Here is a 57,671-nt window from a genome sequence, read left to right on the forward strand (position 1 = left end):
GCCGCGAAATCCGGGGAAGGCAAGGCTTTCCGGTCGAGCTTGCCGCTCGGACTCAGCGGCAGTGACTCCAGCCGCACGAAGGCGCTTGGCACCATGAACTCCGGAAGCACCGACAACAACTGCCCTCGCACCGCAGCATCGTCAACGTCTCCGACCAGGTAGGCAACCACCTGTGCGCGGTTACTCGGACCGTCGGAGCGGACGATCACGGCACTTGCGACGACTCCGGGGCACAGCGCCAACTGAGCTTCGATTTCACCGAGTTCGATGCGGAATCCACGAACCTTCACCTGCTCGTCGACGCGGCCGAGGTACTCGAGAACTTCGTCGGCATTCCAACGCACGATGTCACCGGTCCGGTACATCCGCGAGCCGGCATGTCCGTACGGGTTCGCCACAAATCTCTCGGAGGTCAATCCCCCCCGTCCGTGGTAGCCACGCGCCAGTTGTGGCCCTGCCAGATACAGCTCACCGGTGGCACCGGCCGGAACGTTCTGAAGATACGGATCGAGAACGAACAGTCCTGTGTTGGAGGCGGGTGCGCCGATCGGGACGCTGACGGCGTCGGCCGGAGTGTCCTGCACCGACGGCTGCCAACTGACGTCGACGGCAGCTTCGGTGGGGCCGTAAAGGTTGTCCACCAGAGCATTCGGCAGGATGTCCGCGACCTTGCGTGCAACGTGAACGGGCAGTGCCTCACCGCTGCAGTTGACGATTTCGAGGGAAGTGCACAGTGCCGCTTTCGGCTCCGCGAGAAACACTTCGAGCATCGACGGAACAAAATGCACTCGGGTCACGGACTGTTCGACGATGACGTCGGCCAGATAGCCCGGGTCCTTGTGCCCGTCCGGCTCGGCCATCACCAGAGTTGCCCCCACCAGGAACGGCCAGAAGAATTCGGGGACGGAGACGTCGAAACTCGACGGGGTCTTCTGCAGCATCCGGTCAGCGGCGTCCATCGGACGTATCTGCTGTGCCCAGAGCAATCGGTTGACCACACCCTCGTGGGTGACCACAACACCTTTGGGGCGACCGGTCGAACCCGAGGTGTAGATCATGTACGCGGCATCCGCGGGCGATCCCGGAACACTCAGCGGATCGGCTGGGAACTGCGCGGACTCCGATACCGTCACCCGCGGAACCGAACCCGAATCGAGTGAAGAATCCTCCGACACCACGACGCACACCGGATCGGCGTCACCCAGCATGTACGTCAGCCGCTCCGCCGGATAGCCGGTGTCGAGGGGAACGTATGCTCCCCCGGCCTTGCCGATGCCGAGTATCGCGACCATCAGTTCGATCGAGCGCGGCAAGGCGACGGCCACCAACGATTCGCGTCGGACGCCCCGTTCGCGCAGCAGGTGCGCAAAACGATCGGCGCGAGAGTGAAGTTCGGCGTAGGTCAACACCTCGTCGCGGAAGATCACAGCGGTGGCTTCGGGTGCGCGCTCAGCTTGATCCCGCAGCAACTCGGTCAGCGTTGCACGCGGCTGGTCCAAGTCCGTGCCGACGCTCCCTGGCTGGACGGGTGCCAGCGCGATCCGGCCGATCACCTGTTCCAGATCGCGGGAAAGCTCTGTGAGCACCACTGCGAGAGCTTCGGCCAGCGCCTGCGCGGCGTTGCCGTCCACCTGAGCGGCGTCGTACTTCAGCTCCAACGCCAACCGATCGCCTGGGACGACGATCAGCGTCAGTGGATAGGCCGGTCGCTCGTCGAATCGAATTCCCGTCAGTCGCACCGAATCCGTGGGATCAGCGATTGCCGTGTCACCGAGGGGATAGTTCTCGAACACGACCAGTGATTCGAAGTTCTGCTCCAGTCCGCCGGTCCTTCGCAGTTCGGGCAGCCCCACGTACTGATGGTCGAGGAGTTCCGATTGTTCTTCCTGCCAGCGAGAAAGTGCTTGCGAGGCAGGCTCCGCCGGGTCGAAGCGCAATCGGGCCGGCACAGTGTTGATGAACAGGCCCACCATGGTCTCGATACCGGGGAGGTCGCCGCCGCGCCCCGATACGGTCGAGCCGAACAGCACGTCCGTTCGGCCGGCCATTCGGCCGAGAACCAATCCCCAGGCGCCATGCACCAGTGTGCTCAGCGTCAGTCCGTGTGAGCGTCCGTTGGTCGTCAGTGCGCGAGTGTCACTGTCGGTCAGTTCGACCCGAGTTGCGCGGATTCCGCTGCTGCCGGCACTCGGGGCGGGCAGTTCGACGGTTGGACCGGGAGAGTTCAGTGCCTTCTTCCACACTGCTGCCGAAGCGTCGTGGTCGTGACCGGCCAGCCATTCGAGATAGCTGCGGTACGGCGCCGGCGTCGGGAGCACGACGCCGGAATCGCCGACGCTGTACGACGCCATCAGTTCCCGCAGCATTACCGGCACCGACCATCCATCTGCAACCGCGTGGTGAATCGACTGCAGCAGAAGGCATTTCTCCGAAGATGTATGGACAAGTGTGTAGCGGACGAGTGGCGGCTGCGCGAGGTCGAACCCACGCGCACGGTCGGCGGAGAGCAGCTCATCGACATCGGCGCCGGCCACCTCGACTACCGCCATCTCCACGACAGCGCTCGGGTGCACCACCTGCACCACTCGACCGTCACCCAGGACCGAGAATCCGGTGCGCAGCGCCTCATGCCGATCGACGACAGATTGAAGCGCGCGGTGCAGCGCCGCACTGTCCACGGCTCCGGTCAGCTCCACAACCTGTTGCACGACATACTGATCCGCCCCCGGATCGGCAAACGCCGAATGGAAGTAGATCCCTTCCTGCAGCGGAGTGAGTGGGAGAATCTCTTCAGCCTTCGGCAACTCGTCCACATCTGCCTGAGTGAGCGCCACCAGAGGGTAGTCCGAGGGTGTGGCTCCGCCGAAGGCTGCGAGCCCGGACACGGCCTTGAGCGAGTCGAGCCACAGCCGCGCAAACCTGTCGATGTCGCTGCGCAGGAAGATGTTCGACGCCCAGGTCAGAGTGGCTCGCAGGCGTGGTCCACCGGCGGCGTCCTCGGCTACGACGTCGACAGACAACGCGTGTCCCAGCGGCATGGACGGATCGGCAGCACCGTCCATCGAGACAGGGAACCAGTCCCCCTCCGCTGCGGCAGTGCGTCCCAGATAGTTGAGCACCACCTCGGGCGCCGCGAAACTACGCAACTGATCCGAGCCGCCGAGGTATCGCAATGCTCCGTACCCGAAGCCGGCGTTCGGGACCCGTCGAAGTTGCTCCTTGACGCTCTTGAGAACTCCCGCCAGATCGTCGGTCGCGTCGAGATCCGGAGCGGCTGTGCCGATCTCGAGCGCAACCGGGAACACCGTGGTGAACCAACCGACAGTTCGTGTCAGGTCCGCGTGCGCAGCGCCGTCGCCGCGAACGACGTCTTCGTCGCGTCCGTGCCCCTCCAGGTCGATCGTCACCGATCCGGCCCCGCTCCAACGGGTCAGCGCCACGGCAAGTGCGGTGACCAGCACTTCGCTCACATCGGCCCCGTACGCCCTTGGGACACTGCCCAACAGCTGATCTGCAAATTCTGGAGGTAGGGTGATCGACCGCGCCGAAGCGGTGCGCGCGATGTCGATCGCCGGGTCGAGTGCCCGACGCCCGAGACGCGACTGTTGTGCGGCCGTCACCGAGTCCCAGAATTCGATCTCGGTGTCCAGTCGCCCTGCTCCGACCGCTTCTGACACGAGTTCGCCGTATCTCCTCACCGACGTGCCGACCGGAGCAAGTTCGGGTTCGTCGCCATTCATCGCTGCGATGCCGGCCCGCGCGAGGTCCTCGAGAATGATGCGCCAGGAGACTCCGTCGACCACTGCGTGGTGGATGACCAGCAACAGTCGTCCTGGACCGGTCACGGTGCGGAACAGAACAGCACTGACCATCGTGCCGGCGGCCGGATTCAGACGCCCGACGGCTCGCTCGGTCTCGGCGAGGATCAACGGTCCGCATTCTTCGAGAGGTGCCGGTAGTGCACAGGTCTCGAAGACCACAGCCGCTTCGTTTGCCTCCGGAACAAGCAGCGTTCCTTCGGAAGTCAACGTCGCACGAAGTGCATCGTGGCGTGCCACCAGGGCGTCGAGCGCCGCCTGGACATGCTCGGACGTCAAGGCTGACGGGGTCCGAATCAGCGCACGCTGGTGGAAGGTTCGTACTGCGTCCGACACTCCGAGAACCCTGGCGGCAATCGGCGTCGTGGCTACGTGGCCGATCGGTTGGTCCGCGTGGTCGACAATCTCAGCCGTTCGGCCGGACTGGGCACGCGCCATGGCCTCTGCGGTGCGCAGTTGGAACACCTCGCGTGGACTGATCGACAAACCGGCCGCACGAGCCGCCGTCACGAGCGAGATCGCGACGATGCTGTCGCCGCCCAGTGCAAAGAAGTCGTCGGTCACGCCGACCGAATCGAGTCCGACTGCCGACGCGATCAACGTGCAGAATTGTTGTTCTACTTCGTTTCTCGCGGCGACATGCGCACTCAGTTCGGCGAGATCAGGCTCGGGAAGTGCGCGGCGGTCGAGTTTGCCGTTGGCCGTGAGCGGAAACTCGTCGAGGACGGTGACGGTGGTCGGGACCATGTAGTCGGGGAGCTTGCTCGCCGCCCACTCGCGAATGTCCCGTGAGTCGATCGCGAGGCTCGTCCCCGATGCTGCACTCACGTAAGCGGCGAGATACTTTGCGCCTGTGGGTGCTTGACGCACCAGAACTGCCACGTGACGCACTTGGGGGTGCGAGATCACGGCGGCTTCGACATCCTCGAGTTCGAGACGCATGCCACGGATCTTCACCTGGTTGTCCGTGCGTCCGAGGAAGTCGAGGGTGCCGTCCGCGGTCCATCGGGCCAAGTCACCGGTTCGATACATCCGCGATCCGGCCAGATCACCGGAAACAAAGGGATCCGCGACAAAACGTGACGCGGTCAATGTCGACGCACCTACGTATCCGCGGCCCAGCAGGAAGCCCGCCGCGTAGAGTTCGCCGCCGGTGCCGACCGGAACCGGTTGCAGGTCGCCATCCAATACGTACAGGCGAGTGTTGGGGTTCGGGCGCCCGATGGATGTGGCAATTCGTTCCGCATCCTCGCGGTAGATCACATGGGAGACACCGATGGTCGCTTCCGCCGGCCCGTAGCCGTGATACAGCGTCGTGGACAGTTGGGCGCGGAACCGATCGAAGAGTTCAGGCGTGAGAACCTCACCGCCGCACCACACGTGCTTCAACGAATCGAGCTGATCAGTCCCGTTCGCCAGGTCCAGAAGGATGTCGAGCATCGACGAAACGAGGTAGACGAAGGTGACCGATTCTCCGGCAATCAGGTCGAGCAGGTATTGCGGGTCGCGCTCCCCCTCGGGCTTCGCGATCACCAATCGACCGCCGGATACGAGCGGGAGCAGGATCTCGTTGATCGAGATGTCGAACGAGAGTGGAGCTTTGAACAGAGAGGCATCGCCGGACCCGAACCCGAGAATCCGCTCCCGCTGCCACAGCAACCTTGCACAGATTGCCTCGTGGCGGATCATGGCGCCCTTCGGACGACCGGTCGAACCGGACGTGAAGATGACATACGCCAGTTGGGCACCGTGAATACGGACGTCGGGTGTCATGACCTCGGACAGGCGCGAAGGCCCGTCCTCGTACGCCCACGCGGAGAGATCGACCGGAACGGAGTCGTCAGCGCCGTCGGAGGTGAGCACCAGTGTGGCACCGGCATCGGCGAGCACTGATTCGCGGCGCTCTGCGGGCCACGACGGATCCAGCGGCACGAAAGCGCCACCGGCGCACATGGCGGCCAACAACCCCACCACCATCTCGGCGGATCTCGGAAGCCCGATTGCCACAACGGTTTCGGATGCAGCACCGCGAGAGATCAAGTGTGCGGCGAGCTGCGACACCCGAGATTCGAGTTCGCCGTAGGTCAGCCGGACGTCGCCGTCGACCACGGCGACGGCGTCCCGATCGGCGGAGAAGCTGCTACGCAACAAATCCGGCACCGTCGTGACGGGCTGCGGCTCTGCAGTGTCGTTCCACCCGTGGAGCACGAGTTCACGCTCGGCCGGCGCCATGGGGTCGAGTGCCGAGATCGGAAGCTGCGGCTCGGCTACAAATCGATCGAGGAACTGTTCGATTCTGGCGGTGTGATCAGCCAGTTCGCGATCGAATCCGGACGGAGCGCGGACGTCGATCTCGATCGGTTCCCCGTCCTGACCCCCACGCACACTCAGATCCAGGTCGCCGACCCGCCCGGTTACCGAATTACGCACGCGCACCGGGCAACCGCCGAAGGTGAGAGTGTGCTCGAACATCATCGAGTTGATGCCGGGGCCGAAGACCTGACGGTCGGGATCGATCGCCCGAATGTCGCGAGCGAGATCCTCGCCCCGGTACCGCCCGTGTTTGAGAATTGAGATCAGGGCGGTGTCGAGACGAGTTGCCAACTGGCCGATGGTTTCCGAGCGCTCGACTCGAATACTCAGCGGCAGAATCGTCGACGCCATCGACGGGGTGCGACGCATGTCGCGGCCAACCCGAGCGGCCATCGGAACCGAGACGACAACGTCGTGCTGTCCGGTGGTGCGTGCAATGTACGCGATCAGCGCGGCCATGGGCAGGCGAGTTCGTCGAATCCCGGCGTCGGCCGCATAGCGATAGAGCTTCGCTGCGCGATCGGCATCGAGCGTGAGCAAATCCGAGATCGGCGGCAGCGAATCGTCCACCTGCCCATGCAGAATGCGCGTCGCTTCCGGTCCTGCTTCAACTCGCTCCACCCAGTACTGACGGTCGAGCAGGAACCGTGGAGAGTTTCGGTATTCCAGATCGGCTGCAACCACCGCATCGAGTGCCCACAGCGGTGCGGCAGTCTCGAGATTCGGATCGTCGTATCGTTCGGCGACGTCGGCGACGATGAGCGAGATTCCGTACCCGTCGACCACACTGTGGTGATAGCGCTGGTGCCAGATGACTCGGTCGTCGGCGGTCAGCAGAAGTACCTGGCGGAAAAGCAGATCGTCCGGACCGAAGACCCGAGCCATGTCGGTGTCCATCCACAATTGCGCAGCCGAATCGGGATCCTGCTCGCCCCGAAGGTCGAGTACTTCCACGTCCCAGTGCACCTCCGGAATCGGCACCTGAATCAGCTGGTTGTCGGCATCCACCTGGAAGTGCACGAACAGCGCTTCGACTCGCCCGACGGTGGCCTTGATCGCCGCGGCCGCGCGCTCGACGTCGATCGTGCCGTCGACCTCGACGACCAGTCCGATGTTGTAGACCGGACTGCTCGGATCGACGTTCTGAGCAACCCACACTTCACGCTGAGCGGCCGTCGCCGGGAGCGCTGCGTCCAGATGGCCACCGCCCGATACGGCCGGGTGAGCTACCTGAGAGTGGTCAGACATCGAGAATCCGATCATCGTCGTTCATGCTCATCGAACGACGAACACCCTCGCCAGTTTAGGGTAGGCTACCCAGGAACGTGAAGGTGCACTCCCGCCCTGGTCAGACCTGTTCCCACGGACCGAATTCGAGCAGAACGTCGATTGCCGTCTTACCGTCCTGTGGCCGAACCACGTGTTCGAGTGCGTAGACCCTCGATCCCTCCGCTGCCCTGGCGAGATCGGAAATACCGGGCAGAATGGTCGGTTCGGGTGGGCCGCCCACCCCACGGTGGAAGTTCTCGATGGAATGCCCCAGATAGAGGACGCGTCCGCCGGGAGCAACCCACTGCCCGACGCGCTTGAGCGTTTCGGCCAACTCGTCGACCTCGAGGTGCATAAAGCTGACCAAGACCAGGTCGACCGAACCTTCCGGTTGCCACGTGGTCGCATCGCCGACCCGCCAGTCGACGGCCTTGTCCCGGTCACTCGCCCGTGCCAGATCGATCGCCACCGACGAGTAGTCGACCGCGGTCACCGACCAACCCTGCCCGGCCATCCACCGCGCATGACGTCCGTCGCCGCAGGCCAGATCGATCGCGGTGCCCGGCCTCAGGTCGGCAATTCTTGTTGCGACGGTTCCCGCCGGGTCCACTCCCCACGGCTCCGTCACCGCTCGGTATCGCTCGTCCCAGTCCTGTGCGTCCACGATCGCTCTCCCCATATCCGTATCACCGAAGTTCGTTCCACCGTCACTGATCAGACGGCGCCCCCAGCAGCATAGAGAACCTTCGGAAGTGACAATCGGATACCCCTAGGGGTATACAAGTGACAGTCAGGAATACCCCCACCCGTATCAGGAGTGAAGATGTCAGCGACCAAAACTGTCACCGCGGACCCACCCGACCAAGCCGACGGCATACTCGCGCGACTCGGTCGATCGATGGCGGCGCACACCCGTCTGGTCGTCGGCGTCTGGTTGATCGCGCTGGTTGCACTCGGCGCCGCAGCGCCCAGTGTCTTCACCTCCCTGGCCGGCGCGGGTTGGCAGGCAAACGGATCCGAGTCGGTGCAGGTTCGCGAGTTGGCCGAGCAGCATTTCGGCGGAAACTCCTCCGCCGCAGTGCAGGTGGTCGTTCACTCGAATTCTCTACCCATCACCGATCCGTCGATGCAGCAAACTCTGGCCACGGCAACCGAAATCTTTGCCACAGACCCTCGTTTCGGCGAAGTGATCGCCCCTCAGCCCGGCATGACCATCAGCCCGGACGGACATACCGGCATCATGATCGCGGGCGCCAATGCGAATACCGACGACATGGTGCGCGCAGTAGACGAACTCGGCAAGAAACTCACGGCACTGTCCACGGACACGATCGAGGTGTACCCCACCGGCGCGTCGGCGTTGTGGAGCGATTTCAACAAGGCCAATCACGAAGCGATGATCAAGGCCGAAATGATGTCGTGGCCCGTCACTCTCGCGATCATGGTGTTGGCCTTCGGATCGCTGGTTGCCGCGGGACTCCCGCTACTGCTGACCCTTGCGGGCCTGGTCGCTTCGGCGGGCGGACTCGTGATCCTCAACGAGATCACGCCGATTTCCGTGTGGGCCATGAACTTCGCGATGATGTTCGCCCTCGCGCTCGGTATCGACTACGCACTCTTCCTCGTCGCCAGGTTCCGAGAAGCACTGCGAACCGATCCAGATCCGCGAGCTGCCGTGGCCCAGACGATGGACACCGCCGGCAAAGCAATTGTCCTCTCCGGCCTCACAGTTCTGGTCAGTTTGTCTGCGGTTCTTCTCGTTCCGGCTCCCGCCGTACGCACGATGGCTGTCGGCATCATGCTCGCCGTGATCTTCGTTCTCGCCGCAACCCTCACCCTGCTACCCGCCGTGCTCGGCAGGATCGGCGTCAAGGTCAACGGCGGTTCGCTACCGTACGCAAAGCGCCAGCAGCACCGCTCCCCGATGTTCGCAGCCTGGGCGTCGCTGCTGCACAAGCACCCGTGGCCCTTCGGCGTCGGCGCCCTGCTCATCCTGATCGCACTCGTCGTGCCGGTCTTCGGACTGAAGGTGGCAATGCCCACCATCGCCGTGGTTCCCGAGGACGCCCCGGTTCGCCAGGGCTACGAACTGGTGCAGCAGCAATTCGGTGACGGCGCTCCCGGAATGTTGCAGATCGTCACATCCGCAGACGATGCAGCAGACACCTCGCGAGTTGCCATGAACGTCGACGGCGTGGCCATGGTCACTCCGGCGCAGCACGCAGCCGACGGATCTGATCTGGTTATGCTGCAAGCAGTTCCCACTGTCGACCCATCGGATCCTGCAATGGAAACCATCCTTGCGAACCTTCGGTCGCAGCTACCGGAATCAGCGCTCGTCGGCGGCGCTCCGGCCGAAAATCTCGACCTTCAGCAGGCGTTGAACGACTACCTGCCCATCGTCGTGGTCGTGATTCTGACGCTCGGATTCCTGTTGCTGCTGATCGCTCTTCAGGCACCTCTGATCGCCTTGATCGGCACGCTGGTCAGCCTACTGTCCACTGGGGCCGCGTTCGGAATCGCGAAGCTGATCTTCCAGGACGGTCACGGATCCGGCCTGCTCGGTTTCGATCCCCAGGGATTTCTGAACGGGTGGGGTCCGGTCTTCTTCTTCGCCATGATCTTTGCCATCGCGATGGACTACACCGTGTTCCTGCTCTCGAGCGCAAAGGAGCACTACGAACGGACGGGCGACCCCGAGATCGCACACATCGACGGCCTCGCGCATTCGGGTCGGGTCATCGCGGCGGCGGCAGCGGTGATGGTTGCGGTCTTCTTCACTTTCGCACTCGCAGATCCGCTGCCGCCTAAGGAGATGGGAATCATCCTCGGTGTGGCTGTGCTCCTGGACGCGGTGCTCGTCCGCTTGGTGCTCTTGCCCGTACTCCTGCGTCTCACCGGCCGGGCAGCCTGGTGGGCACCGGCATGGCTACGACGCATCCTGCCGAACATCAGCTTCTCGCATGGCTGACCGTGTACCCGACATCACTGTTGAATTGATACCCCCAGGGGTATCATGGAGACAACGGAAATCGAAGCCGAAGACATCGAAACCAACGAACAGGAGCGGGCAATGACAACCCCCACGGAACCGATAGCGATCACAACCAGGGTCACCGGAACTTTCGACGACGTCGTCACTCGCACACGTGCCGCACTCGCCGAGCAGGGCTTCGGCATCCTGACCGAGATCGACATGCAGGCAACCCTCAAAGCGAAGCTGGACGAGGACATGGAAAAGTACCTGATCCTGGGTGCCTGTAATCCACCACTGGCCCATCGGGCAGTGTCGGTGGATCGTCAGATCGGCCTCCTACTGCCGTGCAACGTCGTCGTCCGCGAAGATACGACTACCGAGAACTCGTTCTTCGTCGAAGCGATGAATCCCGCTCTCATGGTTCAGGTTTCCGGCGAACCAGGCCTGGAGTCCGTGGCGGCCGACGCCGCCGTCAAGTTGCGCGCGGCAGTCACCTCGATCATCTGACACCACAGTCGGATCGAGCACTGGATCAAACGCTGACATGCCCCCAGGGGTACCCTCGGTCGCAGCACGAACACTCGAGAAGGGGCCACCATGACCGGCGACGAAGAGAGCATTTCGCTCGTATTGAACAGACTGCGGCGTGCTCACGGCCAACTTGCCGGGGTCATCTCGATGATCGAGAACGGCCGCGACTGCAAGGACGTCGTCACGCAGCTCGCAGCCGTGTCCAAAGCGCTGGACCGAGCAGGGTTCAAGATCGTCGCTTCCGGGCTGCGTGAATGCCTCACCGGTGAAAGCGCCGAAGGTCAGGAACCGATGACCGAGGCCGAACTCGAGAAGCTGTTCCTGGCACTGGCATGAAACAAGAGGAAGGGCCTGACCCGCAGGTAGCGGATCAGGCCCTTTCTCGCGTGCGAAAGAACTGCGAAAGAACTACTTCGCCAGGAAGTCGATCAGCACCTTGTTCACGGCCTCGGGACGCTCGAGGTATCCGTAGTGCCCGGCGTCGGGAATCTCTTCGTACGACGCCGTCGCGATGCAATCCGCCACCTCGCGGGAGAGGTAAGGCGGGATCATGCGGTCGTCGGCGAACGCGACGGACAGGCACGGGCGCATGATCGACTTGTACTCGTTACGTCGATCGAAAGCACGGTCCATGCCGAGCTGCGCGCGAACACCCGGTGACGTTGCGCCGCCGGTGAACTCGAAGATGTCCATCCAGTCGCGCGCGGAGTGATCGTCGGCCAGCGTGGCCGGCGAGAGGTTCATCACCGCCGTCACCGCGGCGCGGTACTTGGCCGGCAGGGCGACGCCGCTGTCGAACAACTGACGCTCACCCTCGGTCAGAACCTGCTGGAAATGATCCATCCGAGCGTGGCCGGCGAGGAACACTGCTTTGCGAACCAGATCCGGCCTGGCGAGCGTCAGTTCCTGCGCGACCCGGGCACCCATCGAGGTTCCGATGACATGGGCCGGGCCGCCGCCGAGATGCTCGATCAGTCCGGCGGTGTCCGCAACCATGTCGGGCATCGTGATGCCGCCGAGGCTCTCGCCGGACGGTGCGATTCCGCGGTTGTCGAAGGTGGCGACGCGATAGCCGGCGGCCACCAATGCCGGAGTCTGGTGCAGATCCCAGACGCGGCCGGGGCTACCGGTCCCCATGATGAGCACCACCAGATCTCCATCACCCTTGACCTGGTAATTGATGGGGATTCCGTTGATTGTGGCGACCGTCATGTCAGCCTTCCTCCTCGTACGTGTGATCAACAATTTTGGTTGGATAGCCTAAGCTGATGGGCGGTCGTGTGACCGCCAACCCCAGCCCATGCTCGTCCAGGAGGACCCCCGTTGAGAGTCGCTACGCTCGGATACCAAACCTGGGGCCACCGTACCCTGCAGGCCTTGATCGACTCCGATCACGAGGTCGTGCTGGCAATCACACACCCGAAGAGTGAGCACGTCTACGAACAGATGTGGGCGGACTCGGTTGCAGATCTGGCGGCCGAGAACGGTGTACCCGTTCACGTGGCGAACAAGCCTGACGACGCCTTCAAGGCCGCGCTGGCCGAAGCTGCTCCCGACATCATCGTCGCCAACAACTGGCGCACCTGGCTACCGGCGGAAGTCTTCGACGCGCCCAAGTACGGCACCCTCAACATCCACGATTCGCTGCTGCCCAAGTACACGGGGTTCTCCCCGCTCATCTGGGCCTTGATCAACGGTGAAGAAGAAGTCGGCCTCACGGCGCACCTGATGGACGAGGAACTCGACGCGGGCGATATCGTCCTGCAGCGTTCGACGACGGTCGGCCCCGCTGACACCGTCACCGATCTGTTCCACCGCACGATCGACATGATCGGCCCCATCACACTCGACGCACTGGATCTGATCGCATCCGGGCGGACCGACTGGACGCCGCAAGACCGCTCGCAGGCCACCTTCTTCCACAAGCGTGCACCGCAGGACAGCCACGTCGACTGGTCCTGGCCGGCCGAGGTCATCGAGCGTTTCGTCCGGGCGCAGTCCGATCCGTACCCCAACGCTTTCGCGGAGTTCAAAGGCCAGCGCATCCGCATCCTGAAGGCGTCCGTCTCACGCGGGCACTACGGCGGAACCCCCGGCCGAGTCTTCATCCAGGAAGACGACGGCATGGTAATCGTCGCGGGCCCCGACGCGTGGTCGGGCAAGAACAAGGGACTGCGAATCGAGCGCATCCGACTCGACGACGGCAGTGAGTACACCGCCGCCGAGTTCTTCCCCCACGGCGGCGGGTACCTCACCTGATCGTCTGAACGCCCTCAGTCGCGACCCTCCCAGGCCGCCCACAGTTGCGCGTAACGCCCGCCCGCGGACACCAGTTCGCGGTGCGGGCCTTCTTCCACGATCTGCCCGTGCTCGAGCACGATCACTCGGTCGGCGCCCGCGGCTTGGGTAAGCCGGTGTGCGACAACCAGAGTGGTACGCCCCTCGGTAGCGGCTTCGGCAGTCGCTTCCAGTTCCCGTGCTCCGGCGCTACCGGCCTCCGCTGTCGCTTCGTCCAGTACAGCGACGGCAGGGTCGGCCAATACCAGTCTCGCCAAGGCCAACTGCTGCGCCTGCGCTGCCGTCATCTCGTGCCCGCCCTCGCCCACGACGGTCAGCATTCCCTCGTCGAGAGCCTCAACCCACTCGTGCGCGCCGACGGTCCGCAGCGCAGCGGCAACGTCCTCGTCCGAGGATTCGGGAGCGGCCAATCTCAGATCCTCGATCAGGGGCCCGGCAAAGACGTGGACCTCCTGACTCACGATCGCGATGTGGCGTCGTAGGTCGTCGAGGTCGGCAAGCGGGACACCGCCGATCGACACGCGCCCCGACGTCGGAGTGATCGAACCGGCAGCGATCGCAGCAAGCGTCGTCTTTCCGGCTCCGGTCGAACCGACGAGCGCCACCCGCTCCCCCGCTCGCAGGCTGAGCGTCACTCCGTGAAGTACCTCGTGACCGCCGTCGTAGCTGTGTCTGATGTCGTCCAGACGAAGGGAGCCGTCGGTCGGAACGGAACCCGTATCCGTCGAACGTTCCGTTTCGGGGATCTCGACAACGCCGACCAGCCTCGCGAGGCTGGCGCCGGCGGACTGCACTTCGTCGAAGGTGTAGAGCAGTGAGCCGATCGGGTTGAACAGGCGATGGAACAGCAGTGCAGCCGTCGTCGTCTGACCGACTGTCACGACGTCCTCACGAACCAGCAGGAATCCGACGACGAGGATCATGGACAGACCCACGAATTCGGCGCGGTTACCGCGACCGGCGAATCTCGTGAACAGGCCGAACACTCCGACGGCCAGATCACGCGCTTTTGCCGACGCTGCATCGATCTGACTGAGATGTTCCTTCTCGAGGCTGTACGCGCGCACCGTCTTGGCACCCTGGAGGCTACTGATCAGCGCCTGTGAACGAGCGCCCATCGCAACTCGCTCGGCAGCGTAAATGGGAGCCGATCGCGGCAGGTACCACTTGAGCGCCAGCGCGTACATCGGCAGCGCGACCATTCCGGCGAGGCCGAGTCGCCAGTCGAGACCCAGCATGGTCACCATGCTCAGAGCCACGAGCAGAACGGCCGCGATCATGCCGGGAACCACGTCGGACACAGCCTTGGCGATCACCGACACGTCGTCGCCGACTCGTGAGAGCAGATCACCCTTTCCGACCTTCTCGACGGTCTGGATCGGCAGGCGCAACGCCCGGTCCACGGTTCGCTCGCGCAGATCCGCCAGGATCGTCTCACCGAGTCGCTTGATCAGATAGGCAGCCACACCTGTGAACACACCGCCCACGATTGCGGCGGCGGCGATGATCACGACCACCCCGACGATCGTCGATGTGGGCGCGTTGTCCCGGACCCGGTCGACCAGGACACCGAAGACGTAAATCGGCACCAAGGCCATCGCCGACGCCGAAGCCGCGACGATCAGGACCAGCAGGCTCTGCATCCGGTGTTCGGCCAGCGCTGCCCGCAACCACTTCCAGGTCTGGCGACCACTCGCGATCGGCAGCAACTCGCGCTCTGTCACCTTCTCTGCGGCCGGCATATCGGTTGTCATGTCCGTGGCCGTCACCGCAGCACCGCTCCTCGGTAGTTCGCGTCGCCGCGAGAGAGTTCGGAATGTGTGCCGATCGAGGCAATCACTCCGTCGTTCAACACGATCACTCGATCCGTCACGGCCAGAAGAGCTGGGCTACTGGTGATCAATACCGTCGTGTGGATGCCACCGGCACCCTCGTGCCGCAGTTCCGCGATTCCTTCGGCGATCGACGCCTCGGTCACCGCGTCGACCGCCGTAGTCGGATCGTGCAGGACCATCACGGGCGCCTTTGCCACCAATGCGCGTGCAAGGGCGACGCGTTGACGCTGGCCTCCCGACAAGCTCGCGCCTCGATCGGTCACCTCGAGGTCGAGGCCGTCCGGATGTGCGTCGACGACATCAGCCGCCGCAGAGGCGGTCAAAGCGCTCTGGATTTCGAGAACAGCGGCATCACCGGCGCCCGCGGTGACATTCGACGCGAGGGACCCGGAGAACAGATCGGTGATGTGCGGCTCCACCAGCACTGTGCGACGCGCCAATCGCAAGTCCATGTCGGACAGGCTGATTCCGCCCACTCGGACCACGCCGCGGTACGCATCCTGCGGCAGCTGCCCGGACAGGACGGCGACAAGAGCGTCGGCGTCCTGCGGTTGATAAGCCACGACACCCAGCAGTTCTCCGGCAGGCAGGTGCAGATCGATGCCCTTGAGAGACTTGTACTCGACGGCGTCGAGGGTCAGGTCGGTACCTTCGAGCTCGGTCAGCGAACCCGCTCCCCGCAGCGGCTCCGCGTCCAAGACCAGTGCCAGACGATCCGACGACGCCCTCGCCACCGCGAAGTATCCGGGAATCGACGCGAGCAATCCGAGCGGTTCGATGATGAACTGCGCAAGCCCCACCACGGTGATCAGTTCACCGACCGTGATCCGGCCCTGCAGCGCGAAGTAACCCGCGAAGCCGGCAACACCGACTGCGAGCAACGCACTGATGGTCGCGGCAACACCGGTGTAGACACCGGTGGCCTTCGCCGTGCCGATCGTCGACGCGAGCGCCTGCCGGCTGACCGTGCGGTAGCGCGTCGACGCGGTCTTCTCACCGCCGATACCGCGCAGCGGACGCAGTCCACTGACCAGATCCGTAGCCATCGCCGACGCCCGAGCGATCGACGCCTGCTGACCGGTGGCCCGCGACGTGATGAGCGGCGCCGCCAGTTGCAGCAGACCGAGAATGACCGGAGTACCGATCAGAACAGCCAGTCCCAGCCACAGATCGATCCACACCAACGCCACCGCCGACGCCACCGCAGCGGTCAGGGCCGCCGCGGCGCGCGGGACGATGTCCGCGATCCACGAAGTCTGTTCGGCGTCCGACGTGGAGACCGTCAGCAATTCGCCCGATCGCAGATCGGTACGCACCCCGCGTGGATCGAGGACGCGGTGCGCCACCTCGAGCCGGAGACGATGAGCCTCCTGCTGCATCGCGGTGACGATGAACCGGGCGCCGAAACGCCACGCGGCCGTCAGAACGAGAAACAGAGCCGCGAGACCGAGGATCGAGACGATCAAGGCCGTGGTGTCCGAAGTCTCCACCGCACGGTCGATGATCACACCGATGGAGATCGGCACCGCCGTCTCGGTGAGTTGGTGCAGACAGACCAGGGCAGTGCCGATAGCGAGCGGGCCACGGTTGCGGACCAGGACGCGTCGCAAAATCGCAGCACCGCTGTGATTGCCACTCTCCGGCTCGTCCGAGTCGACGGTCACACTCGAGGGGGTCGAACTCATGGAACTCCAAGCATCGATGGAAGCGATAAAGTTGAGTACAGAGATAAGTAAGTCGACCCTAATACATGAGCAACTAGCGTCGACACGCCCAGTTCTCATAGAGTCGCGAGTAAGAATCATTGCTTGCGCCGTGCAGGCAAGCACGAGAGGAACATGATGGCTGAGAACACGACCGTCGAAACCGAGATCGCGGACGAGGAAATCGAGACCGTCGCCGAGGAAACAGCGCGCATGGCGCAGCGCGTTGTCGCTGCCTACGCAGAAGATGCCGACGAGTGCAGGATGCTGCTCTCGATGCTCGGTATCTCCCCCGCCGCCAAGCTCGACTGAATCTTTCCCTCACCGACCGAGAAGGAACCACGTGCCTGTCAGTCCGGATTCGACCAGTTCAACCCTTTCTGACAGCGCACCTGCTTCTTCGACCGGTGACACCGTGTCCGGGCAGGCCGAGTTCGTCGTCGTAGCGAACCGCCTGCCCGTCGACTTGGAACGACTTCCCGACGGCACCACCCGCTGGAAGCGGAGCCCCGGTGGATTGGTCACTGCCCTCGAGCCGATCCTGCGCAGCAATCAGGGCGCCTGGGTGGGCTGGGCCGGCGTCCCGGACGCAGACCTCGACCCGATCGTCGAAGACGGACTCGAGCTCTACCCTGTGCCGCTGAGCGCCGAGGAGATCAACGAGTACTACGAGGGATTCTCCAACGCCACCCTCTGGCCGCTCTATCACGACGTCATCGTCAAACCCGAGTATCACCGTGAATGGTGGAACGCCTACGTCGAGGTGAACCGGCGGTTCGCCGAAGCCACTTCCAAAGCAGCGGCACAGGGCGCGACCGTCTGGATCCAGGACTACCAGCTGCAGTTGGTACCGAAGATGCTGCGGATGCTTCGTCCCGACCTCACCATCGGATTCTTCCTGCACATTCCGTTCCCCCCGGTCGAGCTGTTCATGCAGATGCCCTGGCGCACCGAGATCGTCGAAGGCCTCCTGGGCGCCGACCTCATCGGCTTCCATCTTCCCGGCGGCGCACAGAACTTCCTTTACCTGGCGAGACGCCTTGCCGGGCAGCAGACTTCACGCGGAACCGTCGGCGTGCGCTCCAAACTCGGTGTGGTGCAAGTAGGTTTCCGCAGCGTCCGCGTCGGCGCCTTCCCCATCTCCATCGACTCCGGCAAGCTCGACGAACTCTCGCGCACCAAGACAATTCGGGACCGCGCCAAGCAGATTCGCAAAGAACTCGGAAACCCCAAGCACATCATGCTGGGTGTCGACCGCCTCGACTACACCAAGGGCATCGACGTCAGGCTCGCCGCACTCCACGAACTTCTCATGGAGAAGCGCATCGATCCCGCCGACACCGTCATGGTGCAGTTGGCGACCCCGAGCCGCGAACGCGTCGAAAGCTACGTACAGATGCGCGGAGACATCGAGCAGAAGGTCTCCCGAATCAACGGCGAGTTCAGCGAAGTCGGCCGCCCCGTCGTCCATTACATCCATCGGCCGATCCCACGCGACGAACTGGTCGCGTTCTTCGTCGCTGCCGATCTCATGCTCGTCACGCCGCTGCGTGACGGCATGAACCTGGTCGCGAAGGAATACGTCGCCTGCCGCAGTGATCTGGGTGGCGCTTTGCTGCTCAGCGAATTCACCGGTGCTGCAGCAGAACTCCGCCAGGCATTCCTGTGCAATCCCCACGACCTCGACGACGTCAAGGATTCGATGGAGAAGGCCCTCAATCAACCGCGAGAGGACGGCCGTCGCCACATGCGAGCATTGCGTCGTCAGGTCCTGACGCACGACGTCGACCGCTGGGCACGTTCGTTCCTCGATGCGCTCGCGCACGGCGGCGCAGCAGGCCCGGCGCTGATCGCCCCGGCCGAATCCGGAGAGCACTAGGCCAGTGCAAACAGGCTGGAGCCGAGGAGATCAAATCTCCTCGGCTCCAGCCTGTTTCATGTCCGGATCCAGCCTTCGTGTGTCTGATCAGAAGGGTTGGACGTTGTTCACGAGCCAACGCCCGTCCTGCTTCTCCAGACTCATCTTGACGCGACTGCCACTGGCGACGGCTTCGGGCGACTCCGAAGACGTGGTGATCTGATTGAGGAACAGCATCGTCGTCGCACTGTCGGCCTCGGCGTCGAGAACCGCGGCGCCCTGCACGACCACCTGAACGGTCAGTGACTTTTCCTTGGCGCCCGGAATGATCACCGATTCGATCAGATTGGTGAACGTGCCCTGGAAATCACCCGTCAAACCATCTGTGGCCGCATGCAACTGCTGGTCGACGTTGTTGTAATCGTACTGGAACATCGCTACCGCTTGATCGGAAGAAGCCTGCGCCACTTCGTCTCTGGTCTGGTCGATCGCTGCGGTGTCACGCGTTCCGTCCGGGCCGAAGTAGAGATACGCCGACACTGCCGCCAGCGCGATGGCCACTGCACTGATCACACACAGAACGATGGCGAGCAGTGAGACGCGCTTGGCCTTCTCTGGGACTACTTCTGGGGTCATGGCACAAACTCCACATTCGAGGCAAGCAACTGCCCGTCGACGTCGCACATGGTGATTCGGAGTCGGTAGTTGCGTTCGGCGGGCGCTTCGTCACCGTTCTTCTGCATTGCTCGCACCGCGACAAGGGAAGTCCCGCAATCGCCGTCAGACTTCTCGAACCCGGCCTCGAGCACCTCACCGTCGGTCTGAACTCCAGCCTGCCCGAGGACGTTGACAAACGAATCCTTACGACCGTCGAACTGCGACTTGAACTCGTCGGTGGTGCCGGCGAGGAACTTGTCGAGGTCGGCGGCCGCTGTATCCGCATGCAGCGTCGTCAGATTCAGTGCGGTGGTCCGGGCTCCGGCCACGTAGCGCGCTCGGTCCTCGTCGGCATTGGACGCCTTGTTTCGATCGACGAGGAGAAACACCGTCAGGGCAGCAAGAGCAATGGCGATCACCGAAGCTACGGCGATCCCGACTACCAGCCCGGCCTTGGGCTTGGACTTGGGCTTGTGCTCGGAACGAGCAGGAGTGGTGAAACTTTCGCCGGCCGTGGCGGTTTCCGAGCCGCTGCTGACGACGCCAGTGCTGACGACGTTCTCAGGTGGAGTATCGGGCTTGCCCAGAGAAACTGGGACCGCCGGCTTCTGTTCAGCCGGCTTCTGTTCGGCTGTCTTCTGTTCGGTCGGCTTCTGTTCGGCTGGTTTCTTTTCGGTGGGCACTACTACCGCGGCAGCGTCTGCATCCGCACCCGTGGGTCCGGCGCTGCGAGACGCGCGACGGCGCACCCGCTGCCCGGCCTGTGGATCTTCGTCTGTCATCAACCCTGCTGACCCTTCATGAACTGTTCGAGACTGACGTCGCCGCCACCGAGGTTCGGTTGCGAGTACGTCCTTCCGTCCGGCCCGATGTACTTGCCTGTAATCGGATCGTACCGACGCGCCGAGACCGAAGGCGTCGACGTGTACGAGCTCGGGGTCGCGGTTATCGGTTCCGGCGGCCCGGATTGCGGGTTGGTGCCCATCGGTACGTAGCCGGAACGGCACTGCTCGACCGTCGGCGCACGACGTCCCGGATACTCCTCGCAGGGAAGGTTTCTCGCGCCGCGCACCGCGATCGGCGAATCCTGGGCAACCTGGCAGAACAGATCCGACGGCGTCTCGATCGGTGATTCGTCCTTCGGACTACGCCACTGGTCTCCGGGTAGGAATCCCGTTGTGCACGGCGGCGGGTCGTTGACCTCCATGTGGAAGTCCACCAGCGCGCCGTCCGCAGCCGGACCGGAGCCGGCCACCGTGACCAGCGCTGCGGCCAGCGGCGGGTAGATGACCAGAATCTGCTCGATCGCGTTGTTGTAGATCACCCCGACCTGTCCGACGGACACCAGGTTCGCCAGCAGGATCGGCAATGTCGGCTGCAAGTCTTGCAGAAGAGTATTCGCCTCCGCGGCAGCTGCCGGGCCCTTCTGGATGACGGCACGCAGGTCTGGGTCGCTGGCTCGGAGCTGGTCGGTGAACGTCACCAGATTGCTTGTCCAGGAACGGATGGCGTCGCTGCTGACCACCTGAGTGTCCAGGAGTGGACCGGCTTGCTCGATCAACGTCTTGGTCGCGTCGGAGTTGTTGTTCGCCTCCTCGACGAACAGCCGAGCCGAGTCGATCAGCTTCTGCAGATCCGGGCCGGCACCGTTGAACGCCTTGAAGGATTCGTCGATGACGGTCTTGAGTTTGGTGTCGGAAATGCTCTGCAGCAACACATCTGCCTGGTCGAGCATCGCGCCGACATCCTGCGGGATGCTGGTTCGGTCTTCGGGAATCACCGATCCGTTCTCGAGATGACCGTCCACCACGATCGCACCGGAACTGTCGGTGTGCGGAATCAGATCGACAAACTGCTCGCCGATCGCCGACACACTCTTGACTGCTGCGTCGACGTCCGAGGGCACCTTGACGCCACTCTCGAGAGACAGACGCGCGTTCACTCCCGTCTCCGAGAGCTCCACCGCGTTCACGACGCCGATGGTCTGACCGCGGTAGGTGACGTTCGAGTTCTTGTACAGTCCACCGGTGGCGGGCAATTCGACGGTGACGTCGTACCGGCCGATACCGACCATCGCGGGAACACGCACGTACTGAGTGGCCATCACGATCAATCCGACGACCGTCAAGACGGCGAAGATGATGAGCTGGATGCGGACGAACTTTGTGAGCATCATGGTGCCGGTGCCCCCTGAGGAAGTCCTGGAATGTTGATCGGCGGAAGTCCCGGAATCTGAATGGTATTCGGATCCGCTGCCGGAGTCTGTCCTGCGGGAGCCTGTCCGGCAGGGGCCTGTGCGGGCGGTGCGGCAGGCTTGAGCGGATCGCTCAACGGGTTGCCTGTCTGTCCGGCCAGCCCAGCCTGCTTGCCCAACACGCCTTCCGGTCCGGAGAGCGTTCCGGCCAACGGAGTTCCGGTGAGGAAGTTCGCGTCCAGTCGGGGCAGCGAGATATCGATGGTCATGGCCAGGTTGGCGTAGTCACCGCGAATGACGTTGTCGATTCCGTTCTGTGGGAACGGGAACGTCAGGAGGACTCCGAGAACCTGGGTGAGGGCATTACCCGAATCCGCCAACGCTTTCAGAGTCGGCGACAGCGCGCGAACGTTGGTCGCGAAATCGTCACCGCTCTCCTGGATGACGCGGCTCGCCACCTCGCTGAGACCACCGAGGGAGGTCAAGGCGTCGGTGATGTCCTGACGCTGAGCGACAAGAACCTCGAGTGCCGGCGGAATACCTTCGAGCGCTTTGTTCAGGGTGTCGTGCTGGGCCTGGACCGTCGAGGACAGTCGATCGAGTCCCTCCATCGCCGAAACGATGTCGCCTCGTTGCTTGTCCAGGCTGCCGACCAGCTGATCGAGCTGAGGCAGGAGGTCGCGAACGGAATCTTCACGCCCACCGAGAGCGGCGTTGAGTTCCTTCGTGATGTCCTGCACCTGAGCGAGACCGCCGCCGTTGAGTACCACCGACAGCGACGACAGCGTCTGTTCCGTCGTCGGGTAAGCGCCTGCCCGCTCGATGGGAATCAGGTCACCGGCTTCGAGTCGCCCCTCGGGCTCCTCCCCTACCGGCGGCGCCAACTCGATGTGCTGAGAGCCGAGCAAGCTGGTCTGACCGATTTTTGCCGTCGCATTGGCCGGCAACTGAACCTCGGGGTTCAGCGACACCGTCACCAGAGCGTGCCAGCCTTGAACCTCGATGTTCGAGACGCTTCCCACTGCGACGTCATCCACCCGGACGGGCGAATTCTGCGACAGCGTGGTCACGTTCGGCATCTCGATCTGAACCTCGTACGCTCCTTCGCCCCGGCCCTGAGTGCCTGGCATCGGCACCGAGTTGAGGCCGTTCCATTCACAACCGCTGGCGCCGAGAGCCACTGCTGTGGCCAACACGGCAACCGTGGTCTTGCGAGCTACCCGCATCAGTTCCCTCCGCCCATGTTGAAGAGTTCGGCGAGATCCTTGGGAACACTCGTCATGGGAGCACCTGACATCGGTCCTGCGACGGTTTCCGGCTGATTCTGACTTGCTGCTTGCAATCCCGGTTCGGTGTAGACGATCTGGTCCGGGAAAGCCTGCACGCCCGCGACCGGGTTGAACAGGAATCCGGGGTAGTTGCCGATCATCGTGCTGAGGACCGGTCCGAGGTACTGCTTGCACAGATCGGCACTGTTCTGGGAGTTACCACTGTCGATGCCTTCGATGGAACCACAGATCCACTGGATCGGATTCTTGAAGTTACTCAGTGCAATTGCGCCGGTCATGCTGCCCTGCGCCGGCTTGTAGATCTGGTAGAAATTGGCCAGCGAGGTCGGTCCGGAGTGCAGAACCTGCTCGATCTCGGGGCGCTTGTCCGTCAGTACCTGGGTGGCATCGGCCAGACGCGCGACCGATTCGCTCAGGCCCTCGCTGTTGTCCTTGACGAACCGCTGAACGTCGCCCACCGCCAAGTCGAGATCACTGAGTGCGGTGCCCAACTCGTCGGAGCTGCTCGCGAGAACGCTTGTCACCGAAGCGAGATGACCACTGAACTGCACGATCTGCTCGTTGCTCGAGGACAATGCAGTGACGAACGCCTGCAGGTTCCGAATGGTGGAGAACAGATCGGTCCGGCCTTCGGACAGCGTGTGCATCGTGGCCGAGAGTTCGCGCAGCGTCGACCGAATGGACTCGCCGTTGCCGTCGAGATTCGTTCCGACGGTGTCGATGAATCGTCCGAGGGAGCCCTGATCGTCCAGCCCTTCCGGTCCGAGTGCGTCCGACAGTTTGGTGAGCTCGGTCTTGATCTCGTCCCACTCCACCGGTACGGCGGTGCGCTCGATCGGGATCTCGCCGCCGTTGGGCATCTGCTCCCCGCCGGAATACACCGGGGTCAATTGCACGAAACGTGCGGACACCAGGCTTTGAGCAACGATGAGCGCCTTGGCATCTGCCGGAACGTCCACGCCCGAGTCGATCTTCATCTCGACGTAGGTGTCCCGATCACGCGGTTCGATCTTGGTCACCTTGCCGACGTTGACACCGAGCACTCGCACGACGTCACCCTCGTAGAGACCGGTGGTCGAGACGAAGTGCGCGGAGATCTTGGTCTTGCCCAGGCCTGGGATGAAGAGGTATGCCGCTCCGGCCACGAGCAGAGCGACCAGCACACCCGCGCCGATCAGCACCCACTTCTTGCGTGAGTTGGTGGAGCCTTGCGAGTCCCGTGAATCCAATGTCTCGGTCATTCTCCCGGCCCCCTGATCGTCGGTGGAAGACCGGGGAAGAAGTCTTCCAGGTCGCCCGGGACCTGCTCGGGCGCGACGCTGGTGTCCACCAGGGTCTTCCACCAGTTACTCGGCAGAATGTTGATGATGAAGGCGTCGAAGAACGGGCCGCTGGCCACGGTCTCACCGAGCGCGGTGATGTACGGTCCGAGGCCGTCGAGCGCCCCGGCGATGTTGTCCTTGTTCTGTTGAAGAACCTCGGCGACGGAATTCAGTTTCTCGAGAGTCGGCCCCATCTGGGCTTCGTTCTCCTGCACCAGCGCTGAGAGTTGACGTGAGACTGCGCCGGTATTGACGATCAGTTCGCTGATCGCGTCACGCCGCAGGCTCAGTTCGGCAAACAGCTTGTTGCCGTCGACCAGCAACGAATCGATCTGACCGCTTCTGTCGGAGAGGATCTTGGTGACATCTTCGGCCCGCGATAGCAATTGGAGCAGGCTTTCGTCGCGCGAGTTGATGCTCTGCGAGAGCCTCGTCATTCCGTCCAATGCGGTGCGCAGTTCGGGCGGAGTATCGGCCAGTGTGTCCGAGATCGCGTTGAGCGAATCGTTGATCTGTTCCGTGTCGAGTTCGGACACCGTGGTCCCGAGGTCGCCGAGCGCGTCGTTGAGCGAGTACGGGGAGTTGGTGCGTTCGATCGGAATCGGCGTATCCGTACGCAACAGTCCGGATCCTTCCGGCCGTACCGCCAAGGACTTTCGGCCGAGCACCGTGTTGGTCTTGATGTCGGCAGCCGTCTGCTCGCCCAGGGCGACACCGTCCTGAACGGTGAAGGTGACCAGTACCTTCTGGTCGTCGAGTTCGACGTCGCTGACCTTGCCGACGTTCACGCCGGCCATGGTCACGTTGTCGCCGGCGACCAGGCCGCCGGCATCTTGGAAGTACGCCGAGTAGCGAATGCCGCCGTTGATGAACTGGAGTTGATCGTATTGAAGTGCGGCACCGACGGTTGCCACCGCCAGGACGAGGCCGATGACACCGATCTGTACAGGATTACGTTCACGGGTAGGGGTCATGAGACTTTTGCACACCTTCCCGTGTCCTGGACTGCCGTGGGCAAGATGATCGTCGTTCCGTCAGGTCCGGAGAACTTGAAAGTGTTGGCGCACAGATAGAACTGGAAGAACGCTCCGTACGTGCCCACTCGGATCAGCTTCCGGTAGTCGGACGGCAGACGACCGAGAGCGGTGTTGATGTCGTCCTTGCCGAGGTCCAGCTGCGTCATCGTGCGGTTTGTCTCTCCGATCAGGGTCTGGATGTCCGGACGTGTCGCCTGCAGCAACGACGCGAGATCTCCGGTAGCACCGGCGATCTCGGTGATCGAGTTACCGATCGGGCCACTGTCCTTCGCCAATCCGCTGACCAACTGCTGGAGCTGATCGATCGTGGTGGAGAACTGATCACCCTTGTCGTTGATCGTGCCGAGTACGTCGTTGAGGTTGGTGATGACGTCCCCGATCAGCTGATCGCGGTCCGCCAGCGTATTGGTGAACGAACTGGTGTTTCCCAGAAGCGAAACCAACGTCCCGCCCTGGCCCTGGAGTACCTGGAGCAAGGCTCCGGAGAGGTCGTTGACCTGCCGGGGATCGAGTGAGCGCAGCAGGGGCTTGAACCCCCCGAGCAGCAGGTCCAGATCGAGAGCGGGTGAGGTCTGGTCGACCGGAATGGATCCACCCGACGGCAGCGTCTCGGTGGAACCGGCGCCCTCGAGCAGTTCCATGTAGCGATCGCCCACCAGGTTCTCGTAGCGCACAGTCGCTTTGGTGCTCTTCATCAGCGAGTACTGGGTGTCGACGTCGAACTCGACCTCGGCCTGGTTGGAGTCACCGATGGACACTCCGGTCACCGACCCGACCGGAACACCGGCGATACGTACCTTGTCGCCGGACTTGAGTCCCGATACATCCGAGAAGGTGGCGTGAAATCCGTTGCTGCTGCTGAAGCGCACCTGACTGAAAACGATCGCCAGTCCGGCGAAGATGACCGCCATGACGACGGTGAAAATCAGCAGCTTGACCGTGGTCGGTCTCATCACTTCCCGTCTTCCTGCTCGTAGGAGTCACCGAAGAGGTACTGGAAAATGGTCGGCACGGTGACGCGCAGTTCGGTGTTGGGAACGAAGGGCACGTTGCCGGTGTTGGTGACTGCGAACGGGGCATGCCCGTCGACCTTCGGATCGAATTCGGGCAGACCGTAACAGTTGGGTCCGCCGGAGGCCGCGACCTTGGGGAGAGATTGCGGGTTCTGGTACGCCTCGGCGCCGTACATGAAGCTCGCGCTGAGCATGAGCGCCGCTTTGTCGCCGGTGCCGGCCAGTGGCTCGAACTTGATCCGGCCGTCGTTCAAGCCGACGATGAAGCACGTCAGGCCCGACGAGTACTTGTCGAGGAGGGTCGTCGTCGCGGTCAGAGTGTCGAGGGCGGTGGTCAGGTTCTGCTCGTTGTCGGTCAACAAGGCGTTGCCGGTGTTCGCGAGGCCGGTGACGTTGAGCAGCAGCAGGTCGAGGTTCGCCTGTTCCGCCACGATCGATCCGCTTGTCGCGGTGGCGTTGTCGAGGATGCGCATCAGATCCGGTGCCACATCGGCGTACAGGTTGGTGACATCGGCGGCTCCGACCAAGTCTTCCTGTAGCTGCGGCAGAACCGGATTCATCTTCTTCAGGTAGGTGTCACCGAGCTCGAGAACCTCGCCCAGCGACTCGCCGCGCCCGTTGAGCGCAGTGGAGATCGCGCCGAGCGTGGCGTTGAGCTTCTCCGGTTCGATCTTCGCGAGTACGTCCGAAAGATGTTCGAAGACACTGTTGAACTCGACGGTGACGCTGTCCGAAGCGATGACGGCACCCTCCTGGATCGGCTGGGTCGAGGGATCGTCGGGAATCACGATGTTGACGTACTTCGCACCGAACACCGTGGTGGTCTTGATTTCCACCCGGGCATTCGACGGAATCTTCGACATCTGTCCCGGATCCATCGCCAACTTCAGGTTTGCCTGGTCGCCGACGAGTGAGATCGATTCGACGCGGCCGACCTGCACTCCGCGCAGCTTCACCTTGGCATTCGGTTCCATGACCAGGCCGGCGCGCGAGGACGTCACGGTGATGGGCGTGCTCTTGGTGAACCCACCCGAGAACATGGTCAGGGCAACGGCAACGATCGCCACGAGTCCGAGGACCAGGCCGGCTGCGGCCAACTTCTTGTGCCATCTGGGTACGGTCATCGCTTGCCCGCCTATCCCGACAGGTTGAAGTTGCCGGACCCGCCGTAGATGGCGAGTGAGATGAGCAGGGTGACCGTGACGACCGCGATCAACGAGGCGCGCACTGCGTTACCCACCGCGACGCCGACGCCCACCGGGCCACCGGTTGCGTTGAAGCCGTAGTAGGTGTGGATGAGCATGACGGCCAGCGCCATGACTATCGCCTGAGCGAACGACCACAGTATGTCCGTGGGTATCAGGAAGGTCGTGAAGTAGTGGTCGTACACACCGCCGGACTGGTTGTAGAGGAACACCGTCGCAAAGCGGCTGGCGACGAACGACGCGATCACCGCCAGTGAGTACAGCGGGATGATGGCGATCATGCCGGCCATGACGCGGGTGCTGACCAGATACGGAATCGACGGGATCGCCATCGTCTCCAGGGCGTCGATCTCTTCCGATACGCGCATTGCACCGAGCTGCGCGGTGGAACCGGCGCCGATGGTCGCGGCGAGGCCGATTCCGGCGATGACCGGCGCCGCGATGCGAACGTTGATGAAGGCGGCGAAGAAGCCCGTCAGTGCTTCCACACCGATGTTGCCGAGCGAGCTGTAGCCCTGAACGGCGATGGTTCCACCGGTGAACAGTGTCAGGAAGCCGACGATCACGACTGTGCCACCGATGACGGCGAGGGCGCCTGTACCCATGCTGATCTCGGCGATAAGTCGCAGAGTTTCACGCGGATAGCGCATCAGCGCTTTGGGAGCGTGACCGAGAGCCTTCGCGAAGAACAGCGCTTGATCACCGATGCTGTCGATACCGCGAGAGATCGATCCGATCTGTCGACGTGTGCGCGGGAAGCGTCCCGCTGCGGCCAACGCCATCAGATCTCCTCCCGTCCGTCGTTTGTCGTTCTGTCCACTTCGGTCTCTCCGACTGCCGTGTGCCTCATCCGGCCGTCAACTTGATACCGATGGTCGTGATGAGCACGTTGACGACGAAGAGCGCCATGAATGCGAACACGACGGTCTGGTTGACCGCGTCCCCGACGCTCTTGGCGCCACCCTTGACGTTGAGTCCGAGGTAGGCCGCAACCAGGCCGGCGATCATGCCGAACAGTCCGGCTTTGACCATGGAGAGCATGAGCTCACCGAATCCGGTGAGCAGCGTGATGCCGTTGACGAAGGCGCCGGGGTTAACGTCCTGGATGAACACGGAGAAGACGAAACCGCCGAGGATGCCGATGGTGCAGACAAGTCCGTTGAGGAGAAGTGCCACTCCTGTCGACGCGAGCACCCGGGGAACGACCAACCGGTGGATCGGATTGATACCGAGCACCTTCATGGCGTCGATTTCTTCGCGAATGGTTCGGGCCGAGAGGTCCGCGCAGATGGCGGTCGCTCCAGCGCCGGCGACGATCAGCACGGTGACGATGGGGCCGACCTGCGTGACGGTACCGAGGGCGGCTCCGGCGCCACTGAGGTCGGCTGCACCGATCTCGCGCAAGAGAATGTTGATGGTGAAGCTGACCAGCACCGTGAACGGGATTGCGACCAGCACCGTCGGCACCATCGAGACTCGGGCCACGAACCAGGCCTGATCGATGAACTCTTGACGCTGGAAGGGGCGGGAGAAGACTGCCCGCAAGGTTTGGGCGGACATCTGAAAAAAGCCACCGACCGCTCGTAATGGCACCTCGACGAGGTCTACCATTCGCCCTCCTCGTCCTTGGTTGCCGCAGTACTGTCTGTTCTCATAGTCCAGCCCCCGACAGCTTGTGACTCAGGTCATATTAACTAGAACGTGTTCACCTGTCAAAAACAAGTGTCCAACTCTAAGAAGTAGCCTCGCGGCGCCGAACCGAAACCCGAAGATTCAGAACGAGGAAAGCATCCCTTTTTGGTGGGATTGTCGCCGAAATATCCTGGAAATTAATACTTTTGACTGATCCGCACTTCTCGGCCCCTGGACCGAAATTCGGCTTTCGATACTTGCTCCGGCCGCCGGGTCGATGCGATATCGCACCGCTCACGGGAATGCAAAATTGGAACACAGTCCAGTTTTTTCGAGACCGCTGGTCTCATTGCAGAACGCAGGCAGAGCGCCGCGCCCACCGACTCGTGAACACGCTATTTCTACCAAGAACTGGACACGTAGAGCCGTTTATGTGCGAACAACGGCTCTACGTGTCGCGGACGCTGATCAGCCCAGCGCCCTGCGCGCCGATCAGCCCAGCGCCCGCAGGGCCGCTGACGCCGAGAACATCTTTGCCGGGTCACGGTCTGCGAAGTAGTCACCCATCACCGCGGACAGGGCTTCCGGAGACCAGGAATCTCCGTCTGCGTCGAACCTCTGCTCGACGACGGGCGCCGCCATCAGTGCAACCATCGGGCCGTACACCACGAATACCTGGCCGTTGACGGCGTCGGCCGCCGGTGACGCCAGGTACGAAACGAGCGACGCCACGTGCTCGGGTGAGAGCGGATCGATACCGTCGGTCGGTGCGTCACCGAACACGCCTTCGGTCATCGACGTCCTCGCCCGCGGGCAGATCGCGTTGGCGCGAACGCCGTAGCGCGAGAGCCCACGTGCGGCCGACAACGTCAGCGCCGTGATTCCGGCTTTTGCAGCGCCGTAGTTGGGCTGCCCTTCCGGTCCGAGGAGGCCCGCCTCCGAAGAGGTGTTGACGATGCGCCCGTACACCGGCGCACCGGCTTCCTTGGATTTCGCCCGCCAATAGGCAGCGGCGTTGCGGCACAAGAGGAAATGGCCTCGAAGGTGAACCTCGAGTACCAGATCCCAGTCTTCGTCGGACATGTTGAACAGCATCCGGTCACGCACGACGCCGGCATTGTTGACGACGATGTCGACGCTGCCGAACTGCCCCTGCGCTGCTTCCATCAGTGCATCCGCAGTGGAACGCTCACCGACGTTGCCTGCCACGAATTCAACCTTGGCGCCGAGGCCGCGGATCTCCTCGAGCGTTGCTTCGACGGCCTCGTTCGGTGCCAGGTCGTTGACGACCAACGACGCACCGGCCTTCGCCAGACCGATGGCCTCGAACTTTCCGAGCCCCGATCCGGCACCGGTCACGATGGCGACCTTGCCTTCGAGACTGGTTTCTGGGCTGTTCACAGCATTCATCGAAGCGCTCTCCCGGTTCTCTGCGGTCGTGTGTCGAGTTACCCGGCTCGATTGCCGTGACCCACGAGTTCGCAACTTTAGAACGTGTTCTTGTTTTGGGCAACCATCGTCACGGATGTTCGGTCAGCGCCGCGCGCGGGCATTGAGCGATCGCGGAACGGACATCCTCCCAGCGATCCTCCGGCGGGCGCACAGAACTGATCACGAGCTCCTCGTTGTCGTCGAGGTCGAAAATATCGGGTGCGATCCCGACGCACACACCGTTTGCCTCGCAACGGTCCAGATCAACCCTGACCTCCATGGCGATTCCTCTTCTCTATTCACAACTACTGGCACGAACACGGATACGAAACGAGTGCCGCAGGGCTGTGCCGCACACCGTTCCTGGCGATAACACTAGAACCTGTTTCAGTCGTGTGCAATGATTCGAAAAAGTACCGAGAACGGACGTCGAACGATCCGCTGGACACAGCGAAGGCGCCCCTTGTCGCCGATGTACGCATCGATAGAACCTGTGTCAATCGAATGGTTGGCGCTTTGATTCGTATCTCTATGGAGAGGTAACCATGCACATCACCTACACCCCTGAGCAGCAACAGCTCCAGGAGGAGTTGCGTGCCTACTTCGCACAACTGATGACTCCCGAACGGCGTGAAGCACTCGCCGCCACGACGGGTGAGTACGGCGAAGGCAATGTGTACCGCGAAGTCGTCGCGCAGATGGGCCAGGACGGCTGGCTCACCCTGGGTTGGCCGAAAGAGTACGGCGGACAGGAACGCTCCGCGATGGACCAGCTGATCTTCACCGACGAAGCTGCCATCGCCGGTGCGCCCGTGCCGTTCCTGACGATCAACTCCGTAGCACCCACAATCATGCATTTCGGCACGGACGAGCAGAAGGCGTTTTTCCTGCCCAAGATCTCCCGCGGTGAGCTGCACTTCGCGATCGGGTACTCCGAGCCCGAGGCCGGTACCGACCTGGCGTCGCTGCGCACGTCGGCGGTCCGCGACGGTGACGACTACGTCATCAACGGGCAGAAGATGTGGACCAGTCTGATCCAGTACGCCGACTACGTGTGGTTGGCGTGCCGCACCGATCCGGAAGCCAAGAAGCACAAGGGAATCAGCATGCTGATCGTCCCCACCACGGCAGAAGGCTTCTCCTACACCCCGGTGCATACCATGGCCGGCCCCGACACCAGTGCTACCTACTACCAGGACGTGCGGGTCCCGGCGTCGTCGATAGTCGGCCAGGAACACGGCGGCTGGGCACTGATCACCAATCAGCTCAACCACGAGCGCGTTGCCCTCACCTCGGCCGGACCGATTCTCACCGCGCAGCGTGAGGTCCGCGAGTGGGCACAGAACACCAAACTGCCCGACGGCCGACGCATGATCGACCAGGAATGGGTGCAAATCAATCTGGCGCGTGTACACGCCAAAGCCGAGTACCTGAAGCTGATGAACTGGGAAATTGCCTCCGCAACCGACCACGCTCCCGGTCCGGAGGCGGCGTCGGCCAACAAGGTGTTCGGTACCGAATTCGCCACCGAGGCTTACCGCTTGCTGATGGAGATCCTCGGATCCTCCGCCACGATCAGGCAGAACTCCCCCGGCGCTCTTCTGCGTGGCCGCATCGAACGTATGCATCGTTCTTCGCTGATCCTGACGTTCGGCGGCGGTACCAACGAAGTGCAACGCGACATCATCGGAATGACAGCTCTGCGGCTTCCCGCATCGAAGCGATAAGGACCCACGATCATGGAATTCACCCTTACCGAGGCCCAGCAGGACCTGTCCGGACTGACACGATCCGTCGTCACCGAACTGGTGACCAACGACCGCCTTCGTGAACTCGACGCCGCCGAAGACCGTTTCGACGCCATCTTGTGGAACGCTCTGGCCTCGGCCGGCGTTCTCGGCGCGGCGTTGCCGGAGTCGGTCGGCGGAGACGGATTCGGTGTCCTCGAGCAGTGCAGCATCCTCGCCGAACTCGGACGCGGCGTCGCAGCCGTTCCGTTCCTGACGTCCATCGTCGGGTCCGCCGCAGCGATAGCGGAATTCGGCTCGGACAAGCAGCGAGACGAATGGGCGAGCGCTGCCGCCGCCGGCGAGAAGATACTCACCGCGGCCCTCGCCGAGGAATACAACGACGACCCGGCCCACCCGATCACGCGCGCGGAGAAGACGGCTGACGGTTGGCGGATCGACGGTGCCAAGATCACCGTCGACAGTGCCCCGCTCGCAGATCTTTTCCTGGTCCCCGCGATCACCGAGGACGGTGTCGCGGTCTTCCTCGTCGAACCGTCGGATGCAGGCGTGAGCGTCACCAGGCAGTCGACCACCGATTTCTCGAGTGCGGGTCTCGTCGAATTCGATTCGGTGCAGATCCCGGCCGATCGTGTTCTCGGCTCGGTTGCCCAGGGATCCGACATCGCAGCATGGATCGTCGAACGAATCCAGCTCGGTTCGAGCGCCTACCAGTACGGGGTGCTCGATCAAGCGCTGAAGCTGACCGCCGAATACGCCACCGAGCGTGTGCAGTTCGGTCGTCCGATCGGTAGTTTCCAGGCTGTCGCCCAGCGCCTCGCCGACGGGTACATCGACGTCAAGGGCGTTCGTCTGACGCTGTGGGCTGCCGCGTGGCGACTGAGCGAAGGACTTTCGTCCGACGGCGCTGTACAGACGGCCAAGTTCTGGGCCGCGGATGCGGGACACCGCGTCGGGCACACTGCGGTTCACGTTCACGGCGGTGTGGGTCTGGACGAGGACCACCCGGTTCACCGCTACTTCCTCGCTGCCAAGCATCACGAGTTCCTGCTCGGCAGCGCCACCGATCAGCTACGGGCACTGGGCAGGGAACTCGCCGCAGTCCCTGCCTGAACGAGTCCCACCGAGTGGAAATCCATGACCCGGTCCGAGACGAATCGATGATGATGCAGCTATGAGTCAGAGCCCCACTGTTTCCGATCTACTCCTCGGAGTCAGCGAGATCGACGACCGCGGCATCCGTTTCGAGGACCAGGTCATCTCCTGGCGCGAGCACGTTCAACGCTCGTTCGATCGAGCAGCGCTGCTGGACACGCTGCTCGATCGAACGCGACCCAGGCACTTCGGTCTTCTGATGGAGAACGTCCCGGAGTTCTCACTACTGCTCGGCGCGGCATCGTTCTCGGGTTCGGTTGCAGCCGGACTGAACACGACCAGGCGCGGACCGGCACTGGCGCGGGACATTGCGCTCTCCGACTGCCAGGTGATCTTCACCGAGAACAACCAGGCACACCTTCTCGACGACGTCGATCTCGGTGGCGTCCGGGTGATCAACGTGGATTCTCCGGCCTGGACGGAGTTGTTGGCACCCTTCGCCGATACGCCGGCCTACGCGTCGACGGCGCAGCCCGACGATCTGTTGATGCTCATCTTCACCTCCGGAACCAGCGGTGATCCCAAAGCGGTTCGCTGCACGCACCACAAGTTGGCCTCGCCTGGGGTCATGCTTGCCGATCGCTTCGGCCTCGGCGCCGACGACGTCGTCTACATGGCGATGCCCATGTTCCATTCCAACGCCATGATGGCGGCGTGGACGGTCGCGCTGCACGCTCGTGCGGGAATTGCCATGCGACGCAAGTTCTCCGCTTCAGGTTTTCTGCCCGACGTCCACAAGTACGGGATCACGTACTCCAACTACGTCGGAAAGCCGTTGTCCTTCATCGCGTCCACCCCCGAGGTGCCGAACGAGCGGGACAACACCTTGAAGATCATGTACGGCAACGAGGGTTCGGCTCCCGCCGTCGCCACCTTCGTCCGACGTTTCGACGCCCGCGTCATCGACGGATTCGGTTCCACCGAGGGCGGCATTTCGATCTCCGCCGCACCGGTTCCGCGGACCGGCGCCCTCGGACTGCTCCCGGACGGGGTCAAGATTCTTGATCCCGAGACCGGCGCACCCTGCCCGCCTGCAGTCTTCGACGCCGACGGCCGGATCACCAACGCCGACGAGGCAACCGGTGAACTGGTCAATGTCACCGGTCCAGGCACGTTCGCCGGGTACTACAAGAACCCGGAAGCCGACGCCGAGCGAATGCGCAACGGCCAGTACTGGAGTGGCGATCTGGCGTACACCGATGGCGACGGCTACGTCTACTTCGCCGGCCGCAGTTCCGGTTGGCTACGAGTGGACGGCGAGAACATCGGCGCCGCACCCATCGAACGCTCCCTGGTCGGTTACCCGGGCTTCGCGCAGGTTTCCGTGTACGCGGTCCCCGACAGCGACGTCGGCGACCGCGTCATGGCGTCGGTGATTCCGGTCGGCGACGTCGACAATTTCGACCCGGTCGCGGTGGCCGAATACATCGATTCCCGGCCGGAACTCGGGCCGAAGCAGAAGCCGACCTTGATCCGCGTCTGCAGTGAGTTCCCGCGAACGGCAACGTTCAAGGTGGTCACCCGAACGCAGAGCGCCGAACGCTGGAACACCTCCGATCCGGTGTGGATCCGCCGGCGCGGTGAAGCCGACTTCCAATTGCTCACTCCCGAAATGGCACTCGGCCTCGAGAAGACGCGAGAGTCGGTCTAACCCGATCGGTCAGTAGTGCTGAGCAAGCGGTTTGTGCGCCGACACCGTTTTGTAGAACTCGGTGAGCCGAAGCTGTGATGCCGCTGCCTCGTCGATTACCACCGTCGCGTGTGGATGCAGTTGGAGGACCGATGCCGGGCACACCGCGGCCAGAGGCCCCTCGACGGCAGCGGCAATCGCAGCGGCCTTGTGCTCGCCGGTCGCGATCATCACCAGATGATTTGCTTCGCAAATAGTTCCGAGGCCCTGGGTGATCACGTGCCGTGGTACGTCGCCCGGACTCTCGAAGAATCGGGCGTTGTCGGTTCGAGTCTGTTCGGTCAGCGTCTTGACCCTGGTCCTCGAATTCAGCGAGGACGTCGGTTCGTTGAAACCGATGTGACCGTTGCCGCCGATACCGAGAAGTTGAACGTCCACCGGACCATTCGACGCAATCGCACGGTCGTAAGCTGCCGCGGCGGCAAATGGATCCGGTGCGGTTCCGTCTGGGCTGAATACTCTTGCCGCGTCCAGGTCCAGGTGATTCACCAGCTCGGTGCGGATCACCTGGGCATACGACTCCGGGTGGTCTGCGGGTAGGCCGACGTACTCGTCCAAGAGGAATGCCTGCAGGCCGGCGAAACTCAAACCGTCGTCGCGGTGTCGACGCGCAAGTTCGCGGTACACCGAGAGCGGTGACGATCCTGTCGCCAGGCCCAAAGTCCTTGCGCCTGAATGCACCGCGTGCTCGAAGATGTCGGCAACAACAGTGCCGGCCGCCTCTGCACTGTCGACAATGACAATTTCCATCGGTTAATCCTCAGCTTTCGGTGTAGTTCATGAGCCAGGTCCCAGCGGCCATGACGGCGCGGGTTTCAAGTTCGGGACCGGTGACGATCAGATCGGCGCGGCAACCCGGCACGAGATCGCCAACGACTCCGGTCAGCCCCACCAGCGAAGCAGGTGTTGCCGTTGCAGCAGTGACGGCCGAAAGCAGATCGACGCCTGCGTGATTGACGGCTCTGCGGACTATGTCCATCAACCGATTCGTCCCGCCTGCGATGGCAGTCTCACCCTGGCCGGCCAATCGCGCCACACCACCGACCACGTCGACGTCGAGAGGCCCGAGTGGGTAGCGGCCGTCGGGCATACCGGCGGCAGCCATCGCGTCGGAGACCAACGCGATCTGATGCGGACCGACCAGATCGAACACCGTCGCCACCGTCTCGTCGGCGAGATGTACTCCGTCCCCGATCAACTCGACCACCATCTGTCCTTTCGCGGCCGCGGCAAGACATGCCGCCACTGCGCCGGGAGCGCGATGATGCATCGGCGCCATTCCGTTGAACAGGTGAGTGGCACTCAGCGGTGCATGCGCCGAGTGTGCGATCGAACGCGTCGCGATCGGGTTGGACGCATCCGTGTGTCCGATACTCACGACGGCCCCGTGACGCTCCAGCAACGAGGCAAGTTCGTCGAAGTGTGCTGTCTCGGGAGCGATCGTCATCGAGCGGATGTGCCCGCGGCCGGCTTCGAGCAGCGACTCCAGCAGAGCCGGGTCGCCATCGAGGATGCTGTCGGGATCCTGGGCGCCGCAGCGCAGTACCGAGAGGAACGGACCTTCCAGGTGAATTCCGGCCAACGTGCCCTTGTCCACCAGTGTCGCCAGGAGTTCGATGCGACTGCGCAGGATCTGCGGCGGCGCGGAGACGAGAGAGCCGATCACCGAGGTTGTGCCGTTCGCCCGATGATGATCGGCGGCCACGGTTGATCCGACCTCGTCTGCCTCGGGGAAACCGAAACCACCGGCGCCGTGGCAGTGAACGTCCACGAGTCCCGGGATGATCGTTGTTCCGGGCGCTGCTCGCTCGGGTATCGGGTCGGTTCGCTGTGAAGCTGGTCCGGCCCACACCACACGATCGCCGGAGATCTCGACGACTCCGTCCGAAAGAAGTCGACCACCGGTCACCAACTGTCCACGAAGAATCACGACATCACCTGAGGTACCACGGGAACCTCGGTATCCGCGATCGACAACTCGCGAAGCACTGCGTCCGCAAGCACGTAGTGCCCGTGCTCGTTCGGATGGAACGCGTCGGCCAGGAGTGCCGGTGGTGGACCCTCGGGAGAATGGGCCGACCACTGTGCGTAGTGGTCGACGAACACCACGCGCGTCGAGACTGCTACTTGCCGCGCAACCTCGACGTACCGAACCAACCCCGCTCGGGTGGGAGCGTTCTCGACGTCGATCGGTGGCGGCGTCTGCAGAATCGGCACCGCACCGATCGCTCGCGTCCGAAAGATCGTGTCCGAGAGATCGTCTCGAAACCGATCCAGTCCTTCTTCGCCGTCCAAGGCGTCATTCGTTCCGAGCATGATCAACACCACCGAGGGTTCGAACACCTCGATGCGGTGCGCGAAACCCGCACGCACATCGGAGGATCGGTTGCCGCTGACTCCGGTGTTGACCAGGATGTGGTTGAACAAGGAGAGTTCACCGCGGATGCGCTCGGCGCAGTGTTCGACGTAGCTTCGGTGGCCGTCGGTGTGCGTCAATCCCTGAGTGATGCTGTCGCCGGTGAAGACCCATCGGATCGGCGTCGAGGAGTCGCCGAGCAAAGCTTCGAGTCGAATCCGTTCAGCAGTCGTGGACTTCAGAGCCTTCGACATCGGGTTCATCCCCTCTGCCTTTCAGTGCCCGATACTGCCGCTGCGAACTTCGACGTGATGAACGCCGGATCCGTGATCGCAGTTCCGACAACCACCGAGTCGGCACCCAGGGCGATGGCGCGTGCCGCATCCTCCGGGCTGTGGTAGCGCCCTTCGGCGATGAGGATCGCATCTGGAAGTGACTGCCGCAGTTCGGAGATCAGCTCCAGGTCCGGACCTGCCAGCCGTCTGCTGTTCTCGGTATATCCCGCGAGTGTGCTGGAGATGATGTCGGCGCCCGCTGCGGCGGCAGCGATGCCGTCTTCGACCGTTCCGCAGTCTGCCATGACGAGACCGCCGCGATCATGGACCGCGGCGACGGTGTCGGCAAAGGTCAGCCCGTCCGGGCGAGGTCGCAGTGTGGCATCGGCAGCCACGATCTGTGCACCGGTATCGACGACTTCGAGAGCTGATTCCCTTGTCGGTGTGATGAATACACCTTCCGTGCCGATCTTCGTCAAACCGATCACCGGCACCTTCACTGCCGACACGACTGCGGCTACATCCGGGGTTCCCCCCACACCGCCGCAGCGGATCGCCACTGCTCCGCCGTCGACCGCGGCGCGGGCCATCCTCTCGATGGTCCCGGTGTCACGCAAGGCATGGCCGTGTCCGGCCTGACAGGACACGATCAGCTTTCCGCTGATGATCGTGAGCAACTCTTCGACAGTCACGGTGTTACCTCGATTCGTGTTGCGGCGGCCAGGAGCGCAGCACCGACGAGCGGCGCATCGGTGCCCAAACGTGCAGGAAGAATGGCGGTTTCGGCTATGGGACCCATCGCTTCCACCCGGAAAGCGGACGTCAGAGGCGACAAGAAGTCGGCTCCGATCTGAGCTGCACCGCCGCCGACGACGATCACCTCGGGATCGAATGCGGTGGCGACCCCGGCCAGAACGCGACCCAGCAGAGTACCGGCGTCGGTGATCACGGCACGGGCGATCGGATCGCCGGAGTGCATGAGTGCCACTACTTTCTGCAACGGTTGAGTGGGCGTACGCGTCCGCGCTGCGTACTCGGCTGCCATCGCCGGGCCAGACGCGACTGCCTCGAGGTGATCGGTTCGGCCGCAACCGCAACCTATCGCCCCGGAGACCGGAACCAGCAGATGGGCAAGCTCTCCGGCTGTTCCGTGGGCACCGTGGTACAGCTGCCCGCCCACGGTCAACGCGCCACCGATTCCGGTACCGATCGAGACGAACAGTGCAGAGGTTCGACCGCGACCGGCGCCGATCATGTTCTCGCCGTGGGCCATCGCGCGCACGTCGTTGTCCACCGTCACCGGTAGGCCTGAGTGTGCCTCGAGTTCTCCACGAACCTCGGCGCCACTCCATCCGGACAGAATGTCGGAGGCGAAGACGACGCGGCCACGCACCCGATCGATGATTCCCGGTGCACCGACTCCGATTCCGGCTACCGTGTGATTCGCCCTCAGACGGTCGATCAACGCGGTAGCGGTCCCGAGAACGGCTTCCCTACCCGCCGTCGGTGTTGCCGCACGAACGGTGTCGATCACGTCTCCGTCGGACGTCACCACCGCAGCAGCCACTTTGGTGCCGCCGATGTCGATACCGATCCATCGCTTCTGCCCAGATGTCATGTCAGAGGAGCCCGGCCTGTTCCAGAACGACCTTGATCGTTGCGGTCTCGGACTCGTCGAGCGAGAGCATCGGGGCGCACATCGTATTGCCGGTGATGACGCCGCGCAGGGCCAGAGCAGTCTTGAACGCGCCCAGACCCGCGGCACCGGCGCTGACGCGACCCGCCGTCGGCGCCTCGACGATGGAGAACAGATCGGTGAGTCGATCCTGTTCGGCCTTCGCCGCGGCCCAGTCTCCTGCCTGCGCAGCGCGCCACAGTCGCACGTAGCCGTGTGGGTCCACGTTGGCCAGGCCGGGCACTGCGCCCGAGGCACCCATCAGCAGGCATCCGTCGACGACTACCTCGTGCCCGGTGAAGACGGCGAAGTTCTCGAGCCCGGCCGACTGACGAAGCAACATACGGAAACTGACGTCGTCGCCGCTCGAGTCCTTCACGCCGGCGATGACTCCCTCGCGGCCGAGCTCGACCAGCATGGCCGGGTTGAGCTTGCTGTGGACGCGAACCGGAACGTCGTAGGCGAACAGCGGAAGATCCACTGCGGCATGGATGGAGCGGAAATGTGTTGCTGTCTCGGCTGCGTCGGTGATCGCGTAGAAGGGCGCCGTCGCGACGATGGCATCCGCGCCCGCTTCACGCGCCTGCTCTGCAACGGCGATGACCCGGTTGGTGGTCATGTCGTTCACTCCGACGAGGACCGGTACCTGGCCGCCGACATGCCCGATCGCCGTCTGCACCACCTGGGCACGCTGAGCGTCGGTGAGGTAACCGACCTCGCCCGAGGAACCGAGGACGAACAAGCCGTCGACTCCGGCCTCGATCTGCAGTGAGAGCAGACGTTCGAGGGACTTGGTGTCGACCTCGCCCTCGAGCGTCAGGGGTGTGACGATCGGCGGGACGATTCCGCTGAAGGTAGTGGTTTCCGTGCTCATGGGGTCTCCATATGTTGGTTGTCGGATTGAGTTGTGGGTGCGGCTGTCAGGGAGAAACGGAGACCGGCTGACCGCTCGAGGCGGACAGATAGGCAGCATCGATCACGCGCATCGACGCGCGGGCGTCTGCCACGGTGTAGTCGGGTGCGGTCCGTGTGGGAAGTCGATCGAGCAGGTGAGAGAGAAAGCTCGACACCGCGTTGTCGGAACCGAAGCCGCCGATGGGTAGTGCGGTCACGTCTCCCGAGGATGCGAAGTGGGTCACCGCGGGTTTGTCGTCGTCGGAACTCGCGTATCCGTGGGAGCCGAGGACCCGAACCGTCGCGGTATTCGCGCCGAAACCCGGTGCTGCGGGAATTCTTCCGACGGTCACCGTCGCGGTGACGCCGTTTTCCAGGGCGAGCGAGATCAACGCCGTGTCTTCGACGCCGAACTGCTCGTGGGCCCCGCCGTAGAGAGTGCTCGTTTCGGCATATACCTCGGTGACGTCCAAGCCGGTGAGGTACCTGAGGTAGTCGGCAGCGTAACCGGCGAAGTTCACTACTTCTCCCCCGCCGGACAGCGCGGGATCCACCACCAGTTCGGGACGCTCCACCGAGGTGGCGAAATGTGTTCCGCTTGCGAGGAACTCGATGTCCACGTGGCGCGGCAGCCCGAGGTTCCCGGCATCGATCCAGCGGCGCAGTCGCCGTAACGCAGGTGAATGAGTGCGGTTCACCACCGTACAGATTCGACCGTTCGACCGTGCGGCTTGCTGAACCGCCGCTGCCTCCGCCTCGTCGATGCCCACCGGCTTGTCCACGAGGACGTCGAGTCCCGCGTTCAATGCGGCAATCGCAAGCCGTGCATGCCTGGTCGGCTCACTGCAGATGATCGCCAGGTCTATCCGTTCGGGGTCGAGCAGCTCGCCTAGTTCGTCGATCCACTCGATGTCTGCGGCCTTTGCCATCGCGATTCCGTCCTCACGAATCCAATCGGGGACCGAGGATTCGTCGGAGGCCCCGACCAGGCTCACTCGAGGATCGGAACGCAACAGGTCCGCATAGGAGCCGGCATGCCTGACGCCGCTGACAAATCCGACGCGGATCGAACCGGTGCCGGTCATTGGTTTTCTCCGATCGAGACAGCGCGGCCGGTGTCGAGCGATTGCTGGGCAGCGACGGCAGTCGCGAGAGCTGCACGCACCTGCCAGTTCTCGACTATCGGGGTCGCGGAACCGTCGAGAGTGGCGATCCAGTGGCGCATCTGATGCGCCATCGCATCTTCGATCGACGACGGCGGCGCGTTGGTCGTGTCCGTCATCAGTCCCGGGTCGTCTCCGGTGTCGTGCGCGAGTGTGCCGGAAGTCCCGGACACCACGATCCGGCGCACCATCTTTCCCGATTGTGGTAGTGCGTATGCCAATTCGATGAGCGCCAGTGATCCGTCCTCGAAGCGGACAGTCAGATGGAAGCTGTCGTGCACGGGCATCCCCGCCGCGAAAGTCGGGAAACTACGAGCGAACACGCGGATCGGACGACGACCGATCAGCCACGTCACCAAGTCGAGTGCGTGAGTTCCGTTGTGAACGGGGTGACCACCCGAGCGTGCCTTGTCGTGTTGCCAGCCTCGCCAACCTCCGGGCCAGACGTGGCCGGTGTACCAACTGAGGTGGATCAACCGGGGGTCGCCGATAGCGCCTCGAGCAACCGAGTTTCCGATCGAGGTGATCGACGGCTGGAATCGTACGGTCTGTCCGACCATCAGTGAGGTGCCGCCACCTTCGGTGGCCTCGACCATGGCGTCGAAGTCCGCGACTGTCAGCGCGGCCGGTTTCTCCACGTGTACATGCTTTCCCGCGCGACCGGCGGCGATCGTCACCGGCGCGTGGTCGGGAGTGGCCCCGACGACGTTGACCGCGTGGACCGTCGGGTCTGCAAGAATCTTCGCCAGATCGGTACTGGCCTTCGCGCCTGGAGCCAACGCCGCGACCGATGCCGCCCGGTCCATGTCACTGCCGAATACGTAGGCGAGCTCGACCGACGGGATGCGCGCCAGAGCGCTGACGTGGTCCCGCGCGATTCCTCCGCTCCCGATGACGGCTACGCGCACGGTCACTTCGCACGTCCCGACAACGCTGCCGGTTGGCCGCCACCGAGTCGTACCTGTTCGGCGACGACGAGTGCGCGTTCGCGTGCGTATGTCAACGGTGAGTGGGGATCAGCCTTGCCGTCGAGAACTGCTGCCATCTCGTCGATTTCGTGGCGAATCGCAGCCTGCATCCACAACGAGGATCCTCCGTTGCCCGAGTTGTACTTCTGCGCCATGCTGGCGGAGTCGATCAAGGATTGGTTCTCGGCGTCGACGTCGAAGATCGGCCACGACTCTCCGACCTGTCCCCCGCGCAGTCGGCTAACCCGGCCGGTGTGGAAGTCCGCGTGGACCGAGCCTTCGGCGGCATTGACCGTCAGCTCCCAGGACGAGGTGTGTGAACGCGTGGAGATGGTGTGTCTGCCGATCGCGCCGCCGGCAAACGAGACCACAGTGTTGCGGAAGCCGTCATCCGCGGTGGCGATGCTCGACACGGCAGTCACCTCGCCGCCGAGCCAGCACATCAGGTCCAGTTCGTGAATCTCGTGAGTCAGTTCTCCACCTGTTCGACTCTTGTCGAGCTTCCACCACTGTGGATCTGCGCCGCCGGTGTCGATCCATCGTGAGCGCGACGTTTCGATGGCAGCGACCTCCCCGAGTTCCCCCGAAGTCAGCAGGTCCGCCAGCCGTCGTACACCCGGCATCATCCGCATGATGTGCCCGACCATCAACGGTGAACCGCTCGCGTCGGCGCTCGCGATCATGTTGTGCGCATCGACCAGTTCGACGGCGAGTGGCTTTTCGACAAAAACTGCCTTGCCGTGTTCGAGTGCTGCGATGGCAGGTTCTGCGTGCGCGTGATTGGGCGTTGCGACGACAACGAGGTCCACGTCCGGGTGGGCAGCCACCGCGTCGTGATCGTCTGTCGGGATTGCCGAGAACTCCGCGGCGACGTCCCTTGCCCGCTCGAAGTCGCGGTCACACAGCATCGCCAGTTCGAAACGTGGATGGGCAGCAAGCTCGCGAGCGAGGGAACTACCGAAGAATCCGCAACCGACCACACCGACTTTGTATCGGGTCATGAAGTCTCCAAAGATTGGATGAGGGATGTCCTATGTTATACGGCCAGCGCCATCGGCCGTCAATTCGAGGTCGGTAACACAGTCTTCATCTATGCAGGTAGAGGCAGTATTTCCGCGTCGAAACCCGCCGAAAGGCGAAGTTGGGCGACGCGAGTTCAGAAGATTCTCTAGACGCTTTCTGATCCACAATGTAAGTTACGCAACATCGGACGTCGAACATAGGACATCCCCTATCCACTCGCCTTGATGTCCCGCTCCCCGCCTTGGAGGCCGCCTTGAAGAACGAACGACCGCTGAGCTCCGCGTTCACCCGCCGAGACCTGTTCCGGTACACCGGGCTGTTGGGAGCTGCAGCAGGTATCACCGCGACTCTCGCAGCCTGTGGCGGTGGCCCGTCGTCGACCTCGGTTGTCGGCGGTTCCGCGAGCACCGGCGATCTGACCACCGCCATCGGATACGGAAACGACCAGAGCTTCGACCCGATGCAGACTGCATCCGGTTTCCTCATGGCAGCCGTCAACCACGTCTACGAGGGCTTGCTCGAAAACGATCCCGGCACCGGTGAGACGTATGCGGCGCTCGCACAGGCTGTCCCGACCGACGCCACCGCCTCGAGCTGGACCATGAAGATCCGCGAAGGCGCAACCTGGCACGACGGCACTCCCGTCACCTCGGACGACGTCGTCTTCACCTTCGATCGCATCCTCGATCCGCAGCAGAATGTACTGATCCGCTCCTTCTTCTCCTCCTGGTTGCAGTCCGTCACCAAGGTCGACGACCAGACGGTGACCCTGAACTTCAACTACCCGTTCAGCGCTGCCGCGCAGCGTCTCTCGATCGCCAAGATCATGCCCAAGCACGTCTTCGACGGGCATTGGGACGAGGCCAAGTCCGGGGCGCTCGTCGTCGGTTCCGGTCCGTACAAGCTCAAGAGCCATACTCCCAAGAGCAACACCGCTTTCGAGGCTTTCGAGGCGTACAACGGGCCGCGTCCGGCCAACTTCGCGACCATGAACTGGCTGTCTATCGTCGACACCTCCTCACGCATCGCACGAGTCTCGGGCAATAACGCCGGTGCACAACTCGCCGACAACATTCCTGTCGCCAACGTCCCCACCCTCACCTCCGGTGGGCGCACAGTCGAGGGCAACCCGGGCATGAACCTCATGTACCTGCTCTTCGACACCACCCAGGCACCGTTCGACGACGTTCGCGTTCGCCAGGCGATGTTCTACGCGATCAACACCCCGAAGATGATCGAGATCGCCCTCGGCGGCAAGGCAGCACCGGCCTCGAGCTACCTGTACGAGCGCAACCCCGACTACGCGCGAGCGTCGACGGTCTACTCCTACGATCCGGACAAGGCGCGCTCGCTCCTCGCTGCCGCCGGCGTCAGTGGTCTCGACCTGACACTGCTCTCCACCAACGTCAGCTGGCTGGCCGACTGCTTGCCGACCATCAAAGAGTCTTGGGACGCAGTCGGATTCAACACGACACTCGAACCGCAGGACACCAGCGCCATGGTCAGCAAGCTCAACAGCGGCCAGAAGTTCCAGATCGCCGCCGGTACGTCCAACCCGCAGGCATTCGGCAGCGACGTCGACCTGCTGGTCCGCTACACGTACAGCAAGGGCGGCCTGTGGACGAAGACCTACGCCAAGTGGGACGACACCCCCGAGGCGCAGAAGATCTACGCCACCATGGACGAGGCCACCCGCGAGACCGACCCGGCCAAGCGCAGCACCCTCGTGCAGTCGTACCTGAACCAGATCGCCGAAAACGCCGTCTACTACCCGGTTCTCCATCAGGAACTCCTGACGGCGTGGGATCCGAAGAAGATCGCCGACGTCACTCCGCTGCCGTACCCCGGCGTCAACTTGCTTCAGGCGAAGCCGGCCTGACACCCGTGCGCTCGGCCGTTTCCCACAACTGAGAGATCCCCCGATGGCAAGAGTCCTCCCCATGCTGATCAGACGATTACTGATACTGATCCCCCTGATCCTCGGCATCATCGCTTTCGTCTTCATCGTGATGCAGTTCGCGCCTACCGATCCCGCAACCGCGGCGTTCAACGGCGGCAACCCGACTGCGGAGCAGTTGCAGCAGTTCAAAGAAGAGAACGGACTGCTCGATCCGCTTCCGCTGCAATACGTTCACTTCGTGACCGATCTGGTCAGCGGCAACATGGGCGACAGTCTGATTTCCGGTACCCCGGTGTTGGATTCGATCTCCACCGCTCTGCCACTGACCATTCAGCTCACGGTTCTCGGACTGGTGATCGCCATCGTGCTCTCACTGATCTTCGGTGTCACCAGTGCACTGTTCCGCGATCGTTGGCCGGATCAGGTCATCCGAGTGATCTCACTCGGTGGTGTGGCCGCACCGTCATTCTGGTTGGCACTGCTGATGATTCAGTATCTGGCCGTCCAGCTCGGATGGTTCCCCACCGGTGGCTACGTCAATCCGAGCGACTCCGTCACCGACTGGCTCTGGTACATGGCACTCCCCGCCCTGTCCCTGTCACTGCCCGTCGCAGCACAACTCACGCGCATCATCCGTACGTCCATGGTCGAGGAGTTGGACAAGGACTACGTCCGAACCGCGATCGGCAGCGGCCTGCCCTATCACGTGGTGATCGGCCGAAACGTGTTGCGTAACGCGCTGATCAACCCGCTCACCGTCCTGGGTCTACGGGTCGGATACCTCCTCGGTGGCGCTGTGGTCATCGAGCAGATCTTCGGCCTGCCCGGCATGGGTCAGCTGATGATCAACGGCGTCACCAACGGTGACCCCGCAGTCGTTCAGGGTGTTGTCATCGTCATCGCGGTCGGCTTCGTCGTCGTCAACCTCGCCGTCGACATCCTCTACCTGCTCGTCAATCCACGACTTCGGAGCGCAGCATGATGAGAAGAAAACTCACCGAGAAGCTTTCGCGACCCGGCATCACCTTTTCTCGCTTCCCCCTCTCGGCTTGGCTCTCGATGGCCGTTCTCGCGATCATCGTGCTCGCCTGCCTGTTCGCGCCGCTGATCACGCAGTACACGCCGCTAGAACAGGCGGTCGGTACCTCCGGCCCCAGCTCCGCACACTGGTTCGGACAGGACAGTCTCGGCCGAGATCTGTTCAGCCGCTTGCTCTACGGCGGACGCTGGTCACTGACCATCGGTCTCGGTTCCACTTTCCTCGCACTGTGCGCCGGCGCTCTCATCGGATCGGTGGCCGCAACGAGCCGAAAAGGCGTCGACGAGACCATCATGCGTGTGCTCGACGTGGTCATGGCGTTCCCGGGCATCGCGCTCGCTGCCGTACTCGTCGCAGCATTCGGTGGTTCGATCCCGGTTCTGATCGTCACTATCGCGTTCCTCTACACACCGATGGTTGCCCGCGTCGTTCGCGCGAACGTTCTCGCTCAGTACGGCGAGGATTACGTCGCGGCCGAAAAGGTCATCGGCGCAAGAACTTCGCACATCGTCGTCAAGCACGTCGTGGCCAACTGCGCTGCGCCCGTTCTCGTCTTCTGCACTGTCATGGTCGCCGACGCCATCGTGCTCGAGGCCAGCCTGTCGTTCATCGGCGCCGGTGTCCGTCCCCCGGATCCGTCCTGGGGCTCGGTGATCGCCGACGGCAAGAACATGGTCCTTCTCGGTGGTTGGTGGGCAACGGTGTTCCCCGGACTGCTCATTCTGCTGACGGTGCTCTCCCTCAACGTGCTCGCCGAGGGGCTCACCGACGCGATGGCCGACCCGAGCCTGAAGAAGACCAAGAAGACGCCCTCTGCACTGGAAGCAGCGCAGACCGCCGCAGCGGAGGAGACCTCCAACGAACTCGTTCTGGAGGACGAAGCGGCACTGAGCGCCGACAGCTCGGAGTTGTCCGACGACTTCGCCGACCCGAGCGTCGTGAAAGATGTTCTCGAGCCGGCCGCGGAGCCGACGCCTCTCGAAACTCACCTGAAGATCCTGGCGGAAACCGAGCGCTCTCGCACCGATCGTCTTGTGTACGAGGGCGATGCAGCGCCACTCCTCGAGGTCCGCAATCTCACGATCCGGTTCCCGGAACGCTACGGAGACACGGCGATCGTCGACAACGTGAGCTTCACCGTCCGCCCGAACGAGACGATGGCGCTCGTCGGCGAGTCCGGTTGCGGAAAGTCGCTCACCTCGCTGGCGATCATGGGCCTGCTACCCAAGACGGCAGTGGTGACCGGCGAGATCCTGTTCGACGGAGTCAACGTCCTCGAGCTGAACAACCGGGAGCGAAACAAGCTGCGCGGGCACGACATGGCCATGATCTACCAGGATGCGCTGAGTTCGCTCAATCCCGCGATGCTGATCCGCGCCCAGTTCAAGCAGCTCACCAAGCGTGGCGGTACCCGCACGGCCGAGGAATTGCTCGAACTCGTCGGACTCGATCCGGTACGCACTCTCGCCAGCTACCCGCACGAGTTGTCCGGTGGTCAGCGTCAGCGCGTCCTGATCGCCATGTCGCTCACCCGTAGTCCGCGGTTGATCGTCGCGGACGAGCCCACCACTGCTCTCGACGTCACCGTCCAGGCTCAGGTCGTGGACTTGCTCAACGACCTTCGGGAAAAGCTGGGATTTGCGATGGTCTTCGTCAGCCACGACTTGGCACTGGTTGCCTCGCTGGCCCACAAGATCACGGTGATGTATGCCGGTCAGGTCGTCGAGTCGGCCCCGACAAGCGATCTGCTCGTCGATCCCCGCCACGAATACACCCAGGGCCTTCTCGGTGCCGTTCTCTCGATCGAGGACGAAGCGCCGCGACTGCATCAGATTCAGGGAACTGTGCCCTCACCCGGAAACTTCGCGCCGGGAGACCGTTTCGCCGAGCGTTCCACTCGCCCGGACTCCGATCCCCTGCGAAAGCCGGAGATGGTCCGTATCGACGGGACCGAGCATTGGTTCGCCAACCAGTCCGCGACTCCCGCACATGCAGAATCGGAATTGGAGAGCGTGCGATGACTACAGCTGAAGCACCCATCCTGGAACTGAAGAACATTCACGTCGTCCACAAGACCCGTTCGGGATCACTTTTCAAACCCGGCACGGTTCACGCGGTCAACGATGTCAGTATCGACGTACGACGAGGGACGACGATCGGCATCGTGGGCGAGTCGGGTTGTGGCAAGTCCACTCTGGCCAAAGTCATGGTCGGACTGCAGAAACCGACGTCGGGCGACGTGGTCTTCCGCGGCCGAAGCGCTCTGACCCGGTCGGCGGGCGTTCGCAAGGAGTTCGGGCGGGCGATCTCGATTGTCTTCCAAGATCCGGCTACCGCACTCAATCCGCGAATGACGGTGGCCGACATCCTCACCGATCCACTCGACGTCCACGGCATCGGCAACCGCGCGAGCCGGACCGCCCGAGTTCGCGAGCTGGTCGGTTTGGTCGGACTCCCCCAATCTGCACTCGAAGTCATCCCGAGCCAGATCTCCGGCGGTCAGCGTCAACGTGTCGCGATCGCACGTGCACTCGCGCTCGAACCTGACGTCATCGTGGCCGACGAGCCGACGTCGGCTCTCGACGTCTCGGTGCGCGCGCAGATCCTGAACCTGCTCAGCGACATCAAGGCTCGGTTGGGGCTCGGCATGGTGTTCATCTCGCACGACATACAGACGGTGCGGTACGTCTCCGACACCATCGTCGTCATGAACGCCGGGCGGATCGTCGAGCAGGGAACGGCGCAGGAAGTATTCGACAACCCGTCGGATGCGTACACGGCCAAACTGCTGGGTGCGGCGCCCAGTCTCCTGCAACGCACCGTTGACGTGGGTTGACCAATGGAGCGGATGACCGGACATAGGATGAAGGACGTTCGTATCAGAAAAGGGGAATCGATGTCTGTCCGAAGTGGCACACAGGGCGCTCGTTTCAGCGCGCAAAACCGCATGCGCGCACTTCAGACGGACATCATGAACTTGATCCTCGAACGCAGACTCTCTCCCGGCGACCCGATGCCCACCGAGGCCGAACTGTCCGAGGAATTGGGAATCGGCCGGAACACGCTCCGGGAGGCGCTCAAGGTTCTGCAGGCCTTGGGCGTCGTCGAAATCCGTCACGGCTTCGGAATGTTCGTCGCCCCGAGCAACTTCGACGCTCTCGCCGACGGTCTGACCTTCCGTGGCCGGTTGTCCTTGCAGGGCACCGGGCACGAGGCGATGGAACTGGTCGACATTCGTCAAGCACTCGAGACCGGACTGATCGGTGCGGCGATGGCCGAGATGACGTCGGCCGACCATGCTGATCTCGACGAACTCGTCACCGGTATGGAGGTCCGTGCCGCCGCCGGGAAGAACTTCTCCGACATCGACGCGACCTTTCACTCCCGCCTGTACTCCCCGCTCGACAACCAGGTCCTCGCTCAGTTGATGGACGTCTTCTGGCAGGTGTACAGCGAGATCCAGCAGGCCATCGGGCATTCGGATACGCCACTGATCGACATCGCGTCGAAGCATCGTGCGATTCTCGACGCGATCCGTACGGGTGATGCAGTCGAGGCGGCGCACACTCTCGATGTGCACTTCGGTGGCCTGCGCGAGCGGATCGCCAGTCTTCATGCGTCCGAAGCGCAGTAATCTCGAAACACGTGATTTTGCTCCGCTGTCTCACCATCGCGCCCGTTCTTCCGGCAAAATTACGGGTATGAAGAACCCGAACCTGACGCCTTCGCGCGTTCTCGCAGTTGTCCTCGCTGCCGCCTTGGTCATTTTCGTGATCGCACGTCGCCGCGACGACGGCGTTCTCAGCCGCGGAGAATGGTTGTCGGACAGCGTCGGACCGGACGACCTCGCCGGCTGAAACGACGTATGCCCTCGACCGAAACTCGGCCGAGGGCATACGTACGTGTCATCTACTACTTCATCGAATCCAGTCGGGTTCGCGCGTCCTCGAACCCTGACACCAGCTCGGCCATGACCTCGGCGACCGGGCGGATTTCGTTCATCCGTCCCACGATCTGACCGACGGGCATTGCCACAACTTCCGGGTTCTCCGATGCAGCGATTCTCTGATGAGCGTCGCTGACCAGTAGGTTCTGCAGCGGCATCGGCAAGGGCGCCGGTGCTCCCGGGTTCGACCAGGCTTCCGTCCACTTGGTCTTGAGCAACCGAGCGGGCTTACCCGAGTAGATGCGCGAACGTACGGTGTCGGCCGACGTCGCGCCCAACAGTGCACGCTGAATAGCGGACGGGCCTTCGCCCGATGCACTGCCGAGTTTGTATTCGGACGTGGTGAGCCAGTACGAGCCCATCCACACTCCGGACGCACCGAGCGCGAGTGCAGCAGCCACCTGACGGCCGCTGCCGATACCGCCGGCAGCCAGCACGGCAGCCGAATCGCCGAGTGCATCAACGATTTCCGGAACCAGAACCATCGACGCAATCTCGCCGGTGTGACCTCCGGCCTCGTAGCCCTGCGCAATCACGATGTCGACGCCGTTCTCGACGTGACGACGCGCATGCTCGACGGCGCCGGCCAATGCTGCCACCGGCACGCCCTTCTCGTGTGCCTGATCGATCACGTCCTTCGGGGGCGATCCCAGTGCATTCGCGATCAACGCAATCCGATGTCCCAGAGCAACATCGACGTGAGATCGCGCCACCGAGTGAAGCCATCCCAGTACGCCGGTCGCATGTTCGACGTCGTCGGAAAGTGGCGGCACACCCAACTCGTCGAGTGTGCGATTGACGAAGGCGCGGTGCTCCTCCGGAATGAGCTTGTCGAGGTCGACGGCGCCGCCCTCGGTCGGCACCTTGGCCGGCATGACGATGTCGACGCCGTACGGCTTACCGTCGGTGTTCTCGTCCATCCACGTCAGTGCGGCTTCGAGCTCTTCCGGGTCGTTGAACCGGACGCAACCGAGAACACCAAGACCGCCCGCGCGACTGATGGCGGCCGCGACGTGCTCGGAGGGAGTGAATCCGAAGATCGGGTATTCGATGCCGAACTTGTCGGCGAGATCCGAACGCATCAGGCTTCCACGCTTTCTGCCGGTGACGCCACAGGAGCGCCGTTTCCGTTGTGATCGTCAGCCTCGCGCGATTCCGTCTCGGCTTTCGCCCAGCGGTAGTCGGGCTTGCCTGCCGGGTTGCGCTTGATCTGGTCCACGAACCACACGCTGCGCGGAACCTTGTATCCGGCAATCTCTTTGCGTGCTGCGGTGGCGATGTCGTGCAGCGTCGGCGACGTGCCTTCGCGTACCTGAACCACTGCGGCAACGCGCTGACCGAACCGGTCGTCGGGGATACCGACCACCAGCACGTCGAAGATGTCCGGGTGCGCCTTCAAAGCGCCCTCGACCTCTTCCGGGTACACCTTCTCGCCGCCGCTGTTGATGGACACCGAACCGCGGCCGAGCATCGTGACTGTGCCGTCGGCTTCGACCTGCGCGTAGTCGCCGGGGATCGAGTAACGAACACCGTTGATCGTGCGGAAGGTTTCGGCCGTCTTGACCTCGTCCTTGTAGTAACCGAGCGGGATGTTGCCCCTGCGAGCGAGCATGCCGCGCTTGCCCGAACCGGGCTCGACCTCGTTACCGTCGTCGTCGAGAACCGTTGTGGAGGCGTCGATCTTGACCGTCGGACCGCCAGTGTGCTTCTGCCCCTTGCTCAATACTGCCAGTCCGCCGAAGCCGGTCTCGGACGCGCCGATGGAGTCGGTCAGCAGACGGTTGGGCAGCAGTTCGAGGAACTGCTCCTGAATGCTCGGCGAGAAGAGGGCAGCACTGCTGGCCATCACGTAGAGCGTCGAAAGATCGTACGGCTCACCGGTCTCCGGGTTTCCGGCGATCAGTGCGTCGAGCATCGGGCGGCCCATTGCATCGCCCGTGATGAAGATCAGGTTGACCTTGTGCTTGTCGATGTTCTGCCACACCTCGTGGGCGTCGAACTCCGGGTGCATCAAACAGGTTCCGCCGCCGAAGAGGCTGTGGAACACCGCCGACTGGGAGCCGCCGTGAATCATCGGGGGGATCGGGTAGCGGATCATGCTCGGGTTGGCAGCGCCGACCTTCGCCATCTCGTACTCGTCCTCGACCGGGACTCCGGTGACGAAGTTGATGCCGCCGCCGAGCACACGCCACCAGTCCTCGTGACGCCACATGACGCCCTTGGGGCTACCGGTCGTGCCGCCGGTGTAGAGCATGAAGATGTCGTCGTTGCTGCGATCTTCGAAATCGCGCTCACCCGAACTCTGCGCGAGTGCGTCCTCGTAGCCGATGCCGAAAGCACTGAAGTCCAGATCGGTGCCGTCCTCGACCACGATGACGGATTTGACCTTGGGAGTGTTCGGCAGGACGTTCGCGACCTTGTCCGAGTAGCGGCGCTCGTGAATGAGCGCAACCATGTCGGAGTTGTCGAAGATGTACTGCAACTCGTTCTCGACGTACCGGTAGTTGATGTTGACCATCACGGCCCGGATTTTGAAAACAGCGACCATGGCCTCGATCGCCTCGATGACGTTCCGGCAGTAGATGCCGACCTTGTCACCCGGCTGAACGCCATGTTCACGCAGGTAGTGACCGAGGCGATTCGCCCGGTCCTCCAACTGCGCATAAGTCGACTCGCGATTGTCCGAGACCAGCGCAACGCGGTCCGGAACGAGGTCGATTGCGTGCTCTACGAAGTCTGCGATGTTAAGGGCCACGAGATCAAAGTAGAACGTGTTACCGTTTCTGGCAAGACCCAATTTGAGAGCCAGCTCACAGACCCGCCAGGAGCCATCAGTGTCCACTTCGACGACCGAAAAATCAGACATTTCGGAAACCGCGCCGCATTGCCTCGTGGAGAAGCGCGGTCACGTCCTCATCGTGACCATGAACCGCCCCGAGCGTAAGAACGCCATCACCGGCGAGATGATGGCGATCATGGTCGATGCCTGGGACCAGGTCGACAACGACCCCGAGATCCGCGTCGCCGTCCTCACCGGGGCGGGCGGCGACTTCTGCGCCGGCGCCGACCTCAAGAACATGTCCGCCAAGCCGCCGGGAGATTCCTTCGCGGGCGGTGGCGTCGACATGTCCAAGATCGAAGGCCTTCTCAAGGGTCGTCGGTTGACCAAGCCGCTGATCGCCGCCGTCGAGGGTGCAGCCATCGCCGGCGGAACCGAAATCCTGCAGGGAACCGACATTCGCGTTGCGGGTGAGAGCGCCAAGTTCGGCGTCTCCGAAGCCAAGTGGGGACTCTTCCCGCTCGGTGGATCCGCAGTGCGTCTGGTGCGCCAGATTCCGTACACGATCGCAGCGGACATCCTGCTCACCGGCCGTCACATCAAGGCTCCGGAGGCCAAGGAGATCGGACTCATCGGCCACGTCGTCCCGGACGGCCAAGCACTCGACAAGGCACTCGAGCTCGCCGACCTGATCAGTGCCAACGGCCCTCTCGCCGTCCAGGCGATCCTCAAGACCATCCGCGACACCGAGGGCATGCACGAGGAAGAGGCCTTCCAGATCGACGCACAGCTGGGCATGAAGGTGTTCATGAGCGCCGACGCCAAGGAGGGCCCGCGGGCGTTCGGCGAGAAGCGAGCGCCCCAGTTCAAGGGCGTCTAACCCACCCCTTCCCTCCCCCTTCTCGGTCCCACCCACCCCCTTTGTGGGAACCTGCGGAATCAGACTCTGCTCGGCACACCACCTGCCCCCCCCCCCGATCGCGTGAACGTATCGCTCCCCTTCTCTGACAAGGGGAGCGATACGTTCACCCTCCGGGTCTGGCACTGATTGACACCCTCGGACGTGGCCGTGACGCTGCCAGGGCAAAATGTGCCCGCAGGTCGCTGATCACACGCTCTGGCTCCGCGCGCAGCGCACTCGGCACCGTCGGAAGCACGATGATGCCCGCGTTCTGCATACGCGTTCGACGCTCCACTGTCGCCCGGTAGTCCCCAGGTGACAGATGCCAGTCCAGTGAATCGATGTCCCACGCGAATGCCACAGAATCGATCCACCCGTCGGGCATCGCTATGAATTTCCCGTTGGCATCGCAGATCTCACGGTTGAACACCATTTCGGGCAGCCCGGTTCGCTTCCACAGTTCGCGTGCCTCTGCCTCCGGCACCGAATGCACGTTGGCATCCACCTCCCGCAAGACTTTGCGGGGCAATGCGCTACCGCGGATACTTCCGGCTTCCAGCTCCTTGGACAGATCACGAACCGCTACGTCGCCTCGTTGAACGACGTCCGCAATCAACGCGCGAGCGCTATCCAAGGTCTTGCACCGCCGCGCGGCATCGAGTACCGACCGAACCAGTGGCGCACAATCAATTCCACTGCGTGTCAATGGCGTCGGCAACCTCACCGTCCTCTCGACCACGACGAATCCGGTCGATTGCACCCGGCGATGCATAGGCATCAAGATTTGGACCTCGCCAGAATGCTGCCGATAACCATGCTGCGCCATCGCAGCTTTTCCTGTGACCATCGATCCACGACCACAGAACATCAATGCCGCGATCGTGCGCTGTCGCGGTGTCGGGTAGCCGTTCCCCAGCAGGACTATGCCGGGCAGCATCCGCTGCCAGGTACTGCCTTTGCGGCATCGCCCGGCAATCGCTGTGTCGGACACACCCAATCTGGTCAGCTCAGCCACACGGATCACACCATCCATGCTCGCAACGGTCAGCACACTCGGATCGTCTCCCCATACGCCCCTTCTCATGGAATCAGCATGGGGCATCCCCGGCCACGCACGCCCGCGCCAAACAGGCATTTAGACCGATCTGTGGATATCCCTCCACCCTGTGAACGTATCGCTCCCCCTGTCAGAAGAGGGCAGCGATACGTTCACGCGATGTGGTAGGGGGCTGGCGACGGTACTGAGGTTGGGGAATCAGTGCTAGAGCAGTCCGTTCGCTCGAGAAACGGCGGGCCTCGCTCAACCACCCACCGCGGCCGCGAGCTCACGCACATGGTCGGCGTCGCGGCAGGTCACCAGCAGCATCGTGACTCCGGCTTCCTCCCAACGCTTCACGTCGGCGCGCACCTCGTCGACGTTGCCGATGATCATGGTCTCGGTGACCATCTCGTCGGGGACGACGGCAGCGGCTTCGTCCTTGCGGCCCGACATGAAGAGACGGCCGATCTCGTCGACCTCCTTCTCGTAACCCATCCGCTTGTAGACCTGCGCGTGAAAGTTCAACTCCGGGGCGCCCATTCCGCCGACGTAGAGGGCGGTCATCGGCTTGAGAGCGGCGATGGCGGCAGCACGGTCGTCGGTCACGATGACCTGGCACGTGGCGGCCACCTCGAAGTCTTCGCGGCTACGACGGGCCCCGGCGCGCGCGAACCCTTCGTCGAGCCACTTGTTGTACATCGGGGCCAGGCGCGGGGTGTAGTAGATCGCCAGCCATCCGTCGGCGATTTCGCCGGCGAGCGCGACGTTCTTCGGCCCTTCGGCGCCGAGCCAGATCGGGATGTCCGCACGCAACGGGTGCGTAATGGCCTTGAGCGGCTTGCCAAGTCCCGAACTGCCCGGTCCCGCATACGGCAGAGGGTAGTGCGGTCCGGGACTGGTGACGGGCGCTTCACGGGCAAGAACCTGGCGCACGATCGAGACGTACTCGCGAGTGCGAGCCAGCGGCTTCTCGAAAGGCTGGCCGTACCAACCTTCGACGACCTGGGGTCCGGATACGCCGAGTCCGAGGATCGTTCGTCCGCCGTTCAGGTGATCGAGAGTGAGCGCGTGCATGGCGCAACTGGTCGGTGTTCGCGCCGAAATCTGTACGACGGACGTACCGAGCCGAACCTTCTCGGTGCGCGATCCCCACCAGGCGAGCGGGGTGAATGCGTCCGAGCCCCACGACTCCGCCGCGAAGACCGCGTCGAATCCCGCACCTTCGGCGGCTTCGATCAGTTCCGGGGCGTTTGCCGGCGGCTGTGCGCCCCAGTATCCGAGTTGCAACCCAAGCTTCATCGCACGCCTCCACATTGCCGGTGATCAGAAGTGACTCTTGCCACAATCTCTAGAACCTGTTCTACTCGATCTTGTGACCATCGGAAAGAGCGGGGTGGCCGACAAGCCCCTGAGCGCACCATTGAATCTCCATTTCGACTACACCAGATCGACGGGACCGACCATCGGCGCGTTCGTGACTGCCCTGCGTGATCGCAAGGTGATCGGCGCCCGTGGGGCGAACGGTCGTGTCTTCGTGCCGCCACCGGAATTCGATCCGGACACGGCCGAACCACTGACCGACTTCGTCGGGGTCTCCGACGGCGGAACGGTCGTGAGTTGGACGTGGATGCCCGAACCCATCGAGGGGCAACCCCTGACGAAACCCTTCGCGTGGGCCCTGATCAAGCTCGACGGCGCGGACACGTCCATGCTCCACGCAGTCGACGTCGACTCCCCCGACGACATCAGCACCGGCCTGCGGGTCCGTGCTCGCTGGGCGTCGGAGCGGATCGGGCAGATCAAGGACATCGAGTGCTTCGAACCAGGTGAGAGCGAAAATGGAATCGCGACAGTCGATTCCAACGCCGATCCTGTCACCATGATCACGACCCCCGTCGACCTGCACTTCATGCATTCCGCTTCGGCCGAGGAGAGTTTCTACCTCCGTGGTCTCGCAGAGGGCAAGCTGATCGGTGGTCGCAGCGGACCCGAGGACAAGATCTACATCCCTCCGCGCGGCGCCAATCCCACCAACGGGAAGCCGACGAGCGAGCAGATCGAACTGCCGGACAAGGGAATTGTCACCACCTTCTGCATCGTCAACGTCCCGTTCCTCGGGCAGCGGATCAAACCTCCCTACGTTGCCGCCTACGTGCTCCTCGACGGGGCCGACATTCCGTTCCTGCACCTGATCCTCGAATGTGATGCCGCGGACGTACGGATGGGCATGCGGGTCGAAGCCAAGTGGAAGCCTCGCGAAGAGTGGGGTTACACCCTCGAGAACATCGAATACTTCCGGCCGACAGGTGAACCCGACGCCGAGTACTCCACCTTCCAACACCACCTGTGAGGCTCCTGAAATGACTTCTGCAGACATCGCAGTCGTGGGCTTTGCTCAGGCACCCCACGTCCGCGAAACCAACGGCACCACCAACGGCGTCGAGATGCTCGTCCCGTGCTTCCAGCAGCTCTACAGCGATCTGGGAATCACCAAGTCCGACATCGGCTTCTGGTGCTCCGGATCTTCCGACTACCTGGCCGGACGTGCGTTCTCCTTCATCTCGGCCATCGACTCCATCGGAGCGGTACCGCCGATCAACGAATCTCACGTCGAGATGGACGCCGCGTGGGCGTTCTACGAAGCGTGGATCAAGATCTTGACCGGCGAGGTCGAGACCGCGCTGGTGTACGGCTTCGGCAAATCCTCCGCCGGGCACCTGCGCAAGATCCTGTCCATG

At 63.1% G+C, this 57,671-nt stretch carries 48 protein-coding genes (2 of these 48 cut by a window edge); 18 read left to right on the forward strand and 30 right to left on the reverse strand.

Annotated features, from left to right (window positions below; all coding sequences use genetic code 11):
- Together ACFWAD_RS22215 and ACFWAD_RS22220 are read right to left on the reverse strand one after the other, a co-directional pair.
- Positions 1 to 7,379, reverse strand: partial view of an amino acid adenylation domain-containing protein gene (locus tag ACFWAD_RS22215; RefSeq protein WP_378547744.1) — the start only. The gene continues 9,313 nt to the left of window position 1, outside the view; the window shows 7,379 of its 16,692 coding nt (coding positions 1-7,379); the start codon lies at positions 7,377 to 7,379; its stop codon lies beyond the left edge, outside the window.
- Positions 7,380 to 7,479: 100 nt separating this feature from the next.
- Positions 7,480 to 8,064 (reverse strand): class I SAM-dependent methyltransferase, encoded by a 585-nt coding sequence (locus tag ACFWAD_RS22220; RefSeq protein WP_378547747.1) that lies wholly within the window; start codon positions 8,062 to 8,064, stop codon positions 7,480 to 7,482.
- Positions 8,065 to 8,223: 159 nt separating this feature from the next.
- Here ACFWAD_RS22220 and ACFWAD_RS22225 point away from each other — a divergent pair, with 159 nt between their 5' ends.
- The 3 genes from ACFWAD_RS22225 (at position 8,224) to ACFWAD_RS22235 (ending at position 11,244) form a co-directional block, all read left to right on the forward strand.
- A complete protein-coding gene (locus tag ACFWAD_RS22225; RefSeq protein ID WP_378547750.1) occupies positions 8,224 to 10,371 on the forward strand; it encodes an MMPL family transporter in 2,148 nt (715 codons plus the stop codon).
- Between the two features lie 102 nt (positions 10,372 to 10,473).
- Positions 10,474 to 10,884, forward strand: a complete 411-nt coding sequence (locus ACFWAD_RS22230; RefSeq protein ID WP_378547835.1) for a DUF302 domain-containing protein — start codon at positions 10,474 to 10,476, stop codon at positions 10,882 to 10,884.
- Positions 10,885 to 10,974: 90 nt separating this feature from the next.
- Positions 10,975 to 11,244: a metal-sensitive transcriptional regulator gene (locus tag ACFWAD_RS22235; RefSeq protein WP_230814895.1), complete on the forward strand. Its 270-nt coding sequence runs from the start codon at positions 10,975 to 10,977 to the stop codon at positions 11,242 to 11,244.
- A 72-nt stretch (positions 11,245 to 11,316) separates the two neighbouring features.
- Here the strand turns inward: ACFWAD_RS22235 and ACFWAD_RS22240 are convergent, their stop codons facing one another.
- Complete coding sequence (locus tag ACFWAD_RS22240) at positions 11,317 to 12,120, reverse strand: alpha/beta fold hydrolase (protein ID WP_283306994.1); 804 nt, start codon at positions 12,118 to 12,120, stop codon at positions 11,317 to 11,319.
- Positions 12,121 to 12,231: 111 nt separating this feature from the next.
- On the opposite strand from ACFWAD_RS22240, the gene ACFWAD_RS22245 reads away from it, so the two are divergent.
- Positions 12,232 to 13,167 carry a methionyl-tRNA formyltransferase gene (locus ACFWAD_RS22245; RefSeq protein ID WP_230814893.1) on the forward strand — a complete coding sequence of 312 codons (936 nt, stop codon included), beginning with the start codon at positions 12,232 to 12,234 and terminating at the stop codon, positions 13,165 to 13,167.
- Positions 13,168 to 13,181: 14 nt separating this feature from the next.
- On the opposite strand, the gene ACFWAD_RS22250 is transcribed toward ACFWAD_RS22245, so the two are convergent.
- Together ACFWAD_RS22250 and ACFWAD_RS22255 are read right to left on the reverse strand one after the other, a co-directional pair.
- The gene (locus ACFWAD_RS22250; RefSeq protein WP_378547838.1) at positions 13,182 to 14,948 is read right to left on the reverse strand and encodes an ABC transporter ATP-binding protein; all 1,767 of its coding nucleotides are present in this window, start codon (positions 14,946 to 14,948) and stop codon (positions 13,182 to 13,184) included.
- Between the two features lie 23 nt (positions 14,949 to 14,971).
- Positions 14,972 to 16,726, reverse strand: coding sequence for an ABC transporter ATP-binding protein (locus ACFWAD_RS22255; protein ID WP_378547754.1), 1,755 nt, complete (start codon positions 16,724 to 16,726; stop codon positions 14,972 to 14,974).
- Positions 16,727 to 16,882: 156 nt separating this feature from the next.
- Between ACFWAD_RS22255 and ACFWAD_RS22260 the strand changes: the two genes are divergently transcribed.
- On the forward strand, positions 16,883 to 17,056 hold the full coding sequence (locus tag ACFWAD_RS22260) for a hypothetical protein (protein ID WP_214886961.1): 174 nt from the start codon (positions 16,883 to 16,885) through the stop codon (positions 17,054 to 17,056).
- 103 nt (positions 17,057 to 17,159) lie between these two features.
- The gene (locus ACFWAD_RS22265; protein WP_378547841.1) at positions 17,160 to 18,623 is read left to right on the forward strand and encodes a trehalose-6-phosphate synthase; all 1,464 of its coding nucleotides are present in this window, start codon (positions 17,160 to 17,162) and stop codon (positions 18,621 to 18,623) included.
- A gap of 87 nt (positions 18,624 to 18,710) precedes the next feature.
- Here the strand turns inward: ACFWAD_RS22265 and ACFWAD_RS22270 are convergent, their stop codons facing one another.
- The 12 genes from ACFWAD_RS22270 to ACFWAD_RS22325 form a co-directional block, all read right to left on the reverse strand.
- Positions 18,711 to 19,238, reverse strand: a complete 528-nt coding sequence (locus ACFWAD_RS22270) for a twin-arginine translocation pathway signal (protein WP_378547757.1) — start codon at positions 19,236 to 19,238, stop codon at positions 18,711 to 18,713.
- Complete coding sequence (locus tag ACFWAD_RS22275) at positions 19,235 to 20,041, reverse strand: hypothetical protein (RefSeq protein ID WP_378547760.1); 807 nt, start codon at positions 20,039 to 20,041, stop codon at positions 19,235 to 19,237. Before ACFWAD_RS22275 ends, ACFWAD_RS22270 begins: the two co-directional genes overlap by 4 nt.
- A complete protein-coding gene (locus tag ACFWAD_RS22280) occupies positions 20,041 to 21,435 on the reverse strand; it encodes an MCE family protein (protein WP_378547763.1) in 1,395 nt (464 codons plus the stop codon). The genes ACFWAD_RS22275 and ACFWAD_RS22280 overlap by 1 nt, the downstream gene beginning before the upstream one ends.
- Positions 21,432 to 22,679 carry an MCE family protein gene (locus ACFWAD_RS22285; protein WP_378547766.1) on the reverse strand — a complete coding sequence of 416 codons (1,248 nt, stop codon included), beginning with the start codon at positions 22,677 to 22,679 and terminating at the stop codon, positions 21,432 to 21,434. The genes ACFWAD_RS22280 and ACFWAD_RS22285 overlap by 4 nt, the downstream gene beginning before the upstream one ends.
- Entirely contained in the window at positions 22,679 to 23,983 is a 1,305-nt protein-coding gene (locus ACFWAD_RS22290; RefSeq protein ID WP_378448971.1) for an MCE family protein, read from the reverse strand. The genes ACFWAD_RS22285 and ACFWAD_RS22290 overlap by 1 nt, the downstream gene beginning before the upstream one ends.
- Entirely contained in the window at positions 23,980 to 25,038 is a 1,059-nt protein-coding gene (locus tag ACFWAD_RS22295) for an MCE family protein (protein ID WP_378535244.1), read from the reverse strand. The genes ACFWAD_RS22290 and ACFWAD_RS22295 overlap by 4 nt, the downstream gene beginning before the upstream one ends.
- Complete coding sequence (locus tag ACFWAD_RS22300; protein ID WP_378547769.1) at positions 25,035 to 26,054, reverse strand: MCE family protein; 1,020 nt, start codon at positions 26,052 to 26,054, stop codon at positions 25,035 to 25,037. Before ACFWAD_RS22300 ends, ACFWAD_RS22295 begins: the two co-directional genes overlap by 4 nt.
- Positions 26,054 to 27,238, reverse strand: coding sequence for an MCE family protein (locus ACFWAD_RS22305; protein ID WP_378448970.1), 1,185 nt, complete (start codon positions 27,236 to 27,238; stop codon positions 26,054 to 26,056). The genes ACFWAD_RS22300 and ACFWAD_RS22305 overlap by 1 nt, the downstream gene beginning before the upstream one ends.
- Positions 27,239 to 27,249: 11 nt before the next feature.
- Positions 27,250 to 28,101 carry an ABC transporter permease gene (locus ACFWAD_RS22310; RefSeq protein ID WP_283307006.1) on the reverse strand — a complete coding sequence of 284 codons (852 nt, stop codon included), beginning with the start codon at positions 28,099 to 28,101 and terminating at the stop codon, positions 27,250 to 27,252.
- A gap of 64 nt (positions 28,102 to 28,165) precedes the next feature.
- Entirely contained in the window at positions 28,166 to 28,930 is a 765-nt protein-coding gene (locus ACFWAD_RS22315) for an ABC transporter permease (RefSeq protein ID WP_003945687.1), read from the reverse strand.
- 513 nt (positions 28,931 to 29,443) lie between these two features.
- Positions 29,444 to 30,361 carry a 3-oxoacyl-ACP reductase gene (locus ACFWAD_RS22320; protein WP_317551499.1) on the reverse strand — a complete coding sequence of 306 codons (918 nt, stop codon included), beginning with the start codon at positions 30,359 to 30,361 and terminating at the stop codon, positions 29,444 to 29,446.
- A 109-nt stretch (positions 30,362 to 30,470) separates the two neighbouring features.
- On the reverse strand, positions 30,471 to 30,662 hold the full coding sequence (locus ACFWAD_RS22325) for a ferredoxin (RefSeq protein ID WP_007734330.1): 192 nt from the start codon (positions 30,660 to 30,662) through the stop codon (positions 30,471 to 30,473).
- 265 nt (positions 30,663 to 30,927) lie between these two features.
- Between ACFWAD_RS22325 and ACFWAD_RS22330 the strand changes: the two genes are divergently transcribed.
- The 3 genes from ACFWAD_RS22330 to ACFWAD_RS22340 all read left to right on the forward strand — a co-directional run bounded on the left by ACFWAD_RS22330 (position 30,928) and on the right by ACFWAD_RS22340 (position 34,936).
- A complete protein-coding gene (locus ACFWAD_RS22330) occupies positions 30,928 to 32,109 on the forward strand; it encodes an acyl-CoA dehydrogenase family protein (RefSeq protein ID WP_003945878.1) in 1,182 nt (393 codons plus the stop codon).
- A gap of 12 nt (positions 32,110 to 32,121) precedes the next feature.
- On the forward strand, positions 32,122 to 33,243 hold the full coding sequence (locus ACFWAD_RS22335; RefSeq protein WP_378547772.1) for an acyl-CoA dehydrogenase family protein: 1,122 nt from the start codon (positions 32,122 to 32,124) through the stop codon (positions 33,241 to 33,243).
- A 61-nt stretch (positions 33,244 to 33,304) separates the two neighbouring features.
- On the forward strand, positions 33,305 to 34,936 hold the full coding sequence (locus tag ACFWAD_RS22340; RefSeq protein WP_378547775.1) for a long-chain-fatty-acid--CoA ligase: 1,632 nt from the start codon (positions 33,305 to 33,307) through the stop codon (positions 34,934 to 34,936).
- A 9-nt stretch (positions 34,937 to 34,945) separates the two neighbouring features.
- Here the strand turns inward: ACFWAD_RS22340 and nagB are convergent, their stop codons facing one another.
- Genes nagB through ACFWAD_RS22385 form a run of 9 tightly spaced genes read right to left on the reverse strand, consistent with a single transcriptional unit; the run spans position 34,946 to position 43,307 of the window.
- A complete protein-coding gene (gene nagB / locus ACFWAD_RS22345) occupies positions 34,946 to 35,725 on the reverse strand; it encodes a glucosamine-6-phosphate deaminase (protein WP_378547778.1) in 780 nt (259 codons plus the stop codon).
- Between the two features lie 10 nt (positions 35,726 to 35,735).
- Positions 35,736 to 36,905, reverse strand: coding sequence for an N-acetylglucosamine-6-phosphate deacetylase (locus ACFWAD_RS22350; protein ID WP_378547781.1), 1,170 nt, complete (start codon positions 36,903 to 36,905; stop codon positions 35,736 to 35,738).
- On the reverse strand, positions 36,902 to 37,585 hold the full coding sequence (locus ACFWAD_RS22355) for an SGNH/GDSL hydrolase family protein (RefSeq protein WP_378547784.1): 684 nt from the start codon (positions 37,583 to 37,585) through the stop codon (positions 36,902 to 36,904). Before ACFWAD_RS22355 ends, ACFWAD_RS22350 begins: the two co-directional genes overlap by 4 nt.
- A 5-nt stretch (positions 37,586 to 37,590) precedes the next feature.
- On the reverse strand, positions 37,591 to 38,298 hold the full coding sequence (locus ACFWAD_RS22360; protein WP_378547787.1) for an N-acetylmannosamine-6-phosphate 2-epimerase: 708 nt from the start codon (positions 38,296 to 38,298) through the stop codon (positions 37,591 to 37,593).
- The gene (locus tag ACFWAD_RS22365; protein ID WP_378547790.1) at positions 38,295 to 39,224 is read right to left on the reverse strand and encodes an ROK family protein; all 930 of its coding nucleotides are present in this window, start codon (positions 39,222 to 39,224) and stop codon (positions 38,295 to 38,297) included. Before ACFWAD_RS22365 ends, ACFWAD_RS22360 begins: the two co-directional genes overlap by 4 nt.
- Before the next feature lies 1 nt (position 39,225).
- Entirely contained in the window at positions 39,226 to 40,155 is a 930-nt protein-coding gene (locus ACFWAD_RS22370) for a dihydrodipicolinate synthase family protein (protein ID WP_378547793.1), read from the reverse strand.
- Positions 40,156 to 40,201: 46 nt separating this feature from the next.
- Entirely contained in the window at positions 40,202 to 41,260 is a 1,059-nt protein-coding gene (locus ACFWAD_RS22375) for a Gfo/Idh/MocA family protein (RefSeq protein WP_378547796.1), read from the reverse strand.
- A complete protein-coding gene (locus ACFWAD_RS22380; protein ID WP_378535223.1) occupies positions 41,257 to 42,252 on the reverse strand; it encodes a Gfo/Idh/MocA family protein in 996 nt (331 codons plus the stop codon). The genes ACFWAD_RS22375 and ACFWAD_RS22380 overlap by 4 nt, the downstream gene beginning before the upstream one ends.
- Positions 42,249 to 43,307, reverse strand: a complete 1,059-nt coding sequence (locus tag ACFWAD_RS22385; protein WP_378547799.1) for a Gfo/Idh/MocA family protein — start codon at positions 43,305 to 43,307, stop codon at positions 42,249 to 42,251. Before ACFWAD_RS22385 ends, ACFWAD_RS22380 begins: the two co-directional genes overlap by 4 nt.
- Positions 43,308 to 43,582: 275 nt before the next feature.
- Between ACFWAD_RS22385 and ACFWAD_RS22390 the strand changes: the two genes are divergently transcribed.
- From ACFWAD_RS22390 to ACFWAD_RS22415, 6 genes are all read left to right on the forward strand, one after another.
- Positions 43,583 to 45,208 carry an ABC transporter substrate-binding protein gene (locus ACFWAD_RS22390; RefSeq protein WP_378448958.1) on the forward strand — a complete coding sequence of 542 codons (1,626 nt, stop codon included), beginning with the start codon at positions 43,583 to 43,585 and terminating at the stop codon, positions 45,206 to 45,208.
- A 43-nt stretch (positions 45,209 to 45,251) separates the two neighbouring features.
- Complete coding sequence (locus tag ACFWAD_RS22395; protein ID WP_020906304.1) at positions 45,252 to 46,211, forward strand: ABC transporter permease; 960 nt, start codon at positions 45,252 to 45,254, stop codon at positions 46,209 to 46,211.
- Positions 46,211 to 48,289 carry a dipeptide/oligopeptide/nickel ABC transporter permease/ATP-binding protein gene (locus ACFWAD_RS22400; protein WP_378547844.1) on the forward strand — a complete coding sequence of 693 codons (2,079 nt, stop codon included), beginning with the start codon at positions 46,211 to 46,213 and terminating at the stop codon, positions 48,287 to 48,289. The genes ACFWAD_RS22395 and ACFWAD_RS22400 overlap by 1 nt, the downstream gene beginning before the upstream one ends.
- A complete protein-coding gene (locus ACFWAD_RS22405) occupies positions 48,286 to 49,104 on the forward strand; it encodes an ABC transporter ATP-binding protein (protein WP_042449495.1) in 819 nt (272 codons plus the stop codon). Before ACFWAD_RS22400 ends, ACFWAD_RS22405 begins: the two co-directional genes overlap by 4 nt.
- 60 nt (positions 49,105 to 49,164) lie before the next feature.
- Complete coding sequence (locus ACFWAD_RS22410) at positions 49,165 to 49,902, forward strand: FadR/GntR family transcriptional regulator (protein ID WP_007734278.1); 738 nt, start codon at positions 49,165 to 49,167, stop codon at positions 49,900 to 49,902.
- 67 nt (positions 49,903 to 49,969) lie between these two features.
- Entirely contained in the window at positions 49,970 to 50,125 is a 156-nt protein-coding gene (locus tag ACFWAD_RS22415) for a hypothetical protein (protein ID WP_230814877.1), read from the forward strand.
- 55 nt (positions 50,126 to 50,180) lie between these two features.
- On the opposite strand, the gene ACFWAD_RS22420 is transcribed toward ACFWAD_RS22415, so the two are convergent.
- Both ACFWAD_RS22420 and ACFWAD_RS22425 read right to left on the reverse strand, forming a co-directional pair.
- A complete protein-coding gene (locus ACFWAD_RS22420) occupies positions 50,181 to 51,296 on the reverse strand; it encodes a nitronate monooxygenase family protein (RefSeq protein ID WP_003945863.1) in 1,116 nt (371 codons plus the stop codon).
- A complete protein-coding gene (locus tag ACFWAD_RS22425) occupies positions 51,296 to 52,969 on the reverse strand; it encodes an acyl-CoA synthetase (protein ID WP_317828340.1) in 1,674 nt (557 codons plus the stop codon). Before ACFWAD_RS22425 ends, ACFWAD_RS22420 begins: the two co-directional genes overlap by 1 nt.
- 79 nt (positions 52,970 to 53,048) lie before the next feature.
- On the opposite strand from ACFWAD_RS22425, the gene ACFWAD_RS22430 reads away from it, so the two are divergent.
- Positions 53,049 to 53,873 carry a crotonase/enoyl-CoA hydratase family protein gene (locus tag ACFWAD_RS22430; RefSeq protein WP_378547803.1) on the forward strand — a complete coding sequence of 275 codons (825 nt, stop codon included), beginning with the start codon at positions 53,049 to 53,051 and terminating at the stop codon, positions 53,871 to 53,873.
- Positions 53,874 to 54,018: 145 nt separating this feature from the next.
- Here the strand turns inward: ACFWAD_RS22430 and ACFWAD_RS22435 are convergent, their stop codons facing one another.
- Entirely contained in the window at positions 54,019 to 54,978 is a 960-nt protein-coding gene (locus tag ACFWAD_RS22435) for a hypothetical protein (protein ID WP_378547806.1), read from the reverse strand.
- A 216-nt stretch (positions 54,979 to 55,194) separates the two neighbouring features.
- The gene (locus ACFWAD_RS22440) at positions 55,195 to 56,232 is read right to left on the reverse strand and encodes an LLM class F420-dependent oxidoreductase (RefSeq protein WP_378448954.1); all 1,038 of its coding nucleotides are present in this window, start codon (positions 56,230 to 56,232) and stop codon (positions 55,195 to 55,197) included.
- A 73-nt stretch (positions 56,233 to 56,305) separates the two neighbouring features.
- Here ACFWAD_RS22440 and ACFWAD_RS22445 point away from each other — a divergent pair, with 73 nt between their 5' ends.
- Positions 56,306 to 57,283, forward strand: a complete 978-nt coding sequence (locus ACFWAD_RS22445; RefSeq protein WP_378547809.1) for a Zn-ribbon domain-containing OB-fold protein — start codon at positions 56,306 to 56,308, stop codon at positions 57,281 to 57,283.
- Positions 57,284 to 57,293: 10 nt separating this feature from the next.
- Positions 57,294 to 57,671, forward strand: partial view of a thiolase domain-containing protein gene (locus ACFWAD_RS22450; protein WP_317551508.1) — the 5' end (the start) only. The gene runs 693 nt beyond the window's last position; only the first 378 of its 1,071 coding nucleotides appear in the window; it begins with the start codon at positions 57,294 to 57,296; its stop codon lies beyond the right edge, outside the window.

The organism is Rhodococcus sp. NPDC059969 (assembly GCF_042738325.1).
Lineage (GTDB): Bacteria > Actinomycetota > Actinomycetes > Mycobacteriales > Mycobacteriaceae > Rhodococcus_F.

What these genes read in the sequence shown, in the direction of transcription:
- ACFWAD_RS22410 (WP_007734278.1), top strand. Translation starts at nt 49,165, where the DNA reads ATGTCTGTCCGAAGTGGCACACAGGGCGCTCGTTTCAGCGCGCAAAAC.
- ACFWAD_RS22270 (WP_378547757.1), bottom strand. Translation starts at nt 19,238, where the DNA reads ATGACCCCAGAAGTAGTCCCAGAGAAGGCCAAGCGCGTCTCACTGCTC.
- ACFWAD_RS22325 (WP_007734330.1), bottom strand. Translation starts at nt 30,662, where the DNA reads ATGGAGGTCAGGGTTGATCTGGACCGTTGCGAGGCAAACGGTGTGTGC.
- ACFWAD_RS22295 (WP_378535244.1), bottom strand. Translation starts at nt 25,038, where the DNA reads ATGACCCCTACCCGTGAACGTAATCCTGTACAGATCGGTGTCATCGGC.
- ACFWAD_RS22240 (WP_283306994.1), bottom strand. Translation starts at nt 12,120, where the DNA reads ATGACGGTCGCCACAATCAACGGAATCCCCATCAATTACCAGGTCAAG.
- ACFWAD_RS22415 (WP_230814877.1), top strand. Translation starts at nt 49,970, where the DNA reads ATGAAGAACCCGAACCTGACGCCTTCGCGCGTTCTCGCAGTTGTCCTC.
- ACFWAD_RS22370 (WP_378547793.1), bottom strand. Translation starts at nt 40,155, where the DNA reads ATGAGCACGGAAACCACTACCTTCAGCGGAATCGTCCCGCCGATCGTC.
- nagB (WP_378547778.1), bottom strand. Translation starts at nt 35,725, where the DNA reads ATGGAAATTGTCATTGTCGACAGTGCAGAGGCGGCCGGCACTGTTGTT.
- ACFWAD_RS22275 (WP_378547760.1), bottom strand. Translation starts at nt 20,041, where the DNA reads ATGACAGACGAAGATCCACAGGCCGGGCAGCGGGTGCGCCGTCGCGCG.
- ACFWAD_RS22340 (WP_378547775.1), top strand. Translation starts at nt 33,305, where the DNA reads ATGAGTCAGAGCCCCACTGTTTCCGATCTACTCCTCGGAGTCAGCGAG.
- ACFWAD_RS22280 (WP_378547763.1), bottom strand. Translation starts at nt 21,435, where the DNA reads ATGATGCTCACAAAGTTCGTCCGCATCCAGCTCATCATCTTCGCCGTC.
- ACFWAD_RS22385 (WP_378547799.1), bottom strand. Translation starts at nt 43,307, where the DNA reads ATGACCCGATACAAAGTCGGTGTGGTCGGTTGCGGATTCTTCGGTAGT.
- ACFWAD_RS22225 (WP_378547750.1), top strand. Translation starts at nt 8,224, where the DNA reads ATGTCAGCGACCAAAACTGTCACCGCGGACCCACCCGACCAAGCCGAC.
- ACFWAD_RS22250 (WP_378547838.1), bottom strand. Translation starts at nt 14,948, where the DNA reads ATGCCGGCCGCAGAGAAGGTGACAGAGCGCGAGTTGCTGCCGATCGCG.
- ACFWAD_RS22305 (WP_378448970.1), bottom strand. Translation starts at nt 27,238, where the DNA reads ATGACCGTACCCAGATGGCACAAGAAGTTGGCCGCAGCCGGCCTGGTC.
- ACFWAD_RS22355 (WP_378547784.1), bottom strand. Translation starts at nt 37,585, where the DNA reads ATGTCGAAGGCTCTGAAGTCCACGACTGCTGAACGGATTCGACTCGAA.
- ACFWAD_RS22400 (WP_378547844.1), top strand. Translation starts at nt 46,211, where the DNA reads ATGAGAAGAAAACTCACCGAGAAGCTTTCGCGACCCGGCATCACCTTT.
- ACFWAD_RS22320 (WP_317551499.1), bottom strand. Translation starts at nt 30,361, where the DNA reads ATGAATGCTGTGAACAGCCCAGAAACCAGTCTCGAAGGCAAGGTCGCC.
- ACFWAD_RS22375 (WP_378547796.1), bottom strand. Translation starts at nt 41,260, where the DNA reads ATGACCGGCACCGGTTCGATCCGCGTCGGATTTGTCAGCGGCGTCAGG.
- ACFWAD_RS22335 (WP_378547772.1), top strand. Translation starts at nt 32,122, where the DNA reads ATGGAATTCACCCTTACCGAGGCCCAGCAGGACCTGTCCGGACTGACA.
- ACFWAD_RS22260 (WP_214886961.1), top strand. Translation starts at nt 16,883, where the DNA reads ATGGCTGAGAACACGACCGTCGAAACCGAGATCGCGGACGAGGAAATC.
- ACFWAD_RS22300 (WP_378547769.1), bottom strand. Translation starts at nt 26,054, where the DNA reads ATGAGACCGACCACGGTCAAGCTGCTGATTTTCACCGTCGTCATGGCG.
- ACFWAD_RS22255 (WP_378547754.1), bottom strand. Translation starts at nt 16,726, where the DNA reads ATGAGTTCGACCCCCTCGAGTGTGACCGTCGACTCGGACGAGCCGGAG.
- ACFWAD_RS22230 (WP_378547835.1), top strand. Translation starts at nt 10,474, where the DNA reads ATGACAACCCCCACGGAACCGATAGCGATCACAACCAGGGTCACCGGA.
- ACFWAD_RS22395 (WP_020906304.1), top strand. Translation starts at nt 45,252, where the DNA reads ATGGCAAGAGTCCTCCCCATGCTGATCAGACGATTACTGATACTGATC.
- ACFWAD_RS22365 (WP_378547790.1), bottom strand. Translation starts at nt 39,224, where the DNA reads ATGACATCTGGGCAGAAGCGATGGATCGGTATCGACATCGGCGGCACC.
- ACFWAD_RS22315 (WP_003945687.1), bottom strand. Translation starts at nt 28,930, where the DNA reads ATGGTAGACCTCGTCGAGGTGCCATTACGAGCGGTCGGTGGCTTTTTT.
- ACFWAD_RS22285 (WP_378547766.1), bottom strand. Translation starts at nt 22,679, where the DNA reads ATGCGGGTAGCTCGCAAGACCACGGTTGCCGTGTTGGCCACAGCAGTG.
- ACFWAD_RS22420 (WP_003945863.1), bottom strand. Translation starts at nt 51,296, where the DNA reads ATGCGTTCGGATCTCGCCGACAAGTTCGGCATCGAATACCCGATCTTC.
- ACFWAD_RS22440 (WP_378448954.1), bottom strand. Translation starts at nt 56,232, where the DNA reads ATGAAGCTTGGGTTGCAACTCGGATACTGGGGCGCACAGCCGCCGGCA.
- ACFWAD_RS22310 (WP_283307006.1), bottom strand. Translation starts at nt 28,101, where the DNA reads ATGGCGTTGGCCGCAGCGGGACGCTTCCCGCGCACACGTCGACAGATC.
- ACFWAD_RS22435 (WP_378547806.1), bottom strand. Translation starts at nt 54,978, where the DNA reads ATGAGAAGGGGCGTATGGGGAGACGATCCGAGTGTGCTGACCGTTGCG.
- ACFWAD_RS22290 (WP_378448971.1), bottom strand. Translation starts at nt 23,983, where the DNA reads ATGACCGAGACATTGGATTCACGGGACTCGCAAGGCTCCACCAACTCA.
- ACFWAD_RS22405 (WP_042449495.1), top strand. Translation starts at nt 48,286, where the DNA reads ATGACTACAGCTGAAGCACCCATCCTGGAACTGAAGAACATTCACGTC.
- ACFWAD_RS22235 (WP_230814895.1), top strand. Translation starts at nt 10,975, where the DNA reads ATGACCGGCGACGAAGAGAGCATTTCGCTCGTATTGAACAGACTGCGG.
- ACFWAD_RS22330 (WP_003945878.1), top strand. Translation starts at nt 30,928, where the DNA reads ATGCACATCACCTACACCCCTGAGCAGCAACAGCTCCAGGAGGAGTTG.